Annotated in this window: 60 protein-coding genes, 1 tRNA gene and 1 other annotated feature (1 of these 62 running past the window's edge); of the genes, 53 read left to right on the top strand and 8 right to left on the bottom strand. The window is 39.6% G+C overall.

The window, feature by feature from the left end:
- Window positions 1–925, bottom strand: partial view of an ATP-dependent DNA helicase gene (locus tag BQ9859_RS10445; RefSeq protein WP_075878112.1) — the 5' end (the start) only. It extends 1,409 nt beyond the left edge of the window; only the first 925 of its 2,334 coding nucleotides appear in the window; its start codon is at window positions 923–925; the stop codon falls past the left edge of the window.
- An 83-nt stretch (window positions 926–1,008) separates the two neighbouring features.
- Between BQ9859_RS10445 and BQ9859_RS10440 the strand changes: the two genes are divergently transcribed.
- The 7 genes from BQ9859_RS10440 (at window position 1,009) to BQ9859_RS10410 (ending at window position 6,543) form a co-directional block, all read left to right on the top strand.
- Complete coding sequence (locus BQ9859_RS10440) at window positions 1,009–1,950, top strand: pseudouridine synthase (protein ID WP_075878111.1); 942 nt, start codon at window positions 1,009–1,011, stop codon at window positions 1,948–1,950.
- Between the two features lie 85 nt (window positions 1,951–2,035).
- Window positions 2,036–2,647, top strand: coding sequence for a hypothetical protein (locus tag BQ9859_RS10435; protein ID WP_075878110.1), 612 nt, complete (start codon window positions 2,036–2,038; stop codon window positions 2,645–2,647).
- A gap of 41 nt (window positions 2,648–2,688) precedes the next feature.
- Window positions 2,689–3,858 (top strand): D-alanyl-D-alanine carboxypeptidase family protein, encoded by a 1,170-nt coding sequence (locus tag BQ9859_RS10430; RefSeq protein ID WP_075878109.1) that lies wholly within the window; start codon window positions 2,689–2,691, stop codon window positions 3,856–3,858.
- Window positions 3,859–3,983: 125 nt separating this feature from the next.
- Window positions 3,984–4,301: an anti-sigma factor antagonist gene (locus BQ9859_RS10425; RefSeq protein ID WP_075878108.1), complete on the top strand. Its 318-nt coding sequence runs from the start codon at window positions 3,984–3,986 to the stop codon at window positions 4,299–4,301.
- The gene (spoIIAB, locus tag BQ9859_RS10420) at window positions 4,298–4,714 is read left to right on the top strand and encodes an anti-sigma F factor (protein WP_075878107.1); all 417 of its coding nucleotides are present in this window, start codon (window positions 4,298–4,300) and stop codon (window positions 4,712–4,714) included. The genes BQ9859_RS10425 and spoIIAB overlap by 4 nt, the downstream gene beginning before the upstream one ends.
- Window positions 4,711–5,439: a sigma-70 family RNA polymerase sigma factor gene (locus BQ9859_RS10415; protein ID WP_235846433.1), complete on the top strand. Its 729-nt coding sequence runs from the start codon at window positions 4,711–4,713 to the stop codon at window positions 5,437–5,439. The genes spoIIAB and BQ9859_RS10415 overlap by 4 nt, the downstream gene beginning before the upstream one ends.
- 45 nt (window positions 5,440–5,484) lie before the next feature.
- Window positions 5,485–6,543, top strand: a complete 1,059-nt coding sequence (locus BQ9859_RS10410; protein WP_075878105.1) for a hypothetical protein — start codon at window positions 5,485–5,487, stop codon at window positions 6,541–6,543.
- Window positions 6,544–6,605: 62 nt separating this feature from the next.
- Here the strand turns inward: BQ9859_RS10410 and BQ9859_RS10405 are convergent, their stop codons facing one another.
- On the bottom strand, window positions 6,606–7,139 hold the full coding sequence (locus tag BQ9859_RS10405; RefSeq protein WP_075878104.1) for a DUF4367 domain-containing protein: 534 nt from the start codon (window positions 7,137–7,139) through the stop codon (window positions 6,606–6,608).
- Window positions 7,140–7,350: 211 nt separating this feature from the next.
- Here BQ9859_RS10405 and sigK point away from each other — a divergent pair, with 211 nt between their 5' ends.
- The 12 genes from sigK (at window position 7,351) to BQ9859_RS10345 (ending at window position 16,421) form a co-directional block, all read left to right on the top strand.
- Window positions 7,351–8,061: an RNA polymerase sporulation sigma factor SigK gene (gene sigK / locus BQ9859_RS10400; protein ID WP_075878103.1), complete on the top strand. Its 711-nt coding sequence runs from the start codon at window positions 7,351–7,353 to the stop codon at window positions 8,059–8,061.
- 101 nt (window positions 8,062–8,162) lie between these two features.
- The gene (locus BQ9859_RS10395; RefSeq protein WP_075878102.1) at window positions 8,163–8,675 is read left to right on the top strand and encodes a gamma carbonic anhydrase family protein; all 513 of its coding nucleotides are present in this window, start codon (window positions 8,163–8,165) and stop codon (window positions 8,673–8,675) included.
- A 144-nt stretch (window positions 8,676–8,819) separates the two neighbouring features.
- Window positions 8,820–9,230 carry an FMN-binding protein gene (locus BQ9859_RS10390; RefSeq protein WP_075878101.1) on the top strand — a complete coding sequence of 137 codons (411 nt, stop codon included), beginning with the start codon at window positions 8,820–8,822 and terminating at the stop codon, window positions 9,228–9,230.
- Between the two features lie 103 nt (window positions 9,231–9,333).
- The gene (locus BQ9859_RS10385) at window positions 9,334–9,702 is read left to right on the top strand and encodes a NusG domain II-containing protein (RefSeq protein ID WP_075878100.1); all 369 of its coding nucleotides are present in this window, start codon (window positions 9,334–9,336) and stop codon (window positions 9,700–9,702) included.
- A complete protein-coding gene (locus BQ9859_RS10380; protein WP_075878099.1) occupies window positions 9,699–10,190 on the top strand; it encodes a Gx transporter family protein in 492 nt (163 codons plus the stop codon). Before BQ9859_RS10385 ends, BQ9859_RS10380 begins: the two co-directional genes overlap by 4 nt.
- A 14-nt stretch (window positions 10,191–10,204) precedes the next feature.
- Window positions 10,205–10,465 (top strand): TIGR03905 family TSCPD domain-containing protein, encoded by a 261-nt coding sequence (locus BQ9859_RS10375; RefSeq protein WP_075878098.1) that lies wholly within the window; start codon window positions 10,205–10,207, stop codon window positions 10,463–10,465.
- Between the two features lie 92 nt (window positions 10,466–10,557).
- On the top strand, window positions 10,558–11,220 hold the full coding sequence (locus BQ9859_RS10370) for a response regulator transcription factor (RefSeq protein ID WP_075878097.1): 663 nt from the start codon (window positions 10,558–10,560) through the stop codon (window positions 11,218–11,220).
- Entirely contained in the window at window positions 11,217–12,275 is a 1,059-nt protein-coding gene (locus BQ9859_RS10365) for a sensor histidine kinase (RefSeq protein ID WP_075878096.1), read from the top strand. Before BQ9859_RS10370 ends, BQ9859_RS10365 begins: the two co-directional genes overlap by 4 nt.
- Complete coding sequence (locus tag BQ9859_RS10360; RefSeq protein WP_075878095.1) at window positions 12,253–13,020, top strand: ABC transporter ATP-binding protein; 768 nt, start codon at window positions 12,253–12,255, stop codon at window positions 13,018–13,020. Before BQ9859_RS10365 ends, BQ9859_RS10360 begins: the two co-directional genes overlap by 23 nt.
- The gene (locus BQ9859_RS10355) at window positions 13,010–15,133 is read left to right on the top strand and encodes an FtsX-like permease family protein (RefSeq protein WP_075878094.1); all 2,124 of its coding nucleotides are present in this window, start codon (window positions 13,010–13,012) and stop codon (window positions 15,131–15,133) included. The genes BQ9859_RS10360 and BQ9859_RS10355 overlap by 11 nt, the downstream gene beginning before the upstream one ends.
- A gap of 98 nt (window positions 15,134–15,231) precedes the next feature.
- Complete coding sequence (locus tag BQ9859_RS10350) at window positions 15,232–15,840, top strand: hypothetical protein (protein ID WP_075878093.1); 609 nt, start codon at window positions 15,232–15,234, stop codon at window positions 15,838–15,840.
- A gap of 65 nt (window positions 15,841–15,905) precedes the next feature.
- A complete protein-coding gene (locus BQ9859_RS10345; RefSeq protein WP_075878092.1) occupies window positions 15,906–16,421 on the top strand; it encodes a peptidoglycan-binding domain-containing protein in 516 nt (171 codons plus the stop codon).
- 168 nt (window positions 16,422–16,589) lie between these two features.
- On the opposite strand, the gene BQ9859_RS10340 is transcribed toward BQ9859_RS10345, so the two are convergent.
- Window positions 16,590–18,173, bottom strand: coding sequence for an IS1182 family transposase (locus BQ9859_RS10340; RefSeq protein WP_075877300.1), 1,584 nt, complete (start codon window positions 18,171–18,173; stop codon window positions 16,590–16,592).
- Window positions 18,174–18,315: 142 nt separating this feature from the next.
- On the opposite strand from BQ9859_RS10340, the gene lspA reads away from it, so the two are divergent.
- Genes lspA through BQ9859_RS10320 form a run of 4 tightly spaced genes read left to right on the top strand, consistent with a single transcriptional unit; the run spans window position 18,316 to window position 21,344 of the window.
- Complete coding sequence (gene lspA / locus BQ9859_RS10335; protein ID WP_075878091.1) at window positions 18,316–18,792, top strand: signal peptidase II; 477 nt, start codon at window positions 18,316–18,318, stop codon at window positions 18,790–18,792.
- Window positions 18,789–19,700, top strand: a complete 912-nt coding sequence (locus tag BQ9859_RS10330) for an RluA family pseudouridine synthase (protein ID WP_075878090.1) — start codon at window positions 18,789–18,791, stop codon at window positions 19,698–19,700. Before lspA ends, BQ9859_RS10330 begins: the two co-directional genes overlap by 4 nt.
- A complete protein-coding gene (locus BQ9859_RS10325; protein ID WP_075878089.1) occupies window positions 19,700–20,827 on the top strand; it encodes a hypothetical protein in 1,128 nt (375 codons plus the stop codon). The genes BQ9859_RS10330 and BQ9859_RS10325 overlap by 1 nt, the downstream gene beginning before the upstream one ends.
- A 31-nt stretch (window positions 20,828–20,858) precedes the next feature.
- A complete protein-coding gene (locus tag BQ9859_RS10320; RefSeq protein WP_075878088.1) occupies window positions 20,859–21,344 on the top strand; it encodes a deoxycytidylate deaminase in 486 nt (161 codons plus the stop codon).
- Window positions 21,345–21,371: 27 nt separating this feature from the next.
- Here the strand turns inward: BQ9859_RS10320 and rnhC are convergent, their stop codons facing one another.
- Complete coding sequence (rnhC, locus tag BQ9859_RS10315) at window positions 21,372–22,235, bottom strand: ribonuclease HIII (protein ID WP_075878087.1); 864 nt, start codon at window positions 22,233–22,235, stop codon at window positions 21,372–21,374.
- 99 nt (window positions 22,236–22,334) lie between these two features.
- Here rnhC and BQ9859_RS10310 point away from each other — a divergent pair, with 99 nt between their 5' ends.
- The 9 genes from BQ9859_RS10310 (at window position 22,335) to BQ9859_RS10270 (ending at window position 31,352) form a co-directional block, all read left to right on the top strand.
- Entirely contained in the window at window positions 22,335–22,991 is a 657-nt protein-coding gene (locus tag BQ9859_RS10310) for a CvpA family protein (RefSeq protein WP_075878086.1), read from the top strand.
- Window positions 22,936–25,317 carry an endonuclease MutS2 gene (locus BQ9859_RS10305; RefSeq protein ID WP_235846432.1) on the top strand — a complete coding sequence of 794 codons (2,382 nt, stop codon included), beginning with the start codon at window positions 22,936–22,938 and terminating at the stop codon, window positions 25,315–25,317. The genes BQ9859_RS10310 and BQ9859_RS10305 overlap by 56 nt, the downstream gene beginning before the upstream one ends.
- Before the next feature lies 1 nt (window position 25,318).
- Window positions 25,319–27,088 carry an excinuclease ABC subunit UvrC gene (gene uvrC / locus BQ9859_RS10300; RefSeq protein WP_075878084.1) on the top strand — a complete coding sequence of 590 codons (1,770 nt, stop codon included), beginning with the start codon at window positions 25,319–25,321 and terminating at the stop codon, window positions 27,086–27,088.
- Window positions 27,089–27,125: 37 nt separating this feature from the next.
- Entirely contained in the window at window positions 27,126–27,341 is a 216-nt protein-coding gene (locus BQ9859_RS10295) for a helix-turn-helix domain-containing protein (protein ID WP_075878083.1), read from the top strand.
- 77 nt (window positions 27,342–27,418) lie between these two features.
- Window positions 27,419–28,462 (top strand): ABC transporter ATP-binding protein, encoded by a 1,044-nt coding sequence (locus BQ9859_RS10290; RefSeq protein ID WP_075878082.1) that lies wholly within the window; start codon window positions 27,419–27,421, stop codon window positions 28,460–28,462.
- A 74-nt stretch (window positions 28,463–28,536) separates the two neighbouring features.
- A complete protein-coding gene (locus BQ9859_RS10285) occupies window positions 28,537–29,592 on the top strand; it encodes a M15 family metallopeptidase (protein ID WP_075878081.1) in 1,056 nt (351 codons plus the stop codon).
- A gap of 74 nt (window positions 29,593–29,666) precedes the next feature.
- A complete protein-coding gene (locus BQ9859_RS10280) occupies window positions 29,667–30,638 on the top strand; it encodes a GerMN domain-containing protein (protein WP_075878080.1) in 972 nt (323 codons plus the stop codon).
- Between the two features lie 71 nt (window positions 30,639–30,709).
- Window positions 30,710–31,201, top strand: coding sequence for a metallophosphoesterase family protein (locus BQ9859_RS10275; RefSeq protein WP_075878079.1), 492 nt, complete (start codon window positions 30,710–30,712; stop codon window positions 31,199–31,201).
- 74 nt (window positions 31,202–31,275) lie between these two features.
- A tRNA-Arg gene (locus BQ9859_RS10270) sits at window positions 31,276–31,352 on the top strand.
- 580 nt (window positions 31,353–31,932) lie between these two features.
- Here BQ9859_RS10270 and BQ9859_RS10265 read toward each other — a convergent pair.
- The gene (locus tag BQ9859_RS10265) at window positions 31,933–32,829 is read right to left on the bottom strand and encodes a hypothetical protein (protein ID WP_075878078.1); all 897 of its coding nucleotides are present in this window, start codon (window positions 32,827–32,829) and stop codon (window positions 31,933–31,935) included.
- Window positions 32,830–33,648: 819 nt separating this feature from the next.
- On the opposite strand from BQ9859_RS10265, the gene BQ9859_RS10260 reads away from it, so the two are divergent.
- The 6 genes from BQ9859_RS10260 to yihA all read left to right on the top strand — a co-directional run bounded on the left by BQ9859_RS10260 (window position 33,649) and on the right by yihA (window position 41,023).
- Window positions 33,649–34,434, top strand: coding sequence for an ABC transporter ATP-binding protein (locus BQ9859_RS10260; protein WP_075878077.1), 786 nt, complete (start codon window positions 33,649–33,651; stop codon window positions 34,432–34,434).
- Window positions 34,427–35,599, top strand: a complete 1,173-nt coding sequence (locus tag BQ9859_RS10255) for an ABC transporter permease (protein WP_075878076.1) — start codon at window positions 34,427–34,429, stop codon at window positions 35,597–35,599. Before BQ9859_RS10260 ends, BQ9859_RS10255 begins: the two co-directional genes overlap by 8 nt.
- 420 nt (window positions 35,600–36,019) lie before the next feature.
- Window positions 36,020–36,757 (top strand): hypothetical protein, encoded by a 738-nt coding sequence (locus BQ9859_RS10245; protein ID WP_075878074.1) that lies wholly within the window; start codon window positions 36,020–36,022, stop codon window positions 36,755–36,757.
- Window positions 36,758–36,780: 23 nt separating this feature from the next.
- On the top strand, window positions 36,781–38,058 hold the full coding sequence (tig, locus tag BQ9859_RS10240) for a trigger factor (RefSeq protein ID WP_075878073.1): 1,278 nt from the start codon (window positions 36,781–36,783) through the stop codon (window positions 38,056–38,058).
- 51 nt (window positions 38,059–38,109) lie between these two features.
- The gene (gene lon, locus BQ9859_RS10235) at window positions 38,110–40,431 is read left to right on the top strand and encodes an endopeptidase La (protein WP_083662854.1); all 2,322 of its coding nucleotides are present in this window, start codon (window positions 38,110–38,112) and stop codon (window positions 40,429–40,431) included.
- A gap of 1 nt (window position 40,432) precedes the next feature.
- Window positions 40,433–41,023, top strand: a complete 591-nt coding sequence (gene yihA / locus BQ9859_RS10230) for a ribosome biogenesis GTP-binding protein YihA/YsxC (RefSeq protein ID WP_075878072.1) — start codon at window positions 40,433–40,435, stop codon at window positions 41,021–41,023.
- Between the two features lie 103 nt (window positions 41,024–41,126).
- On the opposite strand, the gene BQ9859_RS10225 is transcribed toward yihA, so the two are convergent.
- Window positions 41,127–41,759, bottom strand: coding sequence for a beta/alpha barrel domain-containing protein (locus tag BQ9859_RS10225; RefSeq protein WP_075878071.1), 633 nt, complete (start codon window positions 41,757–41,759; stop codon window positions 41,127–41,129).
- 303 nt (window positions 41,760–42,062) lie between these two features.
- On the opposite strand from BQ9859_RS10225, the gene BQ9859_RS10220 reads away from it, so the two are divergent.
- From BQ9859_RS10220 to BQ9859_RS10165, 11 genes are all read left to right on the top strand, one after another.
- Window positions 42,063–42,545 carry a PTS sugar transporter subunit IIB gene (locus BQ9859_RS10220; RefSeq protein ID WP_075878070.1) on the top strand — a complete coding sequence of 161 codons (483 nt, stop codon included), beginning with the start codon at window positions 42,063–42,065 and terminating at the stop codon, window positions 42,543–42,545.
- 28 nt (window positions 42,546–42,573) lie between these two features.
- Window positions 42,574–43,317, top strand: a complete 744-nt coding sequence (locus BQ9859_RS10215) for a PTS mannose/fructose/sorbose/N-acetylgalactosamine transporter subunit IIC (RefSeq protein WP_075878069.1) — start codon at window positions 42,574–42,576, stop codon at window positions 43,315–43,317.
- On the top strand, window positions 43,317–44,186 hold the full coding sequence (locus BQ9859_RS10210; RefSeq protein ID WP_075878068.1) for a PTS system mannose/fructose/sorbose family transporter subunit IID: 870 nt from the start codon (window positions 43,317–43,319) through the stop codon (window positions 44,184–44,186). The genes BQ9859_RS10215 and BQ9859_RS10210 overlap by 1 nt, the downstream gene beginning before the upstream one ends.
- Before the next feature lie 78 nt (window positions 44,187–44,264).
- Complete coding sequence (locus tag BQ9859_RS10205) at window positions 44,265–45,197, top strand: phosphoglycerate dehydrogenase (RefSeq protein ID WP_075878067.1); 933 nt, start codon at window positions 44,265–44,267, stop codon at window positions 45,195–45,197.
- Between the two features lie 9 nt (window positions 45,198–45,206).
- Window positions 45,207–45,809 carry an SIS domain-containing protein gene (locus BQ9859_RS10200; protein WP_075878066.1) on the top strand — a complete coding sequence of 201 codons (603 nt, stop codon included), beginning with the start codon at window positions 45,207–45,209 and terminating at the stop codon, window positions 45,807–45,809.
- Window positions 45,810–45,818: 9 nt separating this feature from the next.
- Complete coding sequence (locus BQ9859_RS10195) at window positions 45,819–46,232, top strand: PTS sugar transporter subunit IIA (protein WP_075878065.1); 414 nt, start codon at window positions 45,819–45,821, stop codon at window positions 46,230–46,232.
- Between the two features lie 79 nt (window positions 46,233–46,311).
- Entirely contained in the window at window positions 46,312–47,394 is a 1,083-nt protein-coding gene (locus BQ9859_RS10190) for a PucR family transcriptional regulator (protein WP_075878064.1), read from the top strand.
- A 1-nt stretch (window position 47,395) separates the two neighbouring features.
- On the top strand, window positions 47,396–47,866 hold the full coding sequence (locus BQ9859_RS10185; RefSeq protein WP_075878063.1) for a PTS sugar transporter subunit IIB: 471 nt from the start codon (window positions 47,396–47,398) through the stop codon (window positions 47,864–47,866).
- A gap of 13 nt (window positions 47,867–47,879) precedes the next feature.
- Window positions 47,880–48,767: a 4-hydroxy-tetrahydrodipicolinate synthase gene (gene dapA, locus BQ9859_RS10180; RefSeq protein ID WP_075878062.1), complete on the top strand. Its 888-nt coding sequence runs from the start codon at window positions 47,880–47,882 to the stop codon at window positions 48,765–48,767.
- Window positions 48,768–49,346: 579 nt separating this feature from the next.
- Window positions 49,347–50,639 (top strand): group II intron reverse transcriptase/maturase, encoded by a 1,293-nt coding sequence (gene ltrA, locus BQ9859_RS10170; protein ID WP_075877859.1) that lies wholly within the window; start codon window positions 49,347–49,349, stop codon window positions 50,637–50,639.
- Window positions 50,640–50,777: 138 nt separating this feature from the next.
- A complete protein-coding gene (locus tag BQ9859_RS10165) occupies window positions 50,778–51,629 on the top strand; it encodes a Cof-type HAD-IIB family hydrolase (RefSeq protein ID WP_075878061.1) in 852 nt (283 codons plus the stop codon).
- Between the two features lie 45 nt (window positions 51,630–51,674).
- Here the strand turns inward: BQ9859_RS10165 and BQ9859_RS10160 are convergent, their stop codons facing one another.
- Together BQ9859_RS10160 and BQ9859_RS10155 are read right to left on the bottom strand one after the other, a co-directional pair.
- Entirely contained in the window at window positions 51,675–52,568 is an 894-nt protein-coding gene (locus BQ9859_RS10160) for a YitT family protein (RefSeq protein WP_075878060.1), read from the bottom strand.
- A gap of 33 nt (window positions 52,569–52,601) precedes the next feature.
- Complete coding sequence (locus BQ9859_RS10155) at window positions 52,602–53,225, bottom strand: hypothetical protein (protein ID WP_075878059.1); 624 nt, start codon at window positions 53,223–53,225, stop codon at window positions 52,602–52,604.
- A 120-nt stretch (window positions 53,226–53,345) separates the two neighbouring features.
- Here BQ9859_RS10155 and BQ9859_RS10150 point away from each other — a divergent pair, with 120 nt between their 5' ends.
- The 4 genes from BQ9859_RS10150 to BQ9859_RS10135 form a co-directional block, all read left to right on the top strand.
- On the top strand, window positions 53,346–53,933 hold the full coding sequence (locus BQ9859_RS10150) for a LysM peptidoglycan-binding domain-containing protein (protein ID WP_075878058.1): 588 nt from the start codon (window positions 53,346–53,348) through the stop codon (window positions 53,931–53,933).
- 37 nt (window positions 53,934–53,970) lie between these two features.
- Window positions 53,971–54,173, top strand: a binding site (T-box leader).
- Between the two features lie 30 nt (window positions 54,174–54,203).
- Window positions 54,204–54,770 (top strand): GNAT family N-acetyltransferase, encoded by a 567-nt coding sequence (locus BQ9859_RS10145; protein WP_075878057.1) that lies wholly within the window; start codon window positions 54,204–54,206, stop codon window positions 54,768–54,770.
- On the top strand, window positions 54,742–57,363 hold the full coding sequence (locus tag BQ9859_RS10140; RefSeq protein ID WP_075878056.1) for a valine--tRNA ligase: 2,622 nt from the start codon (window positions 54,742–54,744) through the stop codon (window positions 57,361–57,363). Before BQ9859_RS10145 ends, BQ9859_RS10140 begins: the two co-directional genes overlap by 29 nt.
- A 76-nt stretch (window positions 57,364–57,439) precedes the next feature.
- Window positions 57,440–57,671 (top strand): aminopeptidase P family N-terminal domain-containing protein (locus tag BQ9859_RS10135; protein ID WP_202613489.1); only part of this gene is annotated, 232 nt, incomplete at its 3' end.

Here is a 57,671-nt window from a genome sequence, read left to right as displayed (position 1 = left end):
GTAATAATGCATAGAGGACAGGACGTACACGGCCGTAATAGTTTTTTGCATAAGGGCATTCATCGCAATCTCTTTCATCCAATAAGCACATCTTATCTTTGGCAGTGATCGAGACTGTTTTCAAAGAGAGACCTTGCTGATAGAATAACTGCATGGTATCTTTTGCCACATTGGCAGTCACATTCTTGGCACTGAGATAAAAGATCTTTTCACATTTTCCCTCTCCGATGGCTTTTAATGCCGGAAACAATGTAGAAATTGTTTTCCCGATGCCGGTCGGTGCCTGTACCAACAGGTTTTCGTGATGTACGATGCTTTGATAGACCCATGCGGCAAACTCCCGCTGGTGCGGGCGAAAGCTTGCAAATGGAAATTGAACGCTTTTGGCACTTGTTTTGGCTTCTATGTGCAGATCTCTCTGTAAAAGGGCCCATTTTCGATAATGGTCGATCAGTTCTTCATAAAATTGCTGAAGTTCTTCTCTTGTTTTTGTTATGTCAAAGTATTTGATCTTTTCGCTTTGTACTTGGCAATAGGTAACACGGCAGATGATGGCATCCAGTTCTTTTCTTTCTAATAAATAGAAATATCCATAGACAAAACACTGCGCAAAATGTACAAAATTCGTATCATCGATCTGTTCATAAGGAAGCAGGGTCGATTTGATCTCTTCCAAGATAACGGGATCCTGTTCGCCGTAAATGCCGTCCGCTCTGCCTTCGACGATGATAGAAATATCTTCTAAGGTAGTGGCATGACGAAAAAAGACCTCACTTTGATATCCTTGCGGACGCTGGGACTGCAGCAAGCGGTGGATACGGGATCCTTGCTGTGCGCGTGTTACGCTCTTGCCCTGTGAAGAGAGATCACCTTGCAGATAGCTTGCTTCGACTAATTCATGGACCGAGATGCGACAAGTATACATACCAGTTTCCTTTCTATATAATATCCATCTTTAAGTGTATCACAATTTGTTTTCGCTATGGTATACTAAAACAAGGTGATCGTATGAAAGAAATACATGTTCAGGAAAATGATGCAGGTCAGCGAGTTGACCGCTTCTTAATGAAACTGTTTCCATCCTTGCCCAAAGGGATGATGTATAAAGCCATTCGCAATAAAAAGATCAAAGTGAATCGAAAACGGTGTACGATCGATCAGCGGCTGCAGTTTCAGGATGTGGTTCATCTGTTTTTGCCTCCGGAAGTATTAGAGGAAAAAAAGCAGGCAGACGCTTTTTTGCAAGTGCCGAAAGAATTGGATATCTGCTATGAAGATGAACAGATCCTGATTGTGGATAAACCGGTTGGGCTGCGTTCACAAAGCGATGCAGCCGGACCTCAGGATTGTGTCGTCATGCGCGTCTTGCGCTATTTGTATGAGCAGGGAAGCTATGAACCGCACAGGGAACAAAGCTTTACGCCGGCAATCTGCAATCGTTTGGACCGTAATACGAGAGGATTGATCATCGCGGCAAAGACAGCGAATGCATTACGTGAAATCAATGCCGGCATTCGTTCCCATCAGGTAAAAAAATATTATCTGGCCTGCATAGAAGGAAAGATGGATCGTGAACAAGAGGAAATCCAATTGTATCATCAGAAAATAGGAACCAAAGCGCAGCTGTATGCTCATCCTCATCCAGGTGCGCATCCTTGTGCTTTACGTTATCGTCAACTTGCTTTCTACCACGATGCTTCACTGTTGGAAGTAGAGCTGATCAGCGGGAAATTTCACCAGATTCGCGCCATGTTTGCATTCATGCATCATCCATTGTTAGGCGATGTTAAATATGGAGCAAAACAAAGAAATACATATCAGGCGCTTGCCGCTGTCCGTTTACAGTTTGCTTTTCCGCAAGAGAGCACGATGGCCTATCTCAACAATCAAACAATAGCAATTCCATGGGAAAAAATTGAAAAAGATTGGAAACAGCAGGGAATATTGTAAAAACACATTGGATCCAGTGTGTTTTTTTATGTATCGACAATTTTTTTCTATTTTCTGGATTAGGATAGGGCGTAGGAGGGATTTGATGAAACTAATACAAATCATGCTGTTCATCGTCTGTTCGATTCATCTGTTTCCATCCTCTGCTCTGCAATGGAAAAGCCTGACGCCAATCATGCAGTCTCAACAAGACGGGGTCGTGATCACCCAGCATGTGTCGTGGGTCAAAGAAAATCAATTTCTGGTAGAGCTGGAGGTTGAACTGGCACAGCGATCTATCCAGATAGAGAAACTGGATTTTGAAAGTGCACAGCTGCTTTCTCCTTATGTGATCGATCCAGATCCGCCAATCTTGACAAGGAAAGAAGCTGTGCAGCGGGTAGGTACATTGCAATATTGTTTATGTGCCGCTGTCTCTTTTCATCATGAATCACTGCCTTATGTGCAGCAGATGGATGAGCATACGTTTTGTTGGGATGTAGCAAAACAAATGCAGGAAGAGGGGAAAGAAAACGTTTCTCTATCATTTATGATCGATGTAGATCCCAATGGAAGAGGCTATCGAAGCAATGAAGGAAATATCATTCAGATGCAAAGTTATTTTACATATGTAAAAGGCATGAATGGAAAGATCCTGCAATTACAGCGGATGTATCTGCCGGCTGCCAAAGTTTCCTATCAAGCAAATCAGACATGATTTCATTGGTCAGTGCATACAGTTTATTGAGGTCGATGCACATGGGGAAGAAATATAAGTTTTTATTGGTTTGGCTGGTGTGGATGCTGTTGCTGGTTCCTATCCATGGCAGTGAAACGACACAGGTCATCAGTGATACATCATTGGCTGCACAAGCAAAAAGTGCCTATTTGATGGAAATGAGCAGCGGAAAAATGATCTTTGCAAAGCAGGAGAGTGAAAAGATGTATCCGGCATCCATGACAAAAATGATGGGACTGCTGTTGATCTATGAACAGATCCATGCCGGCAAGTTAAAGCTGAGTGATCGTGTGACCACCAGTGAGACAGCAGCAAGCATGGGCGGTTCGCAAGTCTACCTGAAAGTTGGAGAAACGATGAGCGTGGAAGATCTGCTCAAAAGCATTTGTATCGCTTCGGCAAATGATGCCATGGTAGCAATGGCGGAAAAGGTTGGCGGGACGCAGGAAAGCTTTGTAGAAATGATGAATGCAAAAGCAAAAGAACTGCATTTAGTCAACACCCATTTTGTCAATGCGACGGGTCTGCATGCAGATGATCATTACAGCTGTGCGAAAGATATGGCTTTGATCGCACAGGCATTGATCCAAGAAGGCGGAGACGATCTTTTAGAGATTACGAGTACCTACGATGCGTATATCCGTGAAGACAGTGAACGTTTCTGGCTGGTCAATACCAATAAGCTCATCAAACAATTAGATGGGACGGACGGATTAAAGACAGGCTACACATCACAGGCAGGCAGCTGTATCAGCGTAACGACAAAGCGAAATGATTTGCGTTTGATTGCGGTAGTGATGGGTGAACCGGATGGAAAGACACGCAATCAAGAAGCCTCTGCTTTGATCGAATATGGCTTCTCGCGTTTTGAACAAAGACAGCTGTATAAAAAAGGCGAGAAGATCACCAGCATCGTGAATGAAAAAGGAAATCCATCTACGATTGATTTGGTCACGCAAGAGGATGCAAATTATGTAGTAGAAAAAGGAAAGCAGTCAGCGGTCAAAGAAAAAAAGATACAATGGTTGCAACCGGATCCGCCGTATGTGCCTGGCAAGACATGCGCGCGATTAATGGTGACCATGAGCGACGGGTATCGGTTTTCGATCGATTTGTCTGTGAAGAAAGAAATCAGCAGCGCAAATTTTGTGGATCTATGGATCCGTTCTTTTCGACAGATGTTTGCATGATGCGGCATCTGTCTTTTTTTGTGAACAATATTTGTCGAACGCTTTTTTGACGTGTTCTGACAACCTTTGTCGAAGAAGTCCACATGTCATTTTATCTGTGATAGAGTGTGAGCGGAGGGTTGAAAATGAAGCATACATATCAAAAAGATGAGCTCCGTCTTTTTTTTGACGGTGATTTTGATCATCTTCATGTATTGGAAATGAAAGAGGAAAGCATTCAACTGATCGAACGCTTTCATCCAAGAATTTTAAAACTTGATTTTGCGAATGTTACCTTCGTGGACAGCAGCGGGATCGGTTTTGTGTTGGCGAGATATAAGCAGATGAAACAGCAGGGTGGAGAAGTGATCATCTGCAATCTGTCACGGTTAAATAAAACGATCTTTGACATGAGCGGGATCTTCCAGATCATCCGCTATGAGAAAAGTGAGGGAAGAAAATGAATGAAATGAAACTGATATTCAAAAGCAGATTAGAGAATGAAGCATTCGCAAGGACCTGTGTCGTTGCATTTCTTGCGCCATTACACTTATCAATGGAAACATTGATGGAGATCAAAACGATCATCGCTGAAGGGGTGGTCAATGCCATGATCCATGGATATGAAGGAAAAGAGGATGGAGATATTGCTTTAGAAGTCTGTTATGACGAAGAGATCATCATTATCGATCTATTTGATCAAGGCTGCGGCATTGCGAACATCGAGCAGGCCATGCAGCCATTATATACAAGCCGTCAGGATCTTGAAAGAAGCGGAATGGGATTTACGATCATGCAAACCTTTGCGGACGTTTTTCATGTAGATTCAAAACCAGGTGTAGGCACGAACCTGCATATAGAAAAGAAGCTTTTGTGAAATTAGAAGAAATGAGCAATGAGGAGCTGATCCAGGCAATTCAAGAAGGCTCTCAAGAAGCAAAGGATGTATTTGTCACACGTAATCAGCCTTTGGTATATGCACTCGCTAAACGTTTTGTTTCCTCACGCATACCATTTGAAGAACTGGTACAGATTGGCTGCGTGGGTCTGATGAAGGCCTTGAATCATTTTGATCTGCGTTATCAAGTGAAGTTTTCCACCTATGCTGTACCGATCATTTTAGGAGAGATCAAACGCTTTTTTCGAGATGACGGCAGCATACGCATCTCCAGATCGATGAAGGAAAATTATCTGCAGATGCTCAAAGTGAGAGAACAGCTGCAGCAAAATTATGGACGGGAAGTAAGTTATGAAGAGATTGCACAGGCGTGTCATCTAGAAGTAGAAGATGTCATCTTGGCTTTTGAAGCCAATCAGTTTACGCTATCCTTTGATGAAGTCATTTATGAAAATGATGGTTCGCCTATCTTGTTAGAAGATAAAGTGGCAGATGAAAAACAAAAGGACGTAACCTTACAGGTATCTTTGCGCCAAGAGATCGCACGTTTATCACAGCGGGAACAGTTGTTGCTGCATTACCGTTATGATCTGGGAATGAAACAGGAAGAAATTGCTCAACGTTTGCATGTATCGCAGGTACAGGTTTCCCGTTTGGAAAGAAAAGTGCTCGAGAAGTTGAAAAACGAGTTGGTGAATACATGAGCATCATGTTATAATGAGGTGCGATACAGAAATGAGGGATGTTTTGTGAACTGTAAATATCGAATACAGGAATTTTGGAAATATTTTTTAAGTTTGCAAAAAGAATTAGAATCTGCTTTGCGTGATGGAGAAGATGCACTGGCAGAAGATCTGATCAAAGAGATCAATGTGCGATTAGAAACCATTTGCGGTTGCAAGGTATTGATCGAATTGAATGAAGATGGCTTTTTTGAGATGACTTTTGATACAGGTCCAAATAAGACCGTGCAGTATATTACAGAATTGATGCGTCAGTGTGCGCCTAAAGAACTAGTCGAGGATTGGATCATCAACAGCTGGCTGCCGCCTTATTCCTCAAAAGCCAAGAATGCTGTCTTGCGCATCAAAGATAAAGTATATACAGGAGCAGACTTCACGGTTTTTTATGAGATCGATGATACAAATCGCTGCCTGCATGTCGATGTTTATTGTCCTGGCTTTCAAGATATTGCAGATGAAGATCGAAAAAGAGAGATGTCTGCTTATATGCTGGAGCTTTTTTTGGGAGAGCTTGAATTGGAAGCACGTATTGCCACTATCACGCCGATCGATCAGCCAATCCAGGATAGCGAAAATTTTTGTTTACTGCCAAATTTCTATGAAGATGTGTGCGATATCGTGATCGATCGGGAATGGTTAGAATATCATGAGCCAACCAATATCTATATGGCATTTAAAGTGAATGAAGAACCAACAAGTGATGCATTACGAAAAGATATGAAACTCATCATCACGACGAACTCTCTTCTGCAGGAAGAACTTTTAGCAAAAAATTATGATTCCTGCATAGATTTTCGTGACAAAGGCGGCGAGTACGGATATCTGTATTATGAAAATCCCTATGATGATGAAAAGAATGCTTTGATACGTCAAACGATGGAGAAGAAGCTGAATGATCTCTTGCAGCCGTTGGCAATTGCACGCACGATCGGCGGTGCCATTGGAACACAATACTCTTATATTGATTTTGCAATCTTTGATAAAGATGCATTTGCTATCGTGTTGGAAGATTTACAGTCAAAGATACACTTTGCCATTCATTATCAACCGTTCTTGAAAGCATAAATAAAAAAGCAAGCTTTCTGTTGGCGCATGCGAACAGAGAAGTTTGCTTTTTTTTATATAGATTATTGAATAGAATCGATCATTGCAGTCAATGCATCCTGAGATAAACCTTTTTCACAGAAGATAGAGTAAGCTATATCATCTTTATTCCAGGTTGCGACCATCCATAGATCATCACTTCCACGCACTTGAATCTGATCGATCGTTTCTGATGAAATGGTTTCCACATTAGTATATGGATGTGAATTTCCACTGATGTCTCCATGGCGTCTGCTTGTACGATAATACAGTTCATTTTGATTATCCGATTGGCTGTAGCGAATTTCTATGAGATCTTTGTCATACACATAATAATCCAGCAAAGAATAACCGTCCGGTATTTCCGTTGGTTCTTGAACTGCCCAATCCTGTGCAAGCTGTGCTTTTGCATCATCTAAAGAATGTACCGTTTGAATAGCGGAGTTTGCTTCTGCATTTTCGCTGATCTTTTCATTATTTTCTTCAATTGTTTCATTAATGGAATCTGTTTCTGGATCACTACAGCCAAAGAGAAGGAGCATCGTGACCAGTAAAACAGTAGGCAAAGCAACTTTCATCATGAACACCTCTTTTTATATGATTCGATAAAATAACCTATTTTATCTTAACAAAATCATAAAAAAAATGAAATAATTTCGAAATATTTTATCTTTTTTTTCAGATAACGTACAAAAAAGAAGCTGTTTATTTAACAGATGAAAGTAGTTTTCATCTAAAATGTCGCATAGATCAGAATTTTGTCGCATAGATTGAGAACAGGTGATAGATTTGTTTACGCTTTTGATGGAAGCACTTGCATCCATGTTTTACTTTACCGGCTATATACGTTCACAAAGTTTTGCAAAACCGTTATCAAAAGAGGAGGAAGAAAAGTGTATTGCACTTTTGCAGCAGCAGGATCGTGGTGCCAGAGAGAAATTGATCGAACATAATCTGCGTTTGGTTGCCCATATCGTAAAAAAATACGATATTAAAAAAACACAAAGCGACGATCTGATCAGTATCGGAACGATCGGACTGATCAAAGCAATCGATTCCTTTCAACCAGCTTACGGAAAAAAACTGACGACTTATGCTTCTCGCTGTATTGAAAATGAAATTTTGATGTATTTGCGAAAGAATAAAAATAGTTTACAAGAAGTATCTTTAAATGAACCGATAGCGAATGAAAAAGACGGCAGCGAGATCACATTATTGGATGCGATTGCGGCACCCCCGCAGAGAAGCGTGGTGGAACAGATTCAATTAGAACAACGATTGAAGCAGCTGGAAAAATATTTGCCGCTATTGGATGAAAGAGAACTGCTTGTATTAGAAAAGCGTTTTGGGCTGCATGGGGAGAAAGAACAGACACAAAAACAAATTGCAGAAGAATTATCAATATCGCGTTCTTATATTTCAAGAATAGAAAAGCGTGCTTTCTTGAAACTGTATAAAGCATTTCGAAAAGAGGAACAAAAAAAGCATATCCATCGATAAGACGTTTCTCTTCAACACTTTCTGGATCATTAAATCATCGAAAGCATATTTTATTCCATCTTTTGGAATGGTATAATGTGCTTGTAATAGGAGAAGAAAAAATGATCAAAGAATTAAATGGACATAAACCAGTGATTGCTAAAAATGCATTTATTGCCGAAGATGCTGTGTTGATTGGCGATGTGGAGATTCAAGAAGGGGCATCCATCTGGTATGGATGTATACTGCGTGGAGACAGCGGTAAAATAACCGTTGGAAAAAACAGCAATGTACAAGACGGATGCATCCTGCATTGTGATCGCGGATATGAGGTGAACATTGGCGACAATGTTACTATCGGCCATGGCGCCATCGTTCATGGTGCAATTGTAGAAGATGAAGTATTGATCGGAATGCGGGCAACCATATTGAATGGAGCTTATATTGAAACACAAAGCATGATTGCGGCGGGTGCGTTAGTAACGGAAGGAAAAAGGATTCCCAGCGGTACGTTGGCGATGGGCATTCCGTGCAAGTTAAAAGAGTTAAGTGATGATCAGCGAAAGATGATCAAATGGAATGCAGAACATTATGTTGGGTTAGCAGATAAATATAGTAAAAAAAGTGATTTATAAATCACTTTTTTTGTAAAATATGGATATTTTTGATTTATACTGGAGTATTTTTATCTTTATTGCTATATTTAAACAGGTACAGTTTTTTATGTTTATTTTTATTAAATATGGAAATACTGTGAGTATGAATGGAGGTAAATTGGAATGCGCAGATTGATTTGTCTTAGTGCATGTGTACTGTTGTTAGCAGGCTGTGGAGGAACAGGCAATGGAAGCGGTGAAGCAAAAGAAACAGTGGATGGAGAAACGATTTCTGCAACTGTAAAAATGAATGGAGAGAAGGTAGAATCTGTATCGATCGATGAAACAAGCGGTGGCGAGTCAAAAAAAGATAAGAAAGACAGTTATGGCTTGAAACAGTACAGCAGCATTGGGAAAGAATGGTATGAACAGATTCAATATTTGGAAAACTATTTGGTAGAACATGACAGTGATTCATTGACTTTTGATGAACAAGGACGTGCCAAGAACAGCGATGTGTTGAGCGGATGTACCATCTCTATCGAGAAGTATGTCGATGTCTATAATAAAGCGAAGGCAGATGCTCAATCCTAAATAAGAACGTATTGCGAAATGCGTTCTTTTTCTTATTTGTATGATGCAGCATGACTTGCAAAAAATGAACAATTTCGTATAATGATTTCGTCGGAGGACAAATATGAAGCGAGCAGATAAAATATGTATAGTGCTCATTATGGCAGCTTGTGTACTCTTCTATGTACCTTTATGGTTTGCCTATGATGGGGTCCAAGCAGAAGAAGTTGTGGTCAAGGTGAAGGATGAAGAAGTGTTGCGTGTTTCTTTATGGGAAAATGCGACTTATTCGGTTACGGGAAAGTTAGGTGAGGTCATGGTCGAGATCAATGATGGAAAAGTAAGGGTCGAAAAAGAAAATTCTCCCTATCATTATTGTTCGATTCAAGGTTATGTCAGCGACCCGTCCACACCGATCATCTGTTTGCCAAATGAAGTTGTTGTTCGCATTGAAGGCAGTGAGAAAGGTGCTGTCGATACGCAGATTCAATGAAACCGGTACAGAAGATGACGTTATTTGCACTCTTATGTGCTCTTGCGATCATTTTTCATTTTATTGAATCAATGGTGGTCATCCCGTTGCCAATTCCAGGATTTCGTTTAGGTTTAGCAAACATCCTGTCATTGATCGCTCTTTATTACTTTGGTGTACAAGCAATATTTACGGTTGGAATCATACGTGTCCTATTTGCTTCTTTATTGTCCGGCATGTTATTTGCAACATCGTTCTGGCTCTCATTGGCCGGTGTATTGCTCAGTGCAATGGTCATGAGCGCGGCAAAGCATTTTTCCTGCTTCAGCATATATGGAGTCAGCGTATTAGGCAGCTGCGCACACAGCATTGCACAAGTGCTTGTGATCACATGGATCTATCAGCAGTTTTTCATGCAGGCATTGCTGCCGATCCTGGTAGCTTTATCTATTCCGACTGGCCTGATCATGGCGATGTTTGCACAGCAGGTATTAAATCGTCTGAATTAAGGGAGGAATGTAAGATGGAACAATTTGTATATCAGCCAAAAGGAGTTTGTTCAAAAGAAATGCGTTTTGAAATGGATGGTGACGTCATTCGCAAAGTGACGATCGTGGGAGGATGTCCGGGGAATTTATTAGGAATCTCCCGCATGTTAGAAAATAAAAGCATTGATGAAGTCATAAAAGCATTTGAAGGAGTGCGCTGTGGAGCAAAGTCTACAAGCTGCCCGGATCAAATCGCATGTGCATTGAAACAATACCGTTTGCAGGGGCACGCATAACATGCCTCTTTTTTTCTTGGAGAATCAATAGCTTACATGGATGTAAGATACGGATCATCTAAAATTGGTTATAATGAAAGCAGGTGAAGACAATGAAAAAAGTATTGATCGTTGAAGATGACAGCTCTTTGCAAGAAGAACTAAAGATTTTGCTGGATAATAACGGATATGAAGGAAGGATCTTACATTCATTTTCGCATGTAGCGCAATCTATATTAAGCATGGATGTGGATCTGGTGCTGTTAGACATCATGATTCCAGAGATGAACGGACAACAAGTGTTGAAACAAGTTCGTGCCAAAAGTGATGTGCCGATCATCATGGTCACATCCCGAAACAGCGAAGTAGATGAAGTGCTGTCGATGAGTTACGGTGCGGATGATTATATCAGCAAGCCGTATAATCCAACGTTGCTGTTATTGCATATCGAGGCACTTTTCAAACGAATGAACAAGCACACAGGCATGGAAGTGTATCAGGGAGTCATCGTCAATGTATTAAAAAGTACCTTGGAAAAAGACAATCAGGAATTATTGTTATCAAAAAATGAAATGGCGATCTTTCACTTTTTGCTGCAACATAAGGGAAGCATTGTGAGTCGAGATGCTTTGATGGATTATTTATGGGATACCAATAAGTTCATTGATGATAACACATTAACGGTCAATATTACACGATTACGAAAGAAGCTGGAAGAAATCGGTTTGATCGACGTGATCGAAACAAGAAGAGGACAGGGGTATATCTTAGTATGAAATTACGAATGTTTTTAGGGGATCATTTAGTATCGATTGCATTATATATAACGGCATTTGCGAGTATTTTGCTCTTGTTATCTCTGTTTCGCGTGCATTTTTTATTGCTGGGGATCATCGCTGGAACCGGCCTGTTTTTTGGCTGCGGGATACTGTTCTATGAGTTTTTTCGAAGACACCATTATTACCATCAATTATTCTTGACATTAGATCAGTTGGACCAGAAATATCTGATTCATGAACTGGTGCCGCCTCCATCCTTTTTAGATGGAAAGATCTGTCATCAGGTTGTCTATGAAGCTGACAAAGCGATGAATGAGAAGATCTTATCTTATCAGGAAGCAATGGAAGAATTTAAGGATTTTATCGAATTGTGGGTCCATGAAGTGAAATTGCCGATTGCGGCAGGGCAGCTGATCTTGCATAATAACCCGGGGACTGTCAATAAAAAGCTGCGTGAACAATTTCAACGTGTAGAAGATGATGTAGAACAAGTCTTGTATTATGCCCGCAGTGAGAACAGCGAGAAAGATTATTTGATCAAACGCTGTTCTTTGGATGAACTTGTACAAAATGTCATTCGCCGCAACAAGGATGCATTGTTATATGGAGGTGTGGCTATCCAGTTTGAAACAAGCCGTACTTGTGTGTACACTGACAGCAAATGGATGGAATTTATCATCAATCAGATCATGAACAATGCAATTCAGTATTGTCAAAAAGGAGAAGGCAAGATCCGTATCTGGGTGGAAGAAGAAAGTACCATAACGAATTTGAAGATTGCAGACAACGGGGTAGGTATTGCGGAAGCAGAACTTCCACGTGTCTTTGAAAAATCTTTTACCGGAAGCAATGGACGCATGCAAAAAGCGTCGACAGGCATGGGACTGTATCTTTGTGAGCAGCTTTGTAATAAACTGGGACATAGGATCACATTAACATCACAACTAGGAAAAGGAACTGTCGTATCGATTGCATTTCAGAAAGATTCCTTTTTTCAAGTATTAGATGATACAAAGAAAGGAAAAATGGATGATGGAAGTATTGAGAGCTGAGAAAGTTGAAAAATATTATGGCAATGCCTTTTCCTTGACAAAGGCATTGGACGGCCTTTCTTTAACGGTGCAAAAAGGAGATTTTGTCGCTATCATGGGGCCAAGCGGTTCCGGGAAGACGACTCTTTTAAACTGTATATCGAGCATCGATCGTGTAAGCAGCGGGCATATCTATATCAACGGAAAAGATATCACCAGTTTACGCGGAAGAAAGCTGACCATGTATCGCCGCAATGATCTCGGTTTTATCTTTCAAGAATTTCACCTTTTAGATACGATGACAGCCTTTGAAAACATCGCACTGGCATTACAGATCAAACATGAAAAGGCTGTGCAGATCGAACAAAAGATCATGACCATGGCAAATTATCTGGGAATTGCGGATTGTCTGCAGAAATATCCTTATCAGCTTTCCGGAGGACAAAAACAGCGTGTTGCTTGTGCACGTGCACTAGTGATCGAACCACAGCTTGTGCTCGCCGATGAACCAACCGGGGCATTGGATTCTAAAAGTGCAAGACAATTGTTGGCCACCTTTGCTTCTTTGCATGAACGGTTGTCTTCTACGATCTTGATGGTAACTCATGATGCATTTACAGCAAGCTATGCTTCCCGTGTTGTTTTCATCAAAGATGGCCGCTTATTTCATGAATTCTACCGTGGAAGCGATGATCGAAAACAGTTTTTCAGCAAGATCATTGATGTAGAGAGCTTGTTGGGAGGCGACGCGAACGATGTTATATAAACTGGCTTTTCGGAATATGGCAAAAAGCGTTCGGGATTATACGATCTATTTTTTGACATTGGTATTGGGTGTTGCTATCTTCTACATGTTTAATTCTTTAGAGTCCCAGGATGTCCTTTCTTCCTTATCTGAAACAGCAACTAATATGATGGATATATTATCCAGTATCATGGCAGTTGTCAGTTTTTTTGTTGCCATCGTCTTTTATTTTCTGATCATCTATGCAAATCGGTTTTTGATGCGCCGAAGGAAGGAAGAATTTGCTCTTTATCAAATGCTGGGCATGGGCAAGCTGCGCATTACTCTATTACTGATTTATGAAACCATGCTGATCGGGATTGCTTCTTTGATCATCGGTTTGGTGTTGGGCATCATCTTATCACAATTGCTTTCTTTGATCATCATTACTTTATTTGAGGTGGATCTGCGCCATTATCTATTTACTTTTTCACCATTTGCTTTTTCTATGACATTGTTCAGTTTTTCTTTTATGTATATTTGCGTCATGCTTTTTAATACATTTACCATTACGCGCAGCTCATTGACAAAACTGATGCGGGCGAAGCGCAGGAATGATGGAAGTCATGAAAAACCTTGGCTCTGGTATGTGCTTGTTTTATTGATCGGAATTTTTCTGTTATCATATGCTTATTATCAGGTAACGGTTAAAAGCTATACCATACAATTCCCTGGACTGTTAGGATGGATGATCCTGTTGGGCATCTTTGCGACATTTCTGATCTTCTATGCTGTTGCCCATGGAGCCATCAAGTGCATGCAGAAATGGAAAGAAACCTATTTTCATGGTCTTAACAGTTTTACGATTCGAGAATTGCATTCCCAACTATATTCAACAGTTGGTGCAATGTCGATCATCTGTATCCTGTTGTTTTTTACGATTTGCATCTTTTCAAGCGCGATGAGCATTCACTCATTTACATTGCAGCAAATGGAAACCAGTTTGCCTTGTGATCTGATGATCACGAAAACAATGCAGCTGCCTGCTGATGGTCTTTATAGCACAGAACAAGTGCAGCGTTCTCAAATCGGTATCTTAGATGAACTGCAACAACAGGGATATCCGATCATGGAGCATTTCCAAGATCCGCTTGTCATCAATTACTATGTCATAGCAAATGAAGAAGATGGCATTCGCATCGAAGATACGATGAATGAAAAGAGCATTCAGTTGATTCGAGAACTGTATCCTTCGATTACCTTGCAATCGCATGATATGTTCATGGAAGTAAGCGAGTATAATCGCTTGGCAAAACTTTTCCAATCAGAACCGATTACACTGGGGAGTGAGGAATATGCCATTGTAGCTGATGCAGAGGTCTGGATACAGATACGTTCGATTGCGATGAAGGAAGGATCAAACATCGCAGTAAATGGAACAACATTACGGCCTTCTTCTGTATCTTGCACATTTGGACATGTGGAGATGAATGCCTCCAATATCAATGAAGGAGTCATCATTGTTCCTGACGGCATATTAAAACGATCACAACTACAGTATCAGCGGGTCTTTACGAATTATCAAGGCGAGGATCGTTTTACCAAGTTGTCGGAAGAAGAAAGTTTTGAACAATTCTTAGATGACCGTCACATTTTGTGGGTCAATAATGGAAGCGGTAAATCCTTGCCGAATGAAATTGCTTTGACAACAAGGCTTGCTATTCAGGAGAATGTATGGACTTTATCCTTGCTGGTGATCTTTGTTGGGCTGTATCTAGGTATCGTTTTCTTGCTTTCATGTGCGGTCATTCTGGCACTGAAGCAAATGGCAGCCTTTTATGACGGAAGACGGCGTTATCAGATTTTATTTATGATGGGGATCGATCGCCAGGACATCTGCCGTTCTCTTTTTATCCAGAATTTGCTCTTTTTTGGTCTTCCTTTAGGGTTGGCGATGATCCATTCGATATTTGGACTGCGGTTTTGTTCCTTGTTGTTGTCTATGAGCGGAGTGAAAACACAAATGGACGGCATCTTTCCAACAATTCTTTTAGTTGCTTTGATTTATGGAGGATATTTTATGATCACTTATCTTTGCTCAAGGAATGTCGTACGGGAAATGGAGGAAGTTGGCTGGAACCGGGTGTATGAATGAATTATGTGAAGGTAAGTGAAAAAATCAGTGAAGGTTGCATTTTGCTTCGGTTTTCGATAAAATTTATACTGTATTTAATCGGGTGAGGTGTTGATTAGATGAAAGATGCGTATATCATGCAGCTTGCGGAAGTAGAAAAAGGCTTGGAAGAAAACAATGGATCTTTTTCTGATGCCGTTGTTGAGCAGCTATATGCTTTGGTATCATCAATGAAAGGTAATCCGATTACGGTGGAAGAGTATCTAAAAGTGATGCAGTTGTTTTTTCGCAAATATGAAAAAGAGCATAATCGAGAAGGACAGCATTACTGTGCCATCCGTATGCTGCAGTTACAGCGTTATCTGAAAAGCCGCAGCAGCAAGCATCGCAAATACGAATTGATTCATGGGCAGCACGTTCCAGAAGAATATGAATCTTATATTTATGACAAGTCGCGTTTTTACAGAGAGACATTTCGCGTATTGATGCAGCGTTTATTATTATTGACCGTTGTACTGTTTATTGTGTTATTTGTCATTCTTTGTTTGTTGATGAATCAGACCAACAGCGTGGCATTTATCGAGTCTTTATTAGTGGCCATGCTCAGCTTTTTCTACTCCTATATTCGTATGCCAAAACTGTATATGCGCAGTCAATTGGAAGCAGCAAGCAAGAATGTGGAAAATGTATTATTGGAATTTGATTTTCCAATCGTATCCAATCAATGACATATAGGCGAACACAGAGTTCGTCTTTTTTTTCTTTCGTAGAATAAAACGAAGGGAGGGAAAGCATGAGCACTAATTTGGTATTGCAGCCAGGAAGGATCGGTATCAGCGTTAATAAGATGCAAGGTTATCTGAATTTGATGCGGCAAAAAGGGATGATCCAAACAGCTTTGGTGGAAGATGGCGTGTACGGTGCCAATATGAGCAAAGCGGTAAAAGAAGCACAACGTTATCTTGGCTTAACTGCTGATGGAATCATCGGTGAGGATACTTGGGATGGCATCATGGAAGAAATCCGCAAGATGGAGATCGTAACCAATATTCCGGTTGCGGTTAAAGGGTATGTGTTGAAAAATGGTGAAGTGAGCTTAGGTGTCTATATGATGCAGAAATATCTCAGCGAAATAGCACAGTTCAACATGTGTTTGCGTCCGATTCCCATTGATGGAAATTATGGAACCCGTACGATTCATGCGGTACAGCAATTCCAGTATCTATATGATCTGGCAATTGATGGTACAATCGGTACTTTGACCTGGGATGCCATCGTAAATGAAAGAAATGTTTTGCTGAGCAAATAAGGAAAAAGAGGCCGTAACGAAATAGAAGATTATAATTAAACGAATCTGTCTATTGAGGTTACGACCTCTTTTTTCTTTTCTTTACTTTGAAATTGTTTCAATTCTCCCAATTATCCCTATTTTTTGGCATTATGAAAACACCTATTGTGGAAAACCTATCAACATTATTTATGCTTGTGCTTTTTTTCTTATTTTTTTGTTATGATATTTCATCAGATTAAAGCCTACGCACACCAACAGGAACTCCATTTCTACATTTTTGATGCTTCTCCTATGTAATCTGTCATAAGCATAATCTTCTTTTATCACTCCAAATGCTCCTTCGCTTTGTATGGATCTTTGCACTCGATGATGGATTCCTTCTTCGCTATTTAGTTTTTTTCTCGCTGTTCTTTCAAACTCCTCAAGTATCGGATTCACGCTTATCGTTCGATCTCCCTTGGCTTTCGTACATTGAGATTTGAGTGGGCAATCCGTGCATTTGCCACAACTGTGCGTTTGATTGATTCGATAATATTTGCTTCTCTTATCAACCGTTTCATTGATACAGCCAAATTCATGTCCTGCCGGGCAGATATATCTTCCATTTCCATTTCTGTTCCAGTTTGATTTGATGAATGTTTTTTTCTTGTAGCTCGTTTCTTTTTCTTTTGAATACATCATATATTTGATATAGGCTTCCATATCATTTTCTAAACAGAAGAAATAATTATCATAGGATCCATATCCTGCATCCGCTGCTACTGTTTTAGGCATCCTGTTATAAAGTGCTCTGAATGTTTCAAGAAATTTGATAAATGTCTTTTGATCGGTTCTATCCTGATAGATACAAGCCAATTGGATATATTCGCTGCTTACTGCTATCTGTGCATTGTATCCTGCCTTGAAGATTCCTGTCTTCATGTAATGGTCCTCTTTCATGTGCATCATCGTTGCATCGTGGTCTGTTTTCGAACAGCTGTTTCTGTCAGGTCCGCATAGTTCAATTCTTTCCAAACAGTTTTGCAGTGTTTCTTTGTATTTCATCAATTCATCATAATAACGCTGAATCTGGCTTTTTCGCTTACCTTTTCCATAAATGAAAGTGATTCCCTCTTGTTCAACGATATGAAAAATTTGGTTAGCCATATTCTCTATGTCTTTTATTGTCCACTCCTCTTTTTGAGATGCTTCAATACGATCACCCAGTTTCTTGACCCATTCGTTTAATCGAGTGAATATTTTATCTCTTGTTTTGATTGCGGTCTTTTTCCAGATGAAAGTAAACTTGTTGGCATTGGCCTCAAGCTTGGTTCCATCAATATAAACCGTATCATGATCAATTGACGGATCTAATATCTCAATTGATTCAAATATATCTCTAAAAATGAATTGGATGTCATATTTTAAATACTTTTGGATGAAACGATGAAATGCCATGTGACTTGGCGTTTCCTCCTGCATCAAGAACATGAAACGGATGTCTGTTCTACAGCTTTTTTCAATATCTCTTAGACTATAAATATGATTCATGAACGCAAACAGGATGACTTTGATCATCTTGAAGGGATTATATTCTTCACGCCCTCTGTGAGCAGGGTGATTAAGATATTTGTTCCAGTTGACTCCTTCCATCACTTCAAGAAAACTGTACACCGGATCAGAAGAATCGATCTTTTTTTCACAATCCAGTGGTAAAATCATCTGAAATGCGGTATAATTCCTATTGCTCAGATAGGAATGATTTAGCTCTAACACTTCGATGTTTTTCATAGCTAAATTATACCAAAAAAATGCATCCTTTCTCTTTTGAGATCAGATGCATTTTTTATTTTTGGCTATTCCTTATTCGTTACAGCCTCTTTTCTTTTCGGATACTCTGTGGTAACATTTTATCAATGTTGGAGGGATTTACATGAAAAAACATCTTCCTTACCTGTTGATCGGCGTGATTGCCATCCTATTGGATCAAGGTAGTAAATATATGATCGAACACATCTTATCATTAGGTGATACGATTTCCATCATTCCAGGTTTCTTTCAATTGACTTATGTACGTAATACCGGTGCTGCATGGAGCATGTTTGCTGGCAGTTCCATGACCTTTTTCTATATCATTACCATTATTGCTCTGGTTGCACTGGCATTCTTTTATCGTGCATGCGAACCAGAAGATCGCTGGAATCGCATCGGATTGGTTTTGATGATGGCAGGCGCTGTTGGGAACTTGATCGATCGGGCAATCTTTCAATATGTGCGTGATTTTTTATCATTCAATCTATTAGGATATGACTTTCCTGTATTCAATATTGCCGACTGCGCATTGTGCATCGGTGTCTTTATGATCGTAGCAAAGATCTTTTTGGAAGAGTTTGGGGTGATCAAAAAATGAAATTGTCATTGCAGGCGGAAGAAAAAGGAGTTCGAATCGATAAATATCTTAGCGAACACAGCGAATTGACACGTTCTCGTATTCAGCAGTTGATCGAACAGGGAAAAGTTCTGGTAAATGGAGAGGCAACCAAAAGCAATTACAAATTGTGCGGAAACGAGGAGATCAGCGTGGACTATGAGGATCTTAGTGAATTGGAAGTAGAAGCACAGGATATTCCATTAGATATACGTTATGAAGATCAGGATGTCATCGTGATCAATAAACCAAGGGGAATGGTCGTCCATCCGGCAAACGGGAATCAAAGCGGAACGCTCGTCAATGCATTGTTATATCATTGCAAGGATCTATCCGGTATCAACGGCGTTTTGCGGCCGGGCATCGTGCATCGGATCGACAAGGACACAACAGGGCTGCTCATTGTCGCAAAAAACGATCAGGCCCATCTCTCTCTTTCAAAACAGCTGCAGGATAAGACCGTCAACCGTTTATATTATGCTTTGGTACATGGTACTTTTTCGCATGATTATGGGGTGATCGATGCACCGATCGGACGAGATGAAACCGATCGGCAAAAAATGGCGGTGACTGAGAAAAACAGCAAGCCTGCACGTACGCATTTTCGTGTAATTGAACGTTTTGCCAATTATACTTTGGTGGAATGCCGTCTAGAAACCGGACGCACCCATCAGATACGCGTGCATATGCGCTATATTGAACATCCGCTGGTTGGCGATGAAAAATATGGCTATCGGAAAACGATGAAAGTAGGCGGACAATTGCTGCATGCACATCAGCTGGAGTTCATTCATCCGCGGACTAAAGAAAAGATCGTCGTAGAAGCACCGTTGCCGGATGATTTTACGATGGTGTTAGAACAACTGCGTAAGGAAAGGGATGCATCTTAATGCCAAGATATGGAATCAGTTTGCCGTTGATGCAGTTGCTTGCTTATTTTATCAGTGAAAAGGGATATACATTGATTGCAATTCAACAGCGTCCCAATGATCTGTGGTTGGTCCAGCCGCGCAATAAACAGTATCCGATCTTGCATCTTTGTGATCAAGATGATGAGCAGATGAAAGAAGAATTAGCTATGCTGCGGCAGGTGAATCGTGCATTGTGCGATCTGGTTCATCGGGAAAGCAAGATCATCGTGCTGAATGTGAATGGGAATGCGCATTCTTATGAAGATGGTTTGATCCAGCAGATTGCTTTTCAAGATCACATAGATGCAGCTTTTGAACATGTGTTTCCGAAAGTGCAAGAAAAGCTGCGAAAAGTAGATGATGAACAAAAAGAAAAAGCACGATTAGCAAAACAGATGGAAGAGACGAGACATAAAGGAAGTTTGTGGCGAGAACGGCTGGCCATGCTGCCGCGCTATGCTTTCTTGTTATTGTTATTTGTTTTCATCTGTACTGGTATTGCCGTTTTGTCATCTTGGTGGCAGTTATCCGAGAATGCTTCGACCATTCTATTGCAAGCTTTTCTTGGACAGACATCATTGACCTCTTTAGCGATGATCTTGCAAATACCGGCCCTGTTGGCAGTTGCAACGCTTTGTGATGGGCTTTATCATAGAGGAACAATATATATTGCCTTGTGCAGTGTTGCGATTGCGACCTTATTTCAATTAGTTACGGGAGCTTCCGGCAGCGGTTTAGGGGCGTTGATCGTCGGTTTATGGTGTGCCGGTATCTTTGATGTCGGATTGGTGCATGCCTATCGGCATCCATTGATCCAGCATCAATTGTTGCGTCAACTTTTTTGGGTGGTCATTGCTTTGCTGGTGCCAGGAAACGACTGGATCCCGTTGTTTGGCGGTTTATTGGGCGGTTTGCTGGGTGCTTTCTGTTTTGGTGCTGGCAGCTTTCAAAGAAATCTGCGCCGTCATGCCTGGACTGCTATTGTTGCTTTGTTAACGATTATCAGTATTTGGATGATTTATACAGGGAATGAATGGCAGGATACATGGCGTCAGGCACATGCGCCAGCATCAAATGAACCCCTTATACAGTATGAAAAAAACTGATATAATAAAAAAGTGAGAAAGGAGCAGGATCATGAAACGAGGAAATGTATTAAGCTGGGATGATTATTTTATGGGATTGGCACATTTGAGTGCCTTGCGATCCAAAGATCCATCGACACAAGTCGGGGCATGTATCGTATCCCCTGAAAGAAAAGTGGTTGGTATCGGATATAACGGTTTCCCGATCGGATGCGATGATGATGATTTTCCATGGGAGAGAGATGGGGATTTCCTCAATACGAAGTATCCATTTGTCGTACATGCTGAACTCAATGCTATTTTGAACAGTACACAGAAATTGAACGGATGCACGATCTATGTTTCATTATTCCCATGTAATGAATGTGCCAAAGCCATCATTCAAAGCGGTATCAAACGCATTGTATATGAAAGCGACAAATATGCGCATACCGAAGGAACGATTGCCAGCAAGAAGATGTTAGAATCTGCAGGTGTGGAACTGATGCAGCTGCCGTATCGAATGGAGCTCAGCATTGAAAAGAAAGAACAGTTATAAAAAAATCCTTGTTTTCCAAGGATTTTTTTATAATGAGAGTGCTTTTTTTGTATTGGCAAAATGTAATTTTGCTACTTTGGGAAGTTCTTCTTTTCCAAATTGTTCGACAAAACGGATAATTGCTGCATCAACTTGTTTTCCGGCTCCCTTTGGGAAAATAAAATCATAGTCTTGCTGCATTTTATCACAAGCGTGCAAGAATGCGTAACGGGCAATGACGCTGGCTGCTGCCACAGCTAAATATTTTCCTTCAGCTTTTGTTTCAAAATGGATGCCGTGAATGATCTCTGGCTGGCCGCTGAGATAGCGGTAATAACTTTTTTCTTGGACAAACTGATCAATGATGATGGAAGCGGGAAGCCCGTTTGCTTTTCTTTTCAAATGTACATAAGCTTGGTTATGCAATTTACACTTGATGGAAACCATATTATCACTTTCATGTACGCGGTTGTAATCTGCATTGTTTAAAATGAGGATACTGTGTGTCAATCGTTTGCACAAGCTGGGACCTATTTGGCGAATAACTTCATCTTTCATCGCTTTGCTGTCAGTCACATGCAGTTCTTGCAAAAAAGAAGCATCTGCGGGGTTGACCAGACAGGCACAAACGACAACAGGTCCGAAATAATCTCCTGTTCCTACCTCATCACTGCCTGCTTGCGGAAAATATTCAGCAATCTTGTCATCGCAGGCGGATGTGATGTCGGCATAGGATCGTGCGCCTTCTCCTTGGAAGACGACTTTTCCGCTTGTATAAGCAGTGATGACACATTCACTGCTTTTGTACTGATAATAGGCATAAGGCGGCGTTTTTCTTTTTTCAAAGCGGACAAGCTTCTTTTCCAGTTCTTTTATCTGTTGTGCTGTCATCGTTTTTGTATATACGGACATACTATCACCTGTTTGTATTCTATCATAGTTTGTCTTTGTATTCGAGTATGAAAATACAGGTTACTTATGTTAAAATAAATGAGACTGTGAGGTAAGTGTATGGTAGAACAATGGATCCCGATCGTAAATGGAATACTTTTGCTCATTTTGTTTATCTATTTGCTTCGCTGCTGGCAGCGAGGTTTTGTTATACAGATCTTGGATTTGCTGTCCTGGTTATTTGCGGCTTTGATCGCCTGGATGTTGAGCGGCTGGTTGGCACAAGAAATTGAACTGATTCATCTGACACCGAGCAAGATTGAATTTATTGACCATTTTATCAGTACGCAAGCGAGTACGATTGCATGGTTTTTGATTGTTTTGTTTGGATTGCGCTTAGTCGTGATCATTATTCATCCTTTTGCAAAAGCAATCGATCATCTCCCTTTGCTTGGATGGCTGAATCATTTTGCCGGTATTGTATTGGGAATGGGAAAAGCCTGTATCATTGGGTATTTTCTGCTGGTTTTTTTCCATTTGCCTTTATTTGAGGGAAGCGGTCAACTAGCTCAGCAATCGATCTTGGGCGCTGCTGCTCCTATTGGGGAGATTGCCTTGAATAGCGGAGGCAGCATGCTGGAACGTCTGCAGCTGATCGAAAAAGTGGAAAACAATGAAAAGATGGACGACGACAGTCTGCAGCAATTAAAAGCTTGGTTATATGGAAAAGGCGGAGAGGAGGAAGCAGTATTCCATTGGCTGGAATCACTGCATTGATATGCAAGAAAAATTTCAATCCATTGATTTTGCTGCTGTTAAAGAACAGATTGCAAAAAAATGTGCATTTGATTTAGGTGCACGATCCATTTTGGAGGCTTATCCCAACTTTCATCCATTATGGATCGAAAGAGAATTGCAGCGCTGTCAGGAAGCAATCGAAATATATCGAACACAGCTGCATTTTCCTAATGATGATATCGTCGACATCTCACCTTGGTTGACCCGCTGTCAAAAAAAGATCACGCTGCGGGCAAATGAGCTGCATGCCATCTCTGTTTTTATCTTAACTTGTGATCGCGTAAAAAAATATCTGGCAGCTGCAGATGGAAAGTATGCGCAACTGCATGATCTGCAAAAGGCATTGCAGGAACATGGACGTTTACGAAAAAGTATTGATGGATGTATTTCCAGCGAAGGAGAAGTATACGATCATGCAAGTGAAAAATTGGCTGGTTTACGTAGGGCCGGTGTTGAAATGGCTGGGAATATAGCGCAAGAAGCTAGACGTTTTATTTCTGCGCATGCTTCTATACTGATGGACACGATCACTGCGATCCGCAATGAGCGGACCTGTGTGTTGGTAAAAGTAAGTGAAAAAAATAGTGTTCGTGGAATCATCCATGGAGAAAGTGCAAGCGGGCAGGCGGTATATGTAGAACCAGCTTCTCTGGTCACTCTCAACAACCGCCTGCAAAGCATCAAAGGTGAAGAAGAACAGGAAGTGGAGCGAATCTTGCGCAAATTAAGCGATCAGGTATTAGAGGAAAGTGCCTCGCTGTTTGCTGATCTGGATACGATGGTGCTCTTGGATGCTTTGTTTGCAAAAGCAAAATGGTGCATAGCGAATGATGGCTGTGTTGCAAGATTGGAAAAGAAAAAGCATCATCTTTGGATGAAAGAGGCTCGCCATCCTTTGATCGATCCTGATGCGGTAGTGGCAAATACATATGAGATGAGAGAAGGGACCCGCTGCTTGCTGATCAGCGGTTCAAATACCGGCGGCAAGACTGTTACGTTAAAGACGCTTGCATTGTTTGTAACGATGACGCATGCGGGATTTCCTATTTTGTGTGAACAGGCCACCATACCATTTTTTGAACAGATTTATCTGGATATTGGAGATCAACAGTCCATCCAGGAATCTTTATCGACTTTTTCAGGTCATCTAGCACGATTGTCTTTGATTTGTGAACGAGCTGATGCACATTCATTTGTCGTTTTGGATGAATTAGGCAGCGGGACCGATCCTAATGAGGGAGAATGTTTAGCAATTGCCATTTTAGAAGCATTGTTGCAACAACAGGCGACGATCATTGCTTCTACGCATTTTGCCAAAGTCAAGTCTTTCGCAACGACACGAGAGGATATTTTGCTTTCCAGCGTGACCTTCGATATGGAGACGATGATGCCGACATATCATTATGTAGAAGGCGTAAGCGGACAATCCAATGCCTTTGCGATCGCCAAACGTTATCATTTGCGGGATGCGATCGTAGAGCGCGCACGTTTTTTGAAAGAGCAGGGGCAAAGTGATTCACAGCGCTTGCTTGAGCGTTTGGAAGAAGAAGCAGCTGCTTTGCAACAGGAAAAGATGACGCTGCATGCACGTTTAGATGAAGTGCAGGAGCTGCGCAGACAATTGCAGAAAGAGAAGGATACGTTGCAGAAGCAGCAGGGAAAATTGCTGGAAAAGGCAATGGAAGAAGCAAGAATGCGTTATGAGCATCAATTGGAGGAAGCACAGGAGATCATTGCCGAATTGCGGGCAATGAGTGAAGATCATAAACCGCATGAAGTAGCGCAAAAATTACATGCGATCCGCCAATTGCAGCCGACACAGAGCGAAGAGACAATAGAAACGAGCCAAGAACCGATTCAAAAAGGGGACTATGTCTTGATTCGTTCATTGAATTATCATGGAGAAGTCCTTTCGGTTAATAAAAATAAAGCGAATGTTTTTGCAAATGGCATGAAATTGAATGTATCACTTTCTGACTTGGAGAAGATGGCGAAGCCGAAACAAGAGAAAAGTGAAAAAGGGTATAAGAAAACGATTCGTTCTTCCTTTCCGTTAGAATGCAATGTGATCGGCATGCATGTAGATGAAGCTTTAGCGGTTGTCGATAAATATCTAGACAATGCCATCCTCCATCGTGCAAGTTCCGTCCGTATCATACACGGAATGGGAACAGGTGCTTTGCGAAAAGCCGTTCATTCTTATTTAAAGAAACATTCAAAAGTGGAAAGCTTCCGTATGGGAGGACAAGGTGAAGGCGGCCTGGGGGCAACGGTCGTTGAACTGAAACAGAAAGGAAGACGCTGATATGGCAAATATGGATAAAATTGCCGATAAGCTGGCAATTTTGCCAGCACTTCCTGGCTGTTATCTGATGAAAAATAAAAGCGGCGATATCATCTATGTCGGTAAAGCAAAAATTTTGAAAAATCGTGTGCGGCAATATTTTGTCGGCGCACATGATTTCAAGACGACACGTTTAGTTGCCAATATCGATGATTTTGAATACATCGTCACAGGCAGTGAAAAGGAAGCATTGTTATTAGAAATCAATCTGATCAAAAAGCATACGCCGCCATACAATATCATGTTCATGGATGACAAGACATATCCGTATCTGAAGTTAAGCAAAGAAAAAGCTCCGCGCCTGGAAGTGGTGCGCAATACCAAAGATAAAAAAGCAGAGTATTTTGGACCGTTTCCAGATTCTGGCGCAGCTTATGATATGGCTAAATTGATCAACCGTATGTTTCCTATTCGAAAATGCAGGCATTTGCCGAAAAAAGAATGCTTATATTATCATATTGGTCAATGTTTGGGTCCTTGCATCCATCCGATCGAAGAAGAGACCTATGCAAAGATGCGCAATGAAATTCGTCGTTTTTTAAAAGGGGATGTAGATGATACTCTGCAGTCGCTCCATGAGAAGATGTTAGCAGCAAGCGAGCAGTTACAGTTTGAAAAAGCACAGGAAATTCATGAGATGATGGAGGCAATCCGCCATGTGGTAGCTAAACAGCAGATCGATTTTGCGGATCATATGGATCGAGACATCTTTGCTTATTATGTAGATAAAGGTTATTTATCCATTCAGGGATTCTTCATGCGTGGCGGAAAATTGTTAGAGCGTTCTCTCTCTGTGACACCTTTATATGAAGAAGAAATGGAAGCGTTCGTTGCCTTTATCGCTCAATATTATGAACATAATCCCTTGCCAAACGAAATTCTCATTCCAAAAGAATATGATGCAGTGATCTTAAAAGAACTGTATGGAGACAAGATCGTTCAACCACAGCGCGGAAATAAAGTAAAACTGGTCGAAATGGCATTGCGTAATGCAAAAAATGCGCATGAACAAAAATTCACATTGGTTGAACGAAAAGATCAGCAGAAGCGCATCGCCATGGCACAGCTTTCTCAAATTTTTGATAAAGAGATCCATCGCATCGAAATATTTGATAATTCACATCTTGCAGGAACGTTCAACGTCAGCGGGATGGTGGTCTTCTTAGATGGTGAACCTCATAAACAAGGATATCGTTTGTATCGGCTGGGAGAGTATAAGTCTGATATGGACAGCATGCGGGAAGTATTGTATCGCCGATATTTTCGACTGTTAAAAGAAGGCAGCAATCTACCGGATCTATTGGTCGTGGATGGGGGCTATCAACAAGTGGAAGCCGCAAAAGAAATCAAGACAATGCTGGATCTCGATCTGACCATTTGCGGTCTTGTCAAAGATGAGCACCATAATACGAGCAATCTGATGAACGATCAAGGAGAGATCATTCCTATTGAGAAAGAAGGGGCATTGTTCTTTCTGCTGGCACAGATGCAAGATGAGGTCCATCGTTTTGCCATCAGTTATCATCGACGATTGCGTAAAAAAGCGATGACGCGATCTATTTTGGATGAAGTCGAAGGATTAGGCGATGCAAGAAAGAAAGCAATCTGGAAACAGTTTGGCTCCTTAAAAAAATTAAAAGCAGCAAGTATTTCTGAAATCAGTGCAGTCGTACCTGAAAAAGTAGCGGAAAACATCTATCATTTGTTACATAATTTGGACCAGATCAAGTAAAGTGCATAGTATATAGTGTGGCTGTTGGAGGGATAACATGTATAGTATCTTGACCAAACGCGAACGCGAGGTCTATGAACTTTTGATCCATAACCACTCCACCAAAGAGATTGCCAAACGTCTAGGCATTTCCGATAAAACGGTACGCAATCATATTTCCAATGTGATGTTGAAATTAGGTGTCAAAGGACGGGCACAGGCAGTGGTTGAACTGTTGCGATTGGAGGAGCTGGATCTAGAACAGGACGAGTAAGTCCTGTTTTTCTTTGTGTAATAACAGAATCTGTGTATAATTAAAACAGAGCTTTGCTAGAAGAGAGGAAGATACCGATGCAAGAAGAAGTACTTGTTTGTCAAGGAATCAGGAAACGCTTTGAAAAAAAATGGGTACTAAATGACTGTAGTTTTTCTTTGAAAAAGGGAAGTTTTACCGTGATCGTTGGTCCAAGCGGGTGTGGGAAGACTACTTTATTAGAAATCGTCAGTCATTTGCAGGAAGCAGACGCAGGAATGATTTCCATCAACGGCGAACCACATGTGAATTGCAGTAAAGAAATTGCCATCGTTTTTCAAGATCCAGCTTTATTTCCGCACATGAGCGTGCTGGAAAACATTCTGTTTGGAGCTCCGATCGACGCAAAAGGTACATTGGAGAAAGCAAAGCAAATTGCAGAATTGTTGAATTTAAGCGGGCTGCTTGCGCAACAAAGTGATACGTTGTCTGGAGGAGAGAAACAAAGGACAGCAATCGGGCGTGCTTTGATGAAAGGGGCCAATCTAATCTTGATGGATGAACCTTTCAGCTCCTTAGATGCTCCCTTGAAGTTAAGCCTGGGAAATAAATTGCGATCATTACAGCAGCAGCTGGGACTGACCATCCTATATGTAACGCATGACCAACAGGAAGCCCTTCGTTTAGCAGATCATCTGATTGTGATGAAAGATGGTTCCATCCAGCAGCAGGGAACTCCGCAATCGATTTATGAACGGCCGCAGACGACTTTTGTCGCTCGATTTATGAATCAGCCAGCAATGAATCTGTTAAAAGTTCCTGTGAAACAAGAAGCGCTTATTTTTGGATCCGTTGTCTTGCCGCTACCTAAAAATCTGCAATCAAAGAATTACCAACAGTTGATCGTTGGACTTCGGCCGTATGATATTTTCTTTGACGAGGAAGGTTACAGTACTGCTGTTTGTGAAAGCACCATGTATTTTGGGGATCATATGCAGGTAAAAGTTCATTGGGAAGGATATACCTTGCAAGTGCAATGTGCTCCCCGGGAAAACATGTCCCTAACAGGAAAACTTACTTTTGCGCTGAAAGATTGTCATTTTTTTGATCCCTCCAGCGGGCAAAGGATCCCTTTGGATTAAATGGAAATTTTGTCGAATATTGAACAGAGTATGCTATAATTATACAACAGAGCTGCTAGCAAGAGGTGATAGTGATGATATGGAAACGAATGGGATTTATAGCGGTGATCATGGCAGTGTTTGGAATTTGTTTTTATTGGATGAATCAATCTTATGACCCATTGGCTCGCTATCCCTATGCAGATGAGGTAGACCGGGAAACACTGCTTACATATTTGGATCAGGATGATATTAATTATCTGATCACGCAGCAGATTACACCAGATGAAATCATGCCATTTATCAAAGTCGAGGGCTTTGATATCACAAATACCCGCTGGTATGCAACTGCAATGCAAACACAAAAAGATGATGCGGATTACATCGTTAATTTTATCAATGAATATCGAAATCAAATGACCTATAATTCGTTAGAAGATATTTTAAGCAATTATTCTTACAGTGATTTGATCCGCTACTTTGAAACAAATGAAGAATATGATGCAGATTCCCAATTGGTGTCACGCCCTAATGATTTTACGCTTATATTGCAAGGGCACTCTACTGTGTTCAGCTATGAACCGAAAGATCTTGTTTTATTAGAACATTTACCAGTCATAGAAACCAGTGGAGACTCAAAAGGTTTTTATCTGCAAACGGATGCTGCTGAAGCGCTCTCGCGCTTAATAGAGGATGCAAGCGAAATCAATGGAGAGAAAGGCGGAGGATTAACGATCGATCGTGCCTATACTTCTTTTGAATCTCAGGTGTCTTTATATGAAAATGCAGAGGAAGAATACAAAGAGAATGTTTCCTGGTTTGAAGATATGCCGGGAGAAAGTGAATTTCAATTAGGATATACTGTTTCTTTTCAATTAAATGCGGATTGGAATTCTCTGGTGAAAATCAAGAAAGATGGGGAACTGGACTATTCTGCTTGTGAAGAGTCTCTTACTGATCTGCAGCGGCAACAGATTGCTTGGTTGAAAGAAAATGCGTATCGTTATGGATTTGTGATCCGATATGAAGAAGGAAAAGAATCGGTCACAAAGAGAGCCTGGCAGCCATTTGTGCTTCGTTATGTTGGAGAAGAGAACGCACGTACGATGCATGATCAAAACAAATGTATGGAAGAAATGAATTTTTCTTGATATAGATGAGGAAAAGACATTACGGATGTCTTTTTCTTTTGTTTTTATCATAAGTTGTAGCAGAGGTGATCGATTTGCAATGGTTCACAAATAGACCGATTAGAAAATTTGTTTCTTTTTTGATCGCAGGGAGCTTGACTTGTGTTTTTCTGCTGCTGGTCACTAATGAAGACAAAGAAAGCGAGATAAGGATGCAAACAAATGAGAATATGGAATATCTGCAAGTATATCTGATGGATGAAGAGCAGATGTTAATACCTTTGGCTATTGCGCAAGAGGAAGTTCAGGATAGCAAGAGTCAGATTGAGGTCATGTTAGGGTATCTGAGCGGTGAACAAAAAATGGATGGATTCTCCAGCTTTTTTTCAAAAGAAGATATTTATGATACGATTGAAGTAAGGGATGCGTGTGCAATATTGGATCTTAATGAGAATTTTTTAAGTTATGAACCAGAGCTGGAATTACAAATGCTGGAATCTATTGTATGGGGCTGTACGCAGTTTCCAGACGTGAAAGAAGTAGTATTAACACTGGAAGGGAAAAAATTGACCACATTGCCGTTAGCACAGACCCCGTTGCTTCAGCCTCTGACACGTGCGATCGGGATCAATCAATTTGAATCATCAAATGCTTCTTTGCATGATACAGCTTCTATTCTGGTATATGGAATCAAGAATATTGACGGGATCCATTATTTAGTACCAAAGAGTCGGCGGGTGGATCTTCAAGAAATGGCTTCTTTGGAATCACAAGTAGCTGCTGTGATTGAAGATCTATCAATCAGCAGCAGTTTGTCCTCAACGATGCAGAGACATGCGTTGGAAATACGTTTGTTGGAAGAGGGCATCGTTGAACTGACATTGGATCAAAGCATGTACAGCAGTGACCAGAGCATAAAGAAAGATGATGTCAATGCTCTTATTCTTTCTTTATGTGCTTTAAATGACGTCAATGGCATTCAGTTGCAGTGTACACATCTGGTACAAGGTTGTGAAGAACAAAAAATATATACAAGTGAGGAATTGCAATATAATATTTTAAATTGACTGAAAGGATTGTTCTTTTCTCTTTTCATCATTTCTGTTATGATATGCGTGTACAAAGATGGTGATAGAATATGAAGATAATCGTAGTAAGTGATTCACATGGAAGAGATGATCTGCTCTATGATTTACAATTACAATATCCACAGGCAGATGCTTTTTTGCATTGCGGGGATTTAGAAAATGACATGGAAAGTTTTCCCGGCTATTTGGTCGTTCAGGGAAACAATGATTACTATTATGATATCCCTGCACAGCGTATCCTTCCTTTTGGCCAGCATCGTATCTTATTGATCCACTCGCATCAATTTTCTTATCGAAAGAGAGAGGAACAGATGGTGACCTGCGCAAAAAAATATGGTTGTGATATCGTTTGTTACGGACATACGCATGTGGCAAATTTTACAACGGTACAAGGAGTAGCGTTGTTAAACCCGGGATCATTGAAATATAGCCGCGATGGAAGAAATCCTTCCTATGCGATATTGACTTTAGAGGAGAAAAAAGTCGATGCAGAATTTGTTTTTCTGGAACCACCAAAAAGCAAACATCGTTTTTTCTTTTGATGAAGAAAGAGAAATACATGAAAAATAGTTGAAATCATGGCATCTTTCTGCTATTATAATTAGGCAGTTGAGATGTCTACGTAGCTCAGTTGGATAGAGCATGCGCCTTCTAAGCGCACGGTCAGGGGTTCGAGTCCCTTCGTGGACGCCATTCTATAAGGAAAGCCTTTAAATAAAGGCTTTTTTTCATATATTAATAATCATTGGTATATATTTTCAACGATATGTCGCATATGCTTTGCAATACCAGAAGATGAAAGGTCTTCAGTTATCAGCAAAGATCCATGACTGTGTCTGAAGTCATGATTTCTGATGTTTTTTATATCTGTCATCTTGCAATAGTTTTCTTTATGACGATAGATGTATTGTGTCCATCAGTTTTATTAATCCAAATAAGATGTTCTGCTCTTTATTTTCACCAGGGTAATGTGCATTATCGTAGCAGCGTTGTAATGCTTCTAGCCATTTACGAGACGTCACAATGTCTCTGTCACAGCATTGTCTATTTAAGTTTTATGTAAGAAAAAGATCGTACTTTTGTCATTTCTGGTGCTGGCTTTTTACCTTGTACAATCGTGTGTAAGTCTAAATTAATATTGTTTCAAACTCCTTTCCATGCAGGAACTGTGTAAAAAAAAGTAGTATCTGCCCAGATGATTTTTTCTGTTTCAGCAGTATCGGCAGTGCTGTTGAAAAGACCTTGGTGCTGGCAGAACCAAGATCTTTGTTTGCTAATCTTTATTTTGTTTTAATAATTGATTGTTTTCTATGACAACTTCAAGTATTTCACCAATGCTATAAACGATAGCTGAGTATACAACATAAGAAATAATGTAAGATAAGAATATCGAAAAATCAAATTTATAGGATGTATCATATGTTAGTCCGCCAAAATACGAGTAATCAGTAGTTATTGTTTTTGTGTAAGAGAGTATAAAAGCAGTAATGATTCCAAGAATGAAAGTTATGATCGCTATTGCTTTTAAAAATATTGGTAATTTTGACCGGCGCTGTTTTCTTGCATTATTAGGGATACTTTTTTCTTTCGGTGTAGCATTCGTCATGGTATCTTTAAAACTGCTTTTGATTTCTTTTTTAGCTTCAATATCATATCTATTTATTTCAGATTTTATTTTTTCAGAAATTGCGCTATTTATGATTTCAATATAAGAAATATCTGTTTCATTATTGTTGACAGGATATACAATTTTTGTATAATTCTCTTCAATTTTTAAAATCAATATTTTAAATTTAATAGTATTATTTTCATTTTTAATGATGAAAGAGAATGAATATTCGCCTTCATTTCTTCCATTATAGAAAATATGATTATTTTCTAAATCTTTTTGGTTAATTAATTTTTCAATCACTTGATTCACTTCCGTTTGAGATTTGTTGATAATAAATTCTAACTTTTCCATGTCTGTTTTCCCCCCCCTCTTTTTCATTGGATGGCCTAATGCTTTTCCCAAACAAACAGTCTGATTCGCAACCAAAATAGCATCATATATCGCATTGTGAGATTTCAAAATATCACCATCGATCATAAAGATCCCAATTTTTTCAATATTGACTAAAGACTGCTTCTCAATCAAAAGCACATCACTTTTGGAATATGCTGGTTCCATATTATCATAGTTTCCTCTATAGTAAAATTAGTCTGCATGTTGATATGGCCATGTTTAACTTCAATCAATTCAGAAGGAATATCATCAAATACAAATTGGCAAGTTCCTTCAGAAACAGTGTGTTCAATAATCCATCTATCACTTTTTTATCCAGTGAATCAAGCGAACGATATTTTTTATACGAACTTGCTCATTGATGGGCAGTCGTTTCAGATCATATGCACTCTCTAAAATGTTTACGTGATTCAGGTCATTTATTTTATAAAGTTGAAGATAAGTAACAATACCTGACTCGCTTGATCCGGTTTCGCAATCATTTAGAGTGTTTCTTTTTATTTCAGGAATTTCTGCAACTTGTGCTTGGGTGTAGCCTGGTTTGCTACGTCTTTATTTAAACATATCGATTAAGCAACTGTTCATGCCGTTCTTCCTGTGATTGAACGAAGTACGCTAAAAGTGTATCGAGATCCTCAAAAAATGGAGGTGATTTTCATTTTAAACGATTGATGAGGATTGATTTCTGTATTGTACAGGAGTTCATCCTTTTTGACAGATAGAGATTTCTAGAAATAAGAATAGGATGATATCAGTTGCATGGATGCAAACCGGTGATTGGAGAAACATAAAGAAAACAGCAAAACAGCGAATATGGAGATACAGCATAGGTACTTATTGATCGGAGGTCACAGTCAGATGCACGTTTTGGAACATAGAAGCAGAAATTCATTTTTGTAAGAGAGTGAAACAAAAAAAGAGGAAGACGGGGTAGGTTATGGAAAGAATACATGGTAGTATAGATACAGACAGGGGAGGTCCAATATGAAAGAAAGGGATATTTTGGTTGTTGAGGACTTATGTAAAACATTTACATTATCAAAACGACAACAAAAAATTGAAAAAACAAAAGAAAAGAAACGAATCGCATTAGATCATCTATCATTTACCGCCAGAGAAGGAGAAATCTTTGGCTTGCTTGGCCCGAATGGGGCAGGCAAGACAACTACATTGCGTATCTTATCCACACTATTGTTGCCGGACAGCGGAGAAGCATGGATCGACGGTATCAGTGTGATGAAACAGCCAGATATTATTCGAAATAAGATTGGTTTTCTGACAAGTGAATTGAAGCTAGAGGATTTCTTTACCCCAAATCAATTATTCCGTTTTTTTGGAGAGTTGCATCAAATGACAGCGGAAGAGATTGAGAGACGAAGAATCTTTTTGTTTGAACGCTTTGGTATTGAAAAATTTGCAGAAGTAAAGGTTGCGGATCTATCAACAGGCATGAAACAAAAAGTTTCCATCGTAATTTCTATTCTCCATGACCCGGCTATTCTTATTTTTGACGAGCCTACGAACGGATTGGATGTATTGACAGCAAAAACAGTAACGGATTTCTTATTGGAAATGCGGGCACTTGGACGTACGATCATTTTATCTACGCATATCTTTTCCCTGGTGGAAAAGCTTTGTGATCGTGTAGGAATCATTATTGATGGCCGTTTGGCTGCATGTGCTTCGCTGACGGAATTAACCAAAGAGAAAGGATTAGAAGATGTCTTCTTTGAGATCTATCAAGAAATGGCGGGTGAAAAAAATGGGTAGAGGAATATGGACGGTCATGAAAAAAGAATTGGCGCGCTTTTTTAAAGACCGGCGATTATGTTTAACAACGTTATTATTGCCAGGCTTGATGATCTATGTGATCTATAGTTTTATGGGAGATGCTTTACGCTCTCAATTTGCTGTTGATGAAAATCCTGCTTTTCAAGTGGATGCTTTATATTTGTCAGATAGTATGCGTTCTTTGAGTGAAGAACTGCCCTTTTCTTTTCAAGAAATCGATGCTTCTATGAAAGCAGATGCATTAAATGCAATCCAAAATCAGGAATTAGATCTATATATCGAATTTCCGCAGGCATTTGATGAACAAGTATCTTCCTATGATCCTGCGTCAGGCAAAGCGGCTCCTAATATTATCCTGTATTATAATTCATCTTCTACATCTTCTAATGAAGCTTATCAGCAAATGATCGGCTTTCTAGATGGATATGAAGACCAGCTGGCAAATCGATTTGATGTCAATCGCAATAATGATAAGGCGGATCTGGCAGATGCAAAAGATCTGAGTTCAATGACCTTTGCTTCAATGATGCCGATGCTGATCATGATCTTTTTGTTTTCCGGCTGTATGGCTGTTGCTCCAGAATCGATTGCAGGAGAAAAGGAAAGAGGTACGATCGCGACTATTTTGGTGACGCCTATACATCGAAGTGAATTGGCATTGGGAAAAATATTGTCTTTATCCATCATCTCGCTGCTGAGTGGCTTGTCTTCTACGGCCGGGGTGCTGCTGTCTTTACCTAAATTAATGGGAAGTGCTGAAGTTTCTGTTAATGTATATAGCTGGAACGATTATTTGATGCTGGGCTTTGTGGTTTTATCATGTGTATTGCTGTTGATAACGATGATATCGATCATCAGTGCTTTTGCTACCAGTATCAAAGAGGCACAGACTTTTGTCATGCCGTTAATGATCTTAGTCATGATCATTGGTGTGAGCGGTATGTTTGGAAGTGTAAAACAAGATCTTTTTTGGTATCTCATACCGCTGTATAATAATGTACAGTGCATGACAGCTATCTTTTCCTTCCAATGTAACCTGACACATATCTTGCTGACGATTGGTTCAAATTTGCTTTATACGGCTGCATTCGTATTCTTGTTGACGCGCATGTTTCATAGTGAACGAATCATTTTTTCAAAATAGACAATTGTCTCCTTCCTGATTTTTAAGGAAGGAACTTTTTGGTATCAGGGAAAAATCAAAGTATCTGGATAAACGGCAACCTTTATTAATAGATGAAAAAAACAGGGACCGCATACATGTTGAAAGATAATGACTATGCGATGACCTTTTTGCTAAGTTTAACGATAGGAGAAGGCTTATCTGTATATAGGTCTTTTTGTAAACAGATGACAACATATCGTTTGAGTGAAATCACATACAGAAGCGGTTTCTTTTTGCGTCAAGGGAACCTAAGTATAGTGAACGGCTTGCTTTTTGTTTATATTTTTGAAATACATGGATGATAAACCAACAGTTTCCCTTTATTTAAAGGGAGAATAAGGATTGCGTAAAAAAAGGTTGTATGATATATTATTATATGTTTAGTCGCTAGGAGGACCAATGGATAGTTATTATGACACGTTGATCAAAAAGTGTAAGGCGCTGATGCAGGAAGAGGAATATGGAAAAGCAAAAGAACTCTTGGAAGAAGAACTTTCCATGCCTTATATACCAAAAGATGCGGAAGAGAAGATCATTGCGTTATATAATGATTGTCGCTCAACGCTTCGTTTAAAGCAGCCGACACAATCTAATAAGGAATATGCGATCGATGATTTATTAAAAGGATCCATCGAAGAGCAGTTCCAAGCGGTTGAACAACTACGGTCAAGTAATATTCGTAATCATTTAGGTGTAGTACAAGAAGCTTTTGCAACGAATAAGAATGAATGGGTAAAGGCATTCTTGATCGAAGCGCTTTGTGAACAGAATGTGAGTGATGCGTTCACATTAGAGAAAGATGGATTGCAATATACGTTTGTTCCTTGTGCTTTGACATTGCCAAGGGATGATGAAGCACTTCATCAATGTGTGAAAAAGCTACGCGAATGGTTTGAGAACGAAAATCCTTCTTTCCTGTCATTATGTGTCGAAACATTAATGCAGGAGGCATATCTGCGCTTGCCAATGGATATAGATGAAACAGAGTGTGATGCCTTGGCGTTAGCAGTAGTAAAATATGTGTTTGGGGCTTATCAAATGCCACAAGCATTTGCCGCTTTTTTGGAAGAAAAAGATCTTGCGTTTGACAATGGTTATGAATTATTATTAGAAAAGCATGATTGCTCATTTGGATAACTTTTGATGCAGGAGGTAGGAACATGAGTTCAAAATGGGAATTAAAAGAAAAATCAACTGGAGAGCTGACTGCGGTCATCGAAGGTGATACTTGGAAGAACGCACAGAAAAAGGCCTTCAACAAATTAAAGAGAAATATCAACATTCCAGGTTTCCGTAAAGGACAGGCACCAGCGGCTTTGATTAAAAAGCATGTACCTGTACAGAATATCTTAATGGATGCAGTTGAAGAAATCGCAAATGATGTATTGAGCGACAGCGTAAAAGAACATGATTTGTGGTTGGTGGCTCGTCCAACATTGAGCATTGATGAGATCAATGAAGAAAAAGTTATTTTGAAGTTTATCTGTGCAGTAAAACCAGAAGTAAAATTAGGTGAATATAAGAATTTGCCAATTAAAAAGAAAACGACAAGAGTCACACAAAAAGAAATCGATGCTGAAGTGGAACGTTTGCAGGAGCGTTATGCAGATTTAGTCATCAAAGAAGAAGGCGCAGTAGAAAATGGTGATACAGCAGTGATCGATTTTGAAGGCTTCAAAGATGATGTTGCATTTGAAGGCGGCAAAGGAGAAGATTATCCTTTGGAAATCGGTTCAGGTTCCTTTATTCCAGGATTTGAAGAACAGCTTGTCGGCATGAACAAGGGAGAAACAAAAGATATCAACGTAACATTCCCTGAGAATTATGGTGCAAGCGATCTTGCAGGACAGCCTGCAGTCTTTAAGGTAACTGTCAAAGAAATCAAGACTAAAGTGCTTCCAGAAGCAAATGATGAACTGGTAAAAGAAGCTAAGATCAAAGATGTTGAGACACTGGAAGATTATCGTGCACACATGAAGAAAACAATTTCTGAGCGGAAAGAACAGGAAAATGAAGAGGCCTTTACAAATGAATTGTTGACTAAGATCGTGGAAAATGCTGAAGTGGAAATTCCGGATGCAATGATCGATAGTGAAACGGATCAGATGGTAAATGAATTCAAACAGCGTTTGAGCGCACAGGGATTCACATTAGAACAGTTTGCTTCAGTTACTGGTCAAGGTGAAGACAGTATCCGCAACGAAATGCGTAAAGACGCAGAGAAGAAAGTGAATGTTCGCTTGGTATTGGATGCAATCGCAGAAGCAGAAAAGATTGAAATCAGCGAGGAAGATATCGATAAAGAATTACAAGCAATCGCTGATCAATATGGAATGCCTTTGGAACAGGTAAAACAACTGATTTCCAATGACGCAGTTTCTTATGACTTACGTCAGCGTAAAGCGTTAGAACTTATCAAGGAAACAGCAGGTAAGTAATAAAAAAAAGACGCTCACGCGTCTTTTTTGGCAATGAAAGGAGTAGTCGATATGGAAAATCCAATGGAGAACTATGTAAATGCCCCTATTGTCTGTACACGTGGAGTCATCGTGTTTCCCAATCAGGAAATCATCATCGATGTAGGAAGAGAAAAATCAATTCGTGCCGTAGAGGATGCACGTCAGCTCTTTGATGGAAAAGTTGTGCTGGTATCCCAGCGTGACCTGACAATAGAAGATCCAAAGATGGAAGATCTTTATCAGGTAGGTACCTTATGTGAAATTCGTCATATTCGACGTTTAGAAGGTTATCTGCGTGTGAAGTTCCATGGTTTACAGCGTTGTGAATTAACTGCTATTGCAGAAGAAAATGGATGTCAGATGGCGCATGTTACATTATTAGATGACATTCGACAGGATGAAATGGAAGAAGTTACGCTGGTACGCATGATTGCAAACCAGTTTGAAGAAATGGAAGCTGTATCTGCCCATCTGCCTAAAGAAGTGATAACAGAATTGGCAAAAGGTGTATCTGCACAGCAGTTATCGGATCAGATTGCGCAGATGTTTCCTTTTTCGTTAGAAAAGCGTCAGGAGTTTTTGGAAACATTAGGGATCAATGACCGTTTGATGCTGGTATTGCAGGAAATTCGCAATGAAAAACAGTTGAGCCAGATCGAAAACAAGATCAATGAAAAAGTAAAAGAACGTATCGAAGAAGGGCAGAAGGAGTACTATCTGCGTGAAAAGATGCGTGCCATTAAAGAAGAATTAGGTGATGTTGTTGATACAGAGAAGGATGTAGAAGCGATTCGCCGTAAATTGGCAGAAAATCCATATCCGCAGAATATCAAAGATAAGGTCAATGAAGAGCTTTCCCGTTATGAAATGTTGCCGGCAGCAAGTGGAGAAACAGGTGTGATCAAAACATATATCGACTGGCTGGTTGCTCTTCCTTGGTGGCAGGAAAGCAAAGATAATGAAGATCTGCAAAAAGCTGCAGATATCTTGAATGAAGATCATTATGGATTAGAAAAAGTAAAAGAACGCATCTTAGAGTATCTAGCTGTCAAACAGATGACAAATTCTTTAAAAGCCCCGATCTTGTGCTTGGTAGGGCCGCCGGGTGTCGGTAAAACCTCTCTGGCCAAGTCCGTTGCACGTGCACTGGATCGCAAATTTGTCAAAATTTCTTTAGGCGGCGTGAAAGATGAAAGTGAGATTCGCGGACATCGTCGTACGTATTTAGGCAGCATGCCGGGCCGTTTCATCCAGGCAATGAAAAAAGCGCAGACGATCAATCCGGTTTTCTTGATCGATGAAATTGATAAGATGGCAAGTGATTACAAGGGAGATCCGGCAAGTGCTATGTTAGAGGTGCTCGATCCTGAACAAAATGCAGTTTTCTCAGATCACTATATTGAGGAACCATACGATCTAAGCAAGGTTTTGTTTATCGCAACTGCAAACTATTTGGAAAATATACCAACTGCACTGCGTGATCGTTTGGAAATCATTGAACTGTCGTCTTATACTGAATTGGAGAAAGTACAGATTGCCAAGGATCATTTATTACCAAAGCAGATTGCTGAAAATGGTTTGAAGAGCAGTCAGTTAAAGATCGATGATGAGATGATCTTATACATGATTCGTTACTATACAAGGGAAAGCGGAGTCCGTCAATTAGAACGTACGATTGCTACGATCTGTCGCAAGAGCGTTCTTGCTATTTTGAAGGATCACAAGAAGAGCATTCGTCTCAGCAAAAAACTGATCAAAGAATGGCTGGGCAATGAAAAATTTGAATATGGAAAACGGGAACGTAAAGATCAGGTTGGCACAGTCACAGGACTCGCTTACACGTCTTTTGGCGGAGATGTATTGCAGATTGAAGTCAACAAGTTTGAAGGAAAAGGCAAGCTGGTGTTGACTGGCCAATTAGGCGATGTGATGAAAGAAAGTGCAACGATCGCTTTAGATTACATTCGTGCCAATGCAAAAAAATTTAAGATCAGCAATGATGTTTTTGAAAAAACAGATATTCATATTCATGTACCGGAAGGAGCGGTTCCCAAAGATGGACCTAGTGCCGGCGTGACGATGACAACAGCTTTGGTTTCTTGTTTAAGCAATACTCCGGTACGAAGCGATGTGGCCATGACAGGTGAAGTAACGCTTCGCGGAAATGTTTTACCAATTGGCGGTTTAAAAGAAAAATCGTTGGCGGCTCATCGCAGCGGTATTTCTACTGTGATCATACCAAAGGCAAATGTCAAGGATCTGGATGATATTCCGCAGTCAGTAAAGGAAGCTATGGAGTTTGTGCCGGTAGAACGAGTGACACAAGTCTTAGATATAGCTTTGGTGCACTGATATGCAGTTCCATAAAGCAGAATTGGTCATATCTGCACCGGATCGTCATTCCTGGCCGGATTCAAATTTGCCGGAGATCGTATTGGCAGGCCGTTCCAATGTGGGGAAAAGCAGTTTTATCAATGCTATGACCGAGCGTAAAAAACTGGCTTATGTAGGCAGTACGCCAGGAAAGACGAGATTATTGAATTTTTTCAATCTGGATGATCGGTATATGCTGGTCGATGTACCTGGTTATGGCTATGCCAATCTTTCAAAACAGCAGCTACTTCGTTTTGGTGAAATGATGGAAGACTATTTCAATGAACGAAAACAAAAAAAGGGAGCTGTTATCCTGGTCGATGCTCGTCATCTGCCAACAGAAGATGATCATACTATGTTGGAGTATATCCGATATTTTTCACTGCCGATCATCATCGTTGCAACAAAGATCGATAAGGTGCCCAAGACAAAACGTGCCCATCAGCTTGCAGTCATTCGCAAAGATCTGCAATTACAAGAAGGAGAGCGTCTATTCGCTTTCTCTTCTGCGACAAAAGAGGGCAGCGATGAGATTTGGAAAGCAATGATAGAGATCATGGAAATGAAATAAAGATTGATTTGGAAAGCAGATAATGCTTTCCTTTTTATATGCAAAAAAGATCACTGGTTGGTGATCTTTTTTGTTATGAGGACTATCTAACAGCTATGAGGAACTATTTACGGAAATTATCGATGATCGTACGGATCTTGCTGGCATTGGCTGCGATATCGTCACTTGTGCCTTTTGTCAAGAGACTGCCGAATCCGCAAACGTCAGCACCGTTTTCCAACCAAGATGGAAGGTTGTCCAAATTGATTCCACCACTTGCGAGAATAGGCATATCCGGAATTGGTGTCTTAAATACTTTGCACAGTTTTGGTCCATAGAAATCGGAAATAGGGAATGCTTTGATAAATGCAGCTCCAACAGACAAACCTTCGATTGCTTCCGTCAATGATGTACATCCAGGTGCATAAGGAATTTGATAACGATTGCAGACCTCTGCAACACCTTTTGAAAAGTTTGGCGCAATGATAAATTCTGCTCCATTTAAGATTGCGTGGCGGGCTGTCTCAGCATCTAGCACTGTACCAGCACCAACGATCAATTGGTCTCCATATTTTTCTTTTAATCCTTTGATGACATCGCCAGCTGTATTGAATGTGTAACTCATTTCCATTACAGGAACATTTCCCTTGATCAATCCTTCAGCAATTTCGCATGCTCTGTCCAAGTCTGCACGTACAATTGCTAAAGCGCCGGTTTCGTACATTTTTTTGGTCGTATTCATTTTTCTCATCTTCATATTATCACTACCTCACTTTTCTTTACGTTTTCATTTTATGATGAACAATTGGCATTCTCAATGTGTCGAATACACAAAGAATATACCGAAAAACTGTTCATTGAACGAAGTGAGATGAGCTTTTAGAAAAACAATTTGTAGGATATCCTTTATGTTTTGAAATCATTACATATATTTATAAGAAAAAAGAAAAAAGGAATTCGTTCAAATGAACAAAAAAATGGAAAAAGGTTTGTATCATACGACTATATGAAATTGAAAGCGATTACAGTAAGATATTTGTGTAAAGAGGAGGTCGAACTTATGAGTATCGAATTAACAAGAGTAGATTTTAGATTGATTCATGGACAGGTGATTACACGCTGGTTGACACAATGCCAGATCAATGAAATTGTAACAATTGATAATGATTTGAACAAAGATCCTTTTATGCAGGAAGTGTTCAAAATGGCAGCACCAAAGGGGGTCAAGATCACGATCGTTGATGAGACGACTGCAGTTGCCAAACAACAAGCAGGTGATTTTGATAAAAAACGCGTCATGATCTTATTTAAAGGTGTTAGTCAATTAAATTCAGCTGTACAAGCCGGATTAAAATTAGATAAGGTCCAGATTGGAGGACTTGGAGGAGGTCCTGGTAGAAAAGCAGTCAACAATGCAATTACCTTAGATCGTACAGATGCTGATATTCTGCTCGGTTTAGAAAAACAAGGTATTGAAATTTACTTCCAGACGACTCCGGATTATCCATCTGAGACATTACAAAAAGCAGTTGCTAAACTATAAGTTTTGTTGAAAGAGAGGAGAAAAAAGTATGGTTATTCAAGCTATTCTGGTTGGTTTGGTTTATTGGTTGTCAATGGGACGTGCATGTTACTATATCTCATTTGCTATTCGTAAACCATTGGTTCTAGGGGTGATCATCGGATTGATTTACAATGATATTCCTAGTGGTTTGATGTATGGTGCGACTATTCAGTTGATGTATATGGGTGGTATCGAAGCAGGTGGAAATATTCCAAGTGATCAAGGCCTCGCTTCTTGTATTGCCATTCCTGCAGCAATTGTAACAAATTTGGATCCGGCAGCTGCCGTTGCACTTGCTGTTCCATTTGGCGTATTAGGTGTATTGATCAATAACGTTCGTCGTACGATCAACTCATTCTACAATGCAAAAGCAGATCAATTCGTTGAAGAGGAAAAATATGATGCATTAAATATCTTCTCATTCCTGTTGCCTTGGTTGACAAATGGTGCATTGTACTTTACACCAGTGTTTATCGCTACATTATTTGGTGCAGATGTTGTGCAGGCATTTATCAATGTCGTTCCTGAATGGTTGATGAATGGATTAAATAATGCCGGTAATATGCTTCCAGCTTTAGGTTTTGCATTAACATTAGTGGTTATGGGAAAACAAAAATACTTACCGTTCTTTGTATTAGGATTCTTCTTGTATTCCATCTTAGGATTCTCAATGTTAACTGGTGCTGTCATCGCATTGTGCCTTGCATTGATCACATCTCTGTTTAAACAAACAGATGAGGAGGTAGCGTAATGAGTGAACAAATGAATAATACAAACACAGCAGTTGAAGAAAAGAAAACGATCGTCACAAAAAAAGATCTGATGAAATCATGGCTGCGCTGGACAACAGCGGTAGAAGTGCCTGTTAGTTTTGACCGTATGCAAGCATTAGCATTTGGTTATTCAATGAACCCGGTCATGAGAAAGATCTATAAAAACAAACCGGAAGAATTAAAAGAAGCAATGAAGCGTCATACTTCTATGTTCAATACGAACTGTGACTGGGGAAGCATCATTCATGGTATTACGATCTCTTTGGAAGAGCAGCGTGCATTAGGTCATGAAGATGAAATCACTCCTGAGATGATCCAGTCATTAAAACTTGGTTTGATGGGTCCGCTTGCAGGTATTGGTGACAGCGTGGATCAAGGAATCGTTGCAACGATCCCGCTGGCTATCTTTGTACCAATGGCTCAAGCTGGTTCCGTAATCGCTGCTTTCATTCCAGCAATCATTTACGTTGCTTGGTCTTATATCTGGTCTTGGACATTATTCAAGAAGGGTTATACGCTAGGTAAAAACTCTGTATTGGAGATCTTGCATTCTGGTGCGATCAAAAAGGTAATCGATATCGCCAGTATTGTCGGTCTGTTTATGATTGGCTGTTTGTCTGCTTCTTATGTAAAAGTTACAACGATTTTAGAGTTTGCCAGTGGTGCTGCAGATGGTGCTACAACAACTGTACAATCGATCTTGGATGGTATCCTTCCTAATTTGCTGCCATTCTGTGTAGTAATGGGTATGTATCTGTATATCACGAAACGAGGACCTAAATTTATTCGTCTGATGGTTTATACAATGGTCATTGCGATTGCATTAACTTTCTTCCACATTATTTAATATCCGTTTACACAATTAGGGCAAATCTGGTGGGAGATAAGATTTGCCCTATTATTTAGTCAGAAAGGAATGAATTATATGAAAGTATTAATTACACCTAGAGGATTTGCTACTTACGGTCTTGATGAAGTAGCAAAAATGCGCAACGCTGGATTAGAAGTACATTATAATGATACAGGATTGGCTTATACGCATGAACAGTTTAAAGAACTGGCAAAAGATGCAGATGCGATCATTGTCGGTGTAGATAAAATGGACGCAGAAATGATGGAGGGTTGTCCTAACTTAAAGGTCGTATGCAAATTTGGTGTCGGTACAGATAATATCGATCTGGATTATGCAAAAGAGCATTCTATCTATGTAGGACGCTGCGTAGGCGGCAACTCTCGTTCCGTAGCGGAACATGTCATTGCGCTGATGTTTGCAGAAGCAAAAAACTTGTATTATTCGATAGACGAGGTAAAAGATCATAAATGGGCAAAACCTACCGGATTGGAGATCTATGGTAAAAAACTGGGTATCATTGGATTTGGAATGATCGGAAAATATTTAGCTGATTATGCATATGGAATCGGCATGGAAGTATATGCCTACGATGCATTCCCAATCAAAGAAGAAACTGCACAGCAGCATCATGCTAAAATTGCTACATTAGATGAAATCATCACGGAATGTGATTATATTTCGCTGCATGTTCCGCTGCTGGATTCTACAAAAGATATGATTTCCGCAAAAGAATTCAAAAAGATGAAAAAGAACGCTTGTGTCATTAATGCAGCTCGTGGCGGCATCGTCAATGAAGAAGATCTATATGAAGCATTGTCAACTGGCGAGATTCGTAGTGCATGCTTTGACGTATACAGCTCAGAACCACCAAAAGAGGGGGACAAGCTGCTTGCTTTAGATAATTTCTATCTGACTCCACATACGGCAGCTCGTACAAAAGAATCAGAGACACGCACTTGTCAGATTTCTACACAAATCGTAATGGAACAGCTGTTAGGAAAGTAGGTAGTAACAATGAATGAAACTGCTAAAAATTTTCTGGCAAATATCAAAGAGGAAATCGATAAATATATCGATACGATCGATCTAGATAAAATCGAAGAAGCTGCCAAAATCATATTAAATGCAGAAGCAAAAGGGAATCGTGTGCATGTAACCGGCATAGGAAAACCTGGACATGTAGCAGGCTATATAGCGAGCTTATTGTCTTCAACAGGTGTACCGACTTACGAATTACATGGTACAGAAGCTGTTCATGGCTCCAGCGGACAAGTGATGCCGGGCGATGTTGTCATTGCAATCAGCAACAGCGGAGAGACGATGGAACTGCAAGCGACAGTAAGAACTTTACTTGCAAATGGAGCACATATTATCAGCTGTACTGGCAATGATCAATCAACATTGGCCAAAGAAAGTGAAGTATGTTTAAAAGCGCATGTGGATAAAGAAGGAGATTCTTTAAATAAACCGCCGCGTGCATCTATTATTGCAGAAATCTTGATTTTACAGACACTCAGTGATGTATTACAGGAATATAAGAAATTAGATTTGAATCAATACGTAAAATGGCATCCGGGCGGAAGCTTGGGCAAGAGCATTCGTGAAATGCAGAAATAAGGAGAATGTATGGAAAAATTTAATATTGTCATTGGCACACATGGACGTTTTGGAGAGGAACTAGTAAAATCAGCTTCCATGATTGCTGGAGATATGAGTCATGTAAAGACATGTTCACTTCTTCCAGAGTATTCTTTTGAAGAATATATGAAAGTCGCTACAGAAACATTGGATAGTTTGGATGATGGTTTCACGATCGTTTTGGTAGATCTGTATGGAGGAACACCATGCAATACATTTACAGTCTTATCTCAAAAGTATCATTATGATGTTTTGACTGGGTTAAATTTACCGGTTTTAATTGATCTATATCTGAAGCTGTCAAATGCATCTGATATCGATAAGAAAAAGATCGTGCAAGAAACGATGGAAACGTATGCACAAGCTTGTGTTCATACGAATCAGCAGTTATATGAAAAATAATTATTTAAAATAGTTGGTATTTAGAAAAAAAGATGATAGTCTTTAATCACAAGTGTAAAAAGATTTTGAGGTGAACTAAATGCTGATTGGAGAAATATTTGATGAATTCATCCATGTTATTCATGAGAATCAAAAGTACACGATTGGAATGATCAGTGATGAAAAGGAAATTACGCTTTGTAGTGATAAATCATTAATCGGGAGATCACTGGACTATAATCATCCTAATAAAAATAATGTATTTTTTGAAATTGTAGTACAAGGACAAGAATTTGGATATCTGTGGGTAAATGGTAAAGAAGATAGTCTGCAAATGATCGGTAATCTGTTATATGAGTCATTAACAATTCGTCTGATGTTTGAAATAAATCAAAAAAACCTCAAAAGAAAGATTACGAAAGATGATGAATTAGTTCGTTGTTTACTTGATGAAGAAAATTTTGACATGGCAAAAGTTTTAAGCTTGTTAAATGATCTGGGGCTGGATGCAAAGAAACCGCGGGTTGCTATTTATTTGATTTCAAATGAAGAGGATATCAGAACGCAGGATGTCATGTGCTTAAAGATGGGACCAGACAGTAGAGAAATATTTTATTCACTCTTAAATGAGCGCACATTATTGATTTTCCGCGATATTCCAGAGGAATACAAGGAAACTGATGAAATCAGAAAGTTCATTCTTCGTTATATCAAACAATTAAAGGAGTTAGATTTTACAAATTGCTACTTTTATATAGGAACAATTCAGCATAAAATGCGTCAATATATACACTCCTATCAGAGTTGTTTATGGTTGAGAGAGCATATGAAGGCAACAATTAATTCACCGCTATTTTTTAATGACTACTTAACAGAATATTTTTTAATGAAAATCGATGCCAAAGACGTTGAAAGCGTGTACAATTATTATATAGAAACAGGAAAAGAGATCGATTGCAAAGAATTAATTGAAATTTCTGAGGCACTCATGAACAATGATTTTAATTTAACGCAGACCGCTGAGGATCTATTCCTTCATAAAAACACATTGATTTATAAAATAAAAAAATATGAAGAAATCTTTCAGATGGATATTCGAGGCAGCTTTCAAGGTAAAATTCTTTTGTTATTGATTTCACGTGCATTGAAAGAACGTAGCAATTTGGCGCAGGTGGGTGATTGACATGAAAGGTACTAATATTAAGCTGGTTCGTGTAGATTCTAGATTGTTGCATGCAACCGTACAGTTAAATTGGAACCAATTTATAAATGCTGATCAAGTTTGGGTGGTAGATCCACATTATGTTAAAGACCCTTTTATTGCAAATGTCATGCAGCTTTGTTTACCAAAAACAATGAAAGTAAATTTTTATTCGGTTGAGCAGTTTATTTTGCAGCTTCAGAAAAATGAAGATATGAAGGTCATGATCATATTTCCAAACTTGCAGATCGTGGAACAGGCTGTCAAAGCCGGATTTAGGGTAAGTGAGATTCAACTTCCATATCCGGCAAGCAGGGTCTTGTTAAAAAAATTGTCAGAGTATTTCTCGCCTGAAGATATAGACAGGATACGTTATATTCAAAGTCAAGGCATTCAATTGTTTTTTCAAACAACACCTTTTGATAATAAAGACTATTCGATATTTAAAAAATAAAGGAGTATGCAGTATGTTTGAAGGTATTATCACACCAATTGTGACACCATTTAATAGAGATGAAAATGAAACGATCAATTACGAAGCAACGGAGAAGCTTGTCAATCATTTGATCGAGCACGGTGTAAAAGGTATATTTATTTTAGGAAGCAATGGTGAGTTCCATGTAATTGATGAAGATGAGAAAGTAGAATTTGCCAAAAAAGTGATCGAAATTGTAAATAAACGAGTTCCTGTTTTTGTGGGAACAGGTTGCTGTTCAACACGAGAAACAATTCGCTTATCAAAAAAAATGGAGGAATTAGGAGCTGATGCATTAAGCGTCATTACACCTTATTTCTTGAAACCGACAGATGAAAATTTATATGCACATTACAAAGCAATTGCTCAAAGTGTGCATATTCCGATTATTCTCTATAATATTCCAAAAGCAACAGGATGTCCTTTGGATCCAAAACTGGTAGACCGCTTGGCGGATATTGAAAATATCAAAGCTATCAAAGACAGCAGTGGTGAGCTGGAGCGAATTCAAGCTTATGCGGATATTGCAAAGAGAAAAGATTTTGAACTTTTGATCGGCAGTGATTCAAAGATCAGCTATGCGTATGGATTAGGAGCTACTGCTGCAGTTGCAGGAACAAGCAATGTAATCGTTGATACATTGGTCGGTCTAGATCGTGCATTACGTGCTGGAGAGAGTGAGAAAGCAAGTCAATTACAGAAAGATATCGATGTATTGCGTGGCGTTCTGAAACTGGGTACGGTACCAAGCGCCATGAAACGTTCCGTGGAGCTAGCAGGCATTGCTGAAGTAGGACCGGCACGTATGCCAGTACAGGAATTGAGCGAAGAAGATGATCAAAAGATCATAGAGATGTTGAAATATTACGGATTACGTTAAAGAAAAATGGTGATTTCATTTGAAATCGCCATTTCATTATGTGTGCCGGGCATGGCACGAATTCAGTTGGAGATAAGCCAACCACAGGTAGTTACCGCCAAGTGTAGCGAACCACAAGTCGTTAACAGTGATGTTGAGGATGGAGGAAGTGGTGTAGCGATTCTTTCGAGCGTACGAACAGAAACCGGATATAAGGCTAAATGGTGGATAAGGTTGCATATCAAACCGAAGTCCAAAAGGTAAACGTAAAACCAAGACAGTAAATCAGGACGTTGTGAAAGAAACAGGATTCGTGAATTACCCCGGGAGGTCTTGTGGACGATGAAATCCAATATCTTTAAAATCAGTGATGGTAACATCGGTCGAAAAAGGTTTACCACAAGAAGTCAGCTGAGGTCGTAGTAGGTAGAGACATCTATACCCAAGGACCTAATGTTTATATGGTGCAGCTCACCATGCGCAATGTTTGGATAGTTCGAAATCGAGGATAGTTCCATAAGTGGGAATCGTAATCCCATGGGAATGAAGGTAGAGGGAATGGTTCCAAATATATTTACAAAAGGAAGGAGAAGCAACAACATGAAATTGATCGAAGTGATCTTAAGAGATGAAAATCTCGAAGAGGCAATCAAAAGAGTCAAAAGTAATAAAGGTGTACCTGGCATTGATAAGATGACAGTGGATGAAATTGACGAGTATTTCAAGGCCTATAGGGAACAGATAAAGAAACAGATACTGGCGAAGAAATACAAACCTCAACCTGTAAGAAGAGTCTATATTCCTAAATCAAATGGAAAGAAAAGACCCCTGGGAATTCCAACAGTAGTAGACAGGGTCATCCAACAGGCGATAGCTCAAGTGTTATCAGATATTTATGATAGTAAATTCAGTGAGAATAGTTTTGGATTTCGACCAAACAGGAGTGCACATGATGCCATCCTGCGAACACTGGACTACTTAAATGAAGGATACGAATGGGTCATCGATTTAGATATAGAAGCATACTTCGATACAGTAAATCACGATAAATTAATTTCAATACTTAGAGAGCATGTGAATGATTCGACAACATTGCATTTGATTCGTAAATTCCTGCAGGCAGGAATCATGGAAAATGGTTTTGTCAAAGCAAATGCCATAGGAATGCCACAAGGAGGACCTCTAAGTCCAATTCTATCAAATATTTACTTAGATAAATTTGATAAGGAACTGGAAGAAAGGGGACTATGCTTTGTGAGATATGCAGATGACAGTAATATCTTCGTTAAAAGCGAGATGGCAGCAAATCGAGTGATGAAGTCCGTCACATCATGGCTGGAGAGAAAATTATTCCTAAAAGTCAGTGCAACCAAAACAAAGGTAGTACGACCAACGAATAGTAATTTTCTAGGTTTTACATACTGGAAGAACTCATCAAAATGGGAATGTATTCCTACAAAGAAGAGTAAGAAAAGCCTGTATGATAAATGTCGAAAGGAACTCATTCGAAAGAAATGTGTAGCACAGACCAACGCTAAAACATTCACCAGGATAAACCAAATCGTCAAAGGATGGATAAACTACTTTCGAATCGGAAGGATGAAGAACTTCATCGATGAATTTGGACAATGGTTAAGGCACAAAATAAGGGTCATCATCTTAAAACAGTGGAAAGTACCACCGAGGATATATAAAAATCTACAAAAGTTGAATGAGAAATTGCCATATCACTTCAGTGATGAACAACTCTACTCGGTAGCGAATACAAGGCTTGGCCTATATAAACAAGCAAATGGGAATGTAATTAATTTCTTACTTAATGCGGATATTCTAGCCATAAGAAAAGAGGAAAGACCTGGATTGGTCAATCCTCTAGCATACTATCTAAGATAGGTTGTATTAACATATAAATGTAGCGCCGTATACGAGACCCGTACGTACGGTGCAATGAGAGGGGCGAAGATTAATTTCTTCCCTCTACTCTATTGCAAATAGAAAAGAACCTTGGAATAGATATATTGCAGGTTCCAAATGAAAGGAAATAAATTGAGCGAGATAAGGAAGAATGATCTACGAGTACCTTCAACGCCTTTACCAGATATCCAGTTAGTTGTATGTGATCTGGATGGTACTTTATTGACTACAGATAAGTATCTGGATGATCAAATCATTGAGGTAAATAAACACAAAAAATATAGATTTACAATTGCATCAGGCCGTAGTGCGATTTTGGTTAAATCATATATTGAGCAATTGCAGTTGCAGTTGCCCTATATAACAAATAATGGTGCAGAGTTATTTGATAAGGATCAAAAATGTATTCAAAGCTATACGATTACAAGTAAAGAACTATCTGTCATTGTACAATTGGTGCATGAAATGAAGATAGAATGCTATGCTTGTTCAGATCAGATGATTTACACGATCGGAGAAGCGAATGTCATCAAGCCATTACGAGATCGTTTTGTCGGTAAGTTAACGATCATAGAATCTGCTGCACTGGAACAGATTTGTATGGATTCGATCCATAAACTTGTATGCATGCATCAAAATCTAACGACAATGGAAGATTTTGCACGACAAGTCAATACGCTTTGTACTGGGTCGATCTGTATTCGTTCTGAAGGAAATGCATTCAATATCGTGAATCGACAAGCTTCAAAAGGAAAGACGTTATTGGATCTGATGTCATTATTGAATATACAGAAAGAACATGTTCTGGTATTTGGCGATAATTACAATGATCTTTCTATGTTTCAAGAAGCCGGATATTCGGTAGCAATGGAAAATGCAGATCGAGAAGTGAAAGATAAAGCTGCTTTTATCACAAGAGGGAATGATCAAAACGGTGTTTCTTACTTTTTAAAACATTTTGTAGAATAAGAAAAACTGTAACTAATAGCGAATTATCCATTAGTTACAGTTTTTTTACATATCATCGATTGGTTTTTGATAGAAACGGCCATAAAAGTTGTTTGTACGATACGTATTGATGATCACGTTTGGATCTGCATTGCGTAAACACATGACCACATCATGGGCCTCATAAGAAGAAACGACAGTTTTACATACATACACACGTTTGTGCAGGTAGGCACCATAACCTTCCAATACGGTCATTCCATGATGGAAATGAGTCAGATATTCTTCGCTGAGATGTTCTGGGTGCTGAGTGGTTGCTTCGATGGTAATCTGTTCATAGCGATGATGAAATGTCGAAATGGTTCGTGTGGAAATGAACTGGAATACGATAGAGTAGCCGGCATATTCCCATCCGAAGATTGCTCCAAATATCGCTAAGATACAGACATTGAACATAAAGATCTCATTCCAGATGGATTTGTGGATCTTATTTGATACATAGAGAGAAATGAAATCAGTCCCGCCAGTGGAACCGTTTGCTTTTAAGGCAAGAGTAATTGCCATTCCATTTAAAAATCCGCCAAAAGCAACATTCAATATCACATCGTTCAAAATCGGTTCAAAATGGACAAAACCTAACAAAAATGAGGTAAGGCAAAATTGGATAGAACTATATAATGTAAATCGTTTTCCTACCGAACGATAGCAGGCCAATGCAACAGGTACATTCAAGATCAGAATACCGATCGAAGTAGGAAAATACCAGCCGCAAAGATTTGCTATACGGTCTAATAAGATGGCTACTCCTGTAAAACCGGCAGATAGTAAGTTGGCAGGATTGATAAATGATTGTATGACATAAGTTTGCAATAAAGATGAACAAGCAATCATGATAAGAGAAAGCACGATACGCACTTTTTTATTCTTTTTTACTTGTTCATACCAGTGTATGGAAATCATGAAATGTCCCTCTTTCTATATTCCTAAATACGATTATTCATCCTCCATGACGATCAGTTCATTCGCATAAGGAAGTGTTTTGATCCATGCGCATACTGTATGCCATTCTTCCAATTTATGATTTTTACGTGCATGATAAATATTGATCAATGTCTCATAATTAAAAGTACAGGTCCTTAATTGATGGTAACTTGTCGGCAGTAACTGAATCATGCTGTACCATGTTTCTTTGTCTTTCGTTTCTAAATAAGATAAACGCAGTTTTTCCAAAGTTTCAATGGTAGCCTGTAGAGATGCCAATGCGATCGCATTCATATGTTCGTGTGAAAAATCGTCCATCGTAAATGGTTTTGCGGCGATTTTGTGCATGGTAGAAGTAGAATTTGCCACGGTAGCAACTTTATATGTATCATATTCTTTCCACCAATACAAAGGTGCATCAAAATCAACAGAGACAAAGATCTGACGGACAAATTTGCGGTGATCGCTTCCGGCTCTCGCTAAACGTTTTGCTAGATTCAGGTCATTTTCACCTAATTTAAAATTTCCATCTTCATCATAATAACTGTCCATGCGGTTCCAGCTGTTTAATGGATTACGTGCACCTCGCATGGCATTTTCCATATTCATTACACAAGTTTTGCTAATTTTTATCATGGTAACTCTCCTTAAAATAATCTTTTCATAACTATTGTATAGAAAGGTGTCAGAAAATCAAGTGAAACAAATGTCTTTTTTTGAATCTGTCGGCATATACATGAAAATGGGAGGAAAAATATGAAGATAGTAAAAATAGAGAAACAATTAACATTGCCACATAACATCAAAGAACTTCAGGAAGTCTCTATTCAAGAAGGATTGCAATATAAAAGGGAAAATGAAGGTATCCGTGCAATTGGTCCATTGTATGTGCTGGGAAGTTATGAAGATGAGCAAGGCAATGATCAATCGATCAAAGAGCTGATCGATATGGATGTATTTGCGCCCAAAGAGAAGTTAAGCGGGGAAGATTTTATGATTTCGATAGGGCAAGTCCTGCCTGCGGCTGATCAGAATATGTTGTCATTGGAAATAGAATTACAGATTGCAGGATTAAAAGAAGAACAGGAAGAAGAAACGATAAAAGAAAGTGAGCAAACAGAAAGTGATAGCGAAGATGCAATGTCTATATTGGATGATTGTTTTGAGGATCTGTTTGAGGAGGAAGCTACATCGTATACCACTTGCCGCTTAGTGGTTGCAAAAGCAAATGATACGTATGCCAGTATTGCCAAACGATATGATGTGGATGAAAAAAAACTGCAAAGCTGCAATCATGATCGAGAAATCATTGAAAAAACGTTAGTCGTTCTTCCCTTATATTGACATGGGAAATGAATTTGTTTAAAATATAAGCAATAGTCCAAATGCGAAGAACAGAAGGAGTAGCAGTTGCCCATTTTAACAGAGAGTCCTTGTTAGCTGAAAAAGGATGGATGGAGCTGTGAAGGTAGTCTGGGAGCAGCTTTCCCGAAGAGATGTAAGGAAAGACGCAGACACAGCGTTAGTGAAGGAAGGCATGTTTTGCATGCGAATAAAGGTGGTACCACGGAAAGCGTCCTTTAAGGCGCTTTTTTTTGTTGTTGGAGGGGTGCGATGGAACTGGAAAGCAAACGATTGTATTATCGTCCTTTAACACAAGCGGATGCTTGTGATCTCTTTCGGATCTACTCGAAAAAAGAAGTGGTGCGCTGGCTCAATGTTCCTTACCATGTGGATGTGGAGGAAACATTAGAAGGAATTCGCAAATGGGAACAGCTTTGTGAAAAACTAAGTCAGCCGATGCCGTTTGTTATCGTAGAAAAGAAAATGGACCGAATTATCGGCACGATTGACCTTCATCACCCAAGCAGCTCGCATACAATGGAAATTGGTTATTTGCTGGATTCTGTGTACTGGCATCAAGGTTATATGCAAGAAGCATTGCGAAGTTTATTGGACTATGGTTTTCAAACATTGGATCTGCATCGGATCAATGCCTGGTGTGCAGCGGAAAATAAAGCCAGCAGTGCTTTATTAAAACGTACAAACTTTCTTTTTGATGGAGAATTGCCGCATCGGGTATTATTGGGAGATGGCAGATACCATACGATGGAGTTATATACACTGATGAGAGAGGATTGGAGGAATCAGTATGAAAAAACAGCTGGCAGCCAAATATGATCATCATCAAGTAGAAGCAAATTATTATGATGAATGGTTGAAAAAAGGCTATTTTACTGCCGGAGATAAAAGCAAGGATCCATTTTGCATCGTGATCCCGCCGCCAAATGTAACTGGAAAATTGCATTTAGGACATGCTTGGGATACGACATTGCAGGATATCATCGCTCGTTATAAACGTCTGCAGGGTTATGATATGTTGTGGCTTGCAGGGATGGATCATGCCGGTATCGCTACACAGGCAAAAGTAGACGCACGTTTAAAAGAACAAGGAATTTCCCGCTATGATATCGGACGTGAAAAATTTTTGGAACATGCATGGGCGTGGAAAGAAGAATATGCAGCAACGATTCGTAAGCAATGGGCGAAGCTGGGCTTGTCGCTAGATTATAGCAGAGAGCGTTTTACGTTGGATGAAGGCCTTTCCAAAGCAGTTCGTAAAGTCTTTTCTGATTTATACCATGACGGTTTGATCTATCAGGGCGAAAGAATCATCAACTGGGATCCTGAAGCCAAGACAGCACTATCCAATATTGAAGTCATCCATAAAGAAATTGAAGGCGCTATGTATTACTTCAAATATCAAATAGTAGAAAATGGAAAAGAATTAGTGATTGCTACGACACGTCCAGAAACAATGTTTGCCGATCAGGCAATCTTTGTCCATCCAGATGATGAGCGGTATAAAGATATCGTGGGAATGCATGCAATCAATCCAGCCAATGGAGAATCATTGCCAATTATGGCGGATGATTATATTGATATGTCTTTTGGTACAGCGGTTATGAAATGTACCCCGGCACATGATCCAAACGATTTCCAGTTAGCTAAGAAATATGGATTGGCTATGCCGATCTGCATGAATCCAGATGCAACGATGAATGAAATGTGCGGGAAATATACGGGAATGGATCGTTTTGAATGTCGAAAAGCATTAGTTGAAGATTTTCAGGCAAGAGGAGTCGTGGATCATATCGAGAAACATCTCCATCAGGTTGGACACTCAGAACGAACAGGTGTGATCGTAGAACCATATTTATCAAAACAATGGTTCGTGAAGATGAAACCGTTAGCAGAGGCCGTGTTGAAAAATCAGGAAATTGAAGACGAAAAAATTCATTTCTATCCAAAGCGTTTTGAAAAGACATTCCAACAGTGGCTGGAAAATATTGAAGACTGGTGTATTTCTCGTCAATTATGGTGGGGACACCGTATTCCGGCTTGGTACAATAAGGACAGCGGTGAAGTGTATGTAGGAGAAGAAGATCCAAAAGATATTGAAAACTGGGTGCAAGATGAAGATGTATTGGATACTTGGTTCTCTAGTGCATTATGGCCATTCTCTACTTTAGGCTGGCCGGAAGATACGGATGATCTGAAACGATATTTCCCTAACGATGTACTGGTTACCGGGTATGATATCATTTTCTTCTGGGTTGCCAGAATGGCTTTCCAATCCCGTTATTGCATGAAGAGCCGTCCGTTTAAAGATGTTTTGATCCATGGTTTGGTTCGTGATGAAAAAGGCCGAAAGATGTCAAAATCTTTAGGAAACGGGATCGATCCAATGGATGTGATCGATACGTATGGTGTGGATTCTTTACGTTTCTTCTTGACGACAAATTCGACTCCGGGCCAAGATCTGCGATTCACTGCTAAAAAAATCGAAGCCAGCTGGAATTTTATCAACAAGATCTGGAATGCAACGCGATTTGTGCAAATGCAGCTAGGTGATGAAGATATTACGATGGATCTGTCGCATGTGTCTATCATCGATAAATGGATCTTGAAACGTTTCAATGATGTATTGAAAAATGTATCCGAAAATATGGAGAAGTATGAATTTGCACTTGTCGGCAATGAACTGTACAGTTTCATTTGGGATGATTTCTGTAGCTGGTATATTGAATTGAGCAAGGCAGGTCTGCAGAGTGAAGATGAAAAAGTAAAACAGGCGACACAGTCGACCTTGCTGATTGTGCTGCAGGGAATCATTAAGATGCTGCATCCATTCATGCCGTTTGTGACAGAAGAAATTTATTTAAGTCTTCCGCATGAAAAAGAAAGCATTAATTTAGAATCCTGGCCAATGGCGGCTGATATCATGATGAGTGATGAAGAGATGTTTGCTGTTCGTCAATTGTTATCCATGATCACGGCTGTGCGTGAAATCAAAACGGATTACCAATTAAAACCAAGTGCTGAGATCGAAGTTGCTATCAAGGATGAAAATGGTAGCTGGAAAACAATAGCGGAAGCTACAGCGGCTATCTTGATGAAAATGTGTCATGCAAAATGGACGGTCTTAAAAGAGGATGAAGAGATGGTAACCCGGCCAATCTTGGGAGGTACGTTGTCTACGCCATTGGCTGCAATGATCAATGTAGAAGAAGAAATTGCAAAATTAGAAAAAGAAGAAAAACGTTTAGCATCTGAAATTGCGCGTGGGGAAGGTATGTTGAATAATCCGAATTTTGTAAATAAGGCACCTGCCGCAAAAGTGGAAAGCGAAAAGAAAAAGTTAGAAAATTATCGTCGCCAATACGAAATCGTAAAAGAAGAGCTGAAACAAATGCGTGCGAATTTAAAATAATGATGAAGAAAAGCCACAGGATGTCTATAACGGATATGTGGCTTTTTTTGCTCGTTTGATAAAGGGGGAATCGAGAATGAACAAAATCAAAGAACGTGTACATTTATTGCAACAAAAAATGAAAGAACAGTGTATCGATGCGTATATCGTACCGACAGCGGATTTTCATGAAACTGAAATCGTGTGTGATTATTTTAAAGCACGGGCATTCATGAGCGGATTCAGCGGATCTGCGGGAACCTGTGTTTTTACAGCAGATCAGGGAAAACTGTGGACAGATGGACGATACTTCATCCAGGCCGCAAAGC

This window comes from Merdibacter massiliensis (assembly GCF_900155395.1).
GTDB lineage: Bacteria > Bacillota_I > Bacilli_A > Erysipelotrichales > Erysipelotrichaceae > Merdibacter > Merdibacter massiliensis.
Note: the sequence above shows the minus strand (reverse complement) of the source record. Positions and strands in the feature narration are given on the sequence as shown.

Excerpts from the sequence above, each read along its gene's own strand:
- BQ9859_RS10155 (WP_075878059.1), bottom strand. The coding sequence starts at position 53,225 with ATGATAAAAATTAGCAAAACTTGTGTAATGAATATGGAAAATGCCATG.
- BQ9859_RS10190 (WP_075878064.1), top strand. The coding sequence starts at position 46,312 with ATGCTGATTGGAGAAATATTTGATGAATTCATCCATGTTATTCATGAG.
- BQ9859_RS10430 (WP_075878109.1), top strand. The coding sequence starts at position 2,689 with ATGGGGAAGAAATATAAGTTTTTATTGGTTTGGCTGGTGTGGATGCTG.
- spoIIAB (WP_075878107.1), top strand. The coding sequence starts at position 4,298 with ATGAATGAAATGAAACTGATATTCAAAAGCAGATTAGAGAATGAAGCA.
- BQ9859_RS10350 (WP_075878093.1), top strand. The coding sequence starts at position 15,232 with ATGAAAGATGCGTATATCATGCAGCTTGCGGAAGTAGAAAAAGGCTTG.
- BQ9859_RS10395 (WP_075878102.1), top strand. The coding sequence starts at position 8,163 with ATGATCAAAGAATTAAATGGACATAAACCAGTGATTGCTAAAAATGCA.
- BQ9859_RS10390 (WP_075878101.1), top strand. The coding sequence starts at position 8,820 with ATGCGCAGATTGATTTGTCTTAGTGCATGTGTACTGTTGTTAGCAGGC.
- BQ9859_RS10150 (WP_075878058.1), top strand. The coding sequence starts at position 53,346 with ATGAAGATAGTAAAAATAGAGAAACAATTAACATTGCCACATAACATC.
- BQ9859_RS10340 (WP_075877300.1), bottom strand. The coding sequence starts at position 18,173 with ATGAAAAACATCGAAGTGTTAGAGCTAAATCATTCCTATCTGAGCAAT.
- BQ9859_RS10140 (WP_075878056.1), top strand. The coding sequence starts at position 54,742 with ATGAAAAAACAGCTGGCAGCCAAATATGATCATCATCAAGTAGAAGCA.
- BQ9859_RS10210 (WP_075878068.1), top strand. The coding sequence starts at position 43,317 with ATGAGTGAACAAATGAATAATACAAACACAGCAGTTGAAGAAAAGAAA.
- BQ9859_RS10380 (WP_075878099.1), top strand. The coding sequence starts at position 9,699 with ATGAAACCGGTACAGAAGATGACGTTATTTGCACTCTTATGTGCTCTT.
- BQ9859_RS10440 (WP_075878111.1), top strand. The coding sequence starts at position 1,009 with ATGAAAGAAATACATGTTCAGGAAAATGATGCAGGTCAGCGAGTTGAC.
- BQ9859_RS10165 (WP_075878061.1), top strand. The coding sequence starts at position 50,778 with ATGAAAGGAAATAAATTGAGCGAGATAAGGAAGAATGATCTACGAGTA.
- BQ9859_RS10245 (WP_075878074.1), top strand. The coding sequence starts at position 36,020 with ATGGATAGTTATTATGACACGTTGATCAAAAAGTGTAAGGCGCTGATG.
- BQ9859_RS10355 (WP_075878094.1), top strand. The coding sequence starts at position 13,010 with ATGTTATATAAACTGGCTTTTCGGAATATGGCAAAAAGCGTTCGGGAT.
- BQ9859_RS10285 (WP_075878081.1), top strand. The coding sequence starts at position 28,537 with ATGATATGGAAACGAATGGGATTTATAGCGGTGATCATGGCAGTGTTT.
- BQ9859_RS10225 (WP_075878071.1), bottom strand. The coding sequence starts at position 41,759 with ATGAAGATGAGAAAAATGAATACGACCAAAAAAATGTACGAAACCGGC.
- BQ9859_RS10405 (WP_075878104.1), bottom strand. The coding sequence starts at position 7,139 with ATGAAAGTTGCTTTGCCTACTGTTTTACTGGTCACGATGCTCCTTCTC.
- BQ9859_RS10220 (WP_075878070.1), top strand. The coding sequence starts at position 42,063 with ATGAGTATCGAATTAACAAGAGTAGATTTTAGATTGATTCATGGACAG.
- BQ9859_RS10345 (WP_075878092.1), top strand. The coding sequence starts at position 15,906 with ATGAGCACTAATTTGGTATTGCAGCCAGGAAGGATCGGTATCAGCGTT.
- BQ9859_RS10145 (WP_075878057.1), top strand. The coding sequence starts at position 54,204 with ATGGAACTGGAAAGCAAACGATTGTATTATCGTCCTTTAACACAAGCG.
- tig (WP_075878073.1), top strand. The coding sequence starts at position 36,781 with ATGAGTTCAAAATGGGAATTAAAAGAAAAATCAACTGGAGAGCTGACT.
- BQ9859_RS10360 (WP_075878095.1), top strand. The coding sequence starts at position 12,253 with ATGATGGAAGTATTGAGAGCTGAGAAAGTTGAAAAATATTATGGCAAT.
- BQ9859_RS10365 (WP_075878096.1), top strand. The coding sequence starts at position 11,217 with ATGAAATTACGAATGTTTTTAGGGGATCATTTAGTATCGATTGCATTA.
- BQ9859_RS10255 (WP_075878076.1), top strand. The coding sequence starts at position 34,427 with ATGGGTAGAGGAATATGGACGGTCATGAAAAAAGAATTGGCGCGCTTT.
- dapA (WP_075878062.1), top strand. The coding sequence starts at position 47,880 with ATGTTTGAAGGTATTATCACACCAATTGTGACACCATTTAATAGAGAT.
- yihA (WP_075878072.1), top strand. The coding sequence starts at position 40,433 with ATGCAGTTCCATAAAGCAGAATTGGTCATATCTGCACCGGATCGTCAT.
- rnhC (WP_075878087.1), bottom strand. The coding sequence starts at position 22,235 with ATGTCCGTATATACAAAAACGATGACAGCACAACAGATAAAAGAACTG.
- BQ9859_RS10305 (WP_235846432.1), top strand. The coding sequence starts at position 22,936 with ATGGAAAAGGCGGAGAGGAGGAAGCAGTATTCCATTGGCTGGAATCAC.
- BQ9859_RS10260 (WP_075878077.1), top strand. The coding sequence starts at position 33,649 with ATGAAAGAAAGGGATATTTTGGTTGTTGAGGACTTATGTAAAACATTT.
- BQ9859_RS10295 (WP_075878083.1), top strand. The coding sequence starts at position 27,126 with ATGTATAGTATCTTGACCAAACGCGAACGCGAGGTCTATGAACTTTTG.
- BQ9859_RS10385 (WP_075878100.1), top strand. The coding sequence starts at position 9,334 with ATGAAGCGAGCAGATAAAATATGTATAGTGCTCATTATGGCAGCTTGT.
- uvrC (WP_075878084.1), top strand. The coding sequence starts at position 25,319 with ATGGCAAATATGGATAAAATTGCCGATAAGCTGGCAATTTTGCCAGCA.
- BQ9859_RS10195 (WP_075878065.1), top strand. The coding sequence starts at position 45,819 with ATGGAAAAATTTAATATTGTCATTGGCACACATGGACGTTTTGGAGAG.
- lspA (WP_075878091.1), top strand. The coding sequence starts at position 18,316 with ATGAAAAAACATCTTCCTTACCTGTTGATCGGCGTGATTGCCATCCTA.
- BQ9859_RS10275 (WP_075878079.1), top strand. The coding sequence starts at position 30,710 with ATGAAGATAATCGTAGTAAGTGATTCACATGGAAGAGATGATCTGCTC.
- BQ9859_RS10310 (WP_075878086.1), top strand. The coding sequence starts at position 22,335 with ATGGTAGAACAATGGATCCCGATCGTAAATGGAATACTTTTGCTCATT.
- BQ9859_RS10205 (WP_075878067.1), top strand. The coding sequence starts at position 44,265 with ATGAAAGTATTAATTACACCTAGAGGATTTGCTACTTACGGTCTTGAT.
- BQ9859_RS10185 (WP_075878063.1), top strand. The coding sequence starts at position 47,396 with ATGAAAGGTACTAATATTAAGCTGGTTCGTGTAGATTCTAGATTGTTG.
- BQ9859_RS10265 (WP_075878078.1), bottom strand. The coding sequence starts at position 32,829 with ATGGAACCAGCATATTCCAAAAGTGATGTGCTTTTGATTGAGAAGCAG.
- BQ9859_RS10215 (WP_075878069.1), top strand. The coding sequence starts at position 42,574 with ATGGTTATTCAAGCTATTCTGGTTGGTTTGGTTTATTGGTTGTCAATG.
- ltrA (WP_075877859.1), top strand. The coding sequence starts at position 49,347 with ATGAAATTGATCGAAGTGATCTTAAGAGATGAAAATCTCGAAGAGGCA.
- BQ9859_RS10200 (WP_075878066.1), top strand. The coding sequence starts at position 45,207 with ATGAATGAAACTGCTAAAAATTTTCTGGCAAATATCAAAGAGGAAATC.
- BQ9859_RS10290 (WP_075878082.1), top strand. The coding sequence starts at position 27,419 with ATGCAAGAAGAAGTACTTGTTTGTCAAGGAATCAGGAAACGCTTTGAA.
- BQ9859_RS10370 (WP_075878097.1), top strand. The coding sequence starts at position 10,558 with ATGAAAAAAGTATTGATCGTTGAAGATGACAGCTCTTTGCAAGAAGAA.
- BQ9859_RS10325 (WP_075878089.1), top strand. The coding sequence starts at position 19,700 with ATGCCAAGATATGGAATCAGTTTGCCGTTGATGCAGTTGCTTGCTTAT.
- BQ9859_RS10435 (WP_075878110.1), top strand. The coding sequence starts at position 2,036 with ATGAAACTAATACAAATCATGCTGTTCATCGTCTGTTCGATTCATCTG.
- BQ9859_RS10320 (WP_075878088.1), top strand. The coding sequence starts at position 20,859 with ATGAAACGAGGAAATGTATTAAGCTGGGATGATTATTTTATGGGATTG.
- BQ9859_RS10330 (WP_075878090.1), top strand. The coding sequence starts at position 18,789 with ATGAAATTGTCATTGCAGGCGGAAGAAAAAGGAGTTCGAATCGATAAA.
- BQ9859_RS10425 (WP_075878108.1), top strand. The coding sequence starts at position 3,984 with ATGAAGCATACATATCAAAAAGATGAGCTCCGTCTTTTTTTTGACGGT.
- lon (WP_083662854.1), top strand. The coding sequence starts at position 38,110 with ATGGAAAATCCAATGGAGAACTATGTAAATGCCCCTATTGTCTGTACA.
- BQ9859_RS10375 (WP_075878098.1), top strand. The coding sequence starts at position 10,205 with ATGGAACAATTTGTATATCAGCCAAAAGGAGTTTGTTCAAAAGAAATG.
- BQ9859_RS10160 (WP_075878060.1), bottom strand. The coding sequence starts at position 52,568 with ATGATTTCCATACACTGGTATGAACAAGTAAAAAAGAATAAAAAAGTG.